The sequence below is a fragment of the Undibacterium sp. Xuan67W genome (assembly GCF_049340165.1).
Taxonomy (GTDB): Bacteria; Pseudomonadota; Gammaproteobacteria; order Burkholderiales; family Burkholderiaceae_D; genus Undibacterium.
The window spans coordinates 1-57,671 of record NZ_JBMPPN010000024.1; the positions used below are offsets into that span (position 1 = coordinate 1).

Annotated in this window: 50 protein-coding genes; 14 read left to right on the forward strand and 36 right to left on the reverse strand. The window is 48.7% G+C overall.

The window, feature by feature from the left end; translation table 11 throughout:
• Both ACO0LE_RS17360 and ACO0LE_RS17365 read left to right on the forward strand, forming a co-directional pair.
• Window positions 1-96: IS3 family transposase (locus ACO0LE_RS17360; protein ID WP_422958693.1), on the forward strand; the 96-nt coding region annotated here is incomplete at its 5' end.
• 62 nt (window positions 97-158) lie between these two features.
• Window positions 159-1,019: an alpha-amylase family glycosyl hydrolase gene (locus ACO0LE_RS17365; protein WP_422961602.1), complete on the forward strand. Its 861-nt coding sequence runs from the start codon at window positions 159-161 to the stop codon at window positions 1,017-1,019.
• Window positions 1,020-1,189: 170 nt separating this feature from the next.
• Here ACO0LE_RS17365 and ACO0LE_RS17370 read toward each other — a convergent pair whose 3' ends face one another.
• The 8 genes from ACO0LE_RS17370 to ACO0LE_RS17405 form a co-directional block, all read right to left on the reverse strand.
• Window positions 1,190-2,857: an alpha-amylase family glycosyl hydrolase gene (locus ACO0LE_RS17370; RefSeq protein ID WP_422961603.1), complete on the reverse strand. Its 1,668-nt coding sequence runs from the start codon at window positions 2,855-2,857 to the stop codon at window positions 1,190-1,192.
• A gap of 271 nt (window positions 2,858-3,128) precedes the next feature.
• A complete protein-coding gene (locus tag ACO0LE_RS17375; RefSeq protein WP_422961604.1) occupies window positions 3,129-4,136 on the reverse strand; it encodes a substrate-binding domain-containing protein in 1,008 nt (335 codons plus the stop codon).
• Window positions 4,137-4,275: 139 nt separating this feature from the next.
• Window positions 4,276-6,633: a TIM-barrel domain-containing protein gene (locus ACO0LE_RS17380; protein ID WP_422961605.1), complete on the reverse strand. Its 2,358-nt coding sequence runs from the start codon at window positions 6,631-6,633 to the stop codon at window positions 4,276-4,278.
• A 132-nt stretch (window positions 6,634-6,765) separates the two neighbouring features.
• A complete protein-coding gene (locus ACO0LE_RS17385) occupies window positions 6,766-8,463 on the reverse strand; it encodes an alpha-amylase family glycosyl hydrolase (protein ID WP_422961606.1) in 1,698 nt (565 codons plus the stop codon).
• A gap of 92 nt (window positions 8,464-8,555) precedes the next feature.
• On the reverse strand, window positions 8,556-9,878 hold the full coding sequence (locus ACO0LE_RS17390; RefSeq protein WP_422961607.1) for an MFS transporter: 1,323 nt from the start codon (window positions 9,876-9,878) through the stop codon (window positions 8,556-8,558).
• Window positions 9,879-10,148: 270 nt separating this feature from the next.
• Window positions 10,149-11,348 carry a cation:proton antiporter gene (locus ACO0LE_RS17395; protein ID WP_422961608.1) on the reverse strand — a complete coding sequence of 400 codons (1,200 nt, stop codon included), beginning with the start codon at window positions 11,346-11,348 and terminating at the stop codon, window positions 10,149-10,151.
• Window positions 11,349-11,467: 119 nt separating this feature from the next.
• Complete coding sequence (locus tag ACO0LE_RS17400; protein ID WP_422961609.1) at window positions 11,468-12,976, reverse strand: tryptophan halogenase family protein; 1,509 nt, start codon at window positions 12,974-12,976, stop codon at window positions 11,468-11,470.
• Between the two features lie 87 nt (window positions 12,977-13,063).
• Window positions 13,064-15,877 carry a TonB-dependent receptor gene (locus ACO0LE_RS17405; protein WP_422961610.1) on the reverse strand — a complete coding sequence of 938 codons (2,814 nt, stop codon included), beginning with the start codon at window positions 15,875-15,877 and terminating at the stop codon, window positions 13,064-13,066.
• 596 nt (window positions 15,878-16,473) lie between these two features.
• Between ACO0LE_RS17405 and ACO0LE_RS17410 the strand changes: the two genes are divergently transcribed.
• Window positions 16,474-16,917, forward strand: coding sequence for a thioesterase family protein (locus tag ACO0LE_RS17410; RefSeq protein WP_422961611.1), 444 nt, complete (start codon window positions 16,474-16,476; stop codon window positions 16,915-16,917).
• Between the two features lie 36 nt (window positions 16,918-16,953).
• Window positions 16,954-17,580 carry a flavin reductase family protein gene (locus ACO0LE_RS17415; RefSeq protein WP_422961612.1) on the forward strand — a complete coding sequence of 209 codons (627 nt, stop codon included), beginning with the start codon at window positions 16,954-16,956 and terminating at the stop codon, window positions 17,578-17,580.
• A 32-nt stretch (window positions 17,581-17,612) separates the two neighbouring features.
• Here the strand turns inward: ACO0LE_RS17415 and ACO0LE_RS17420 are convergent, their stop codons facing one another.
• Window positions 17,613-18,134 carry a hypothetical protein gene (locus ACO0LE_RS17420; protein ID WP_422961613.1) on the reverse strand — a complete coding sequence of 174 codons (522 nt, stop codon included), beginning with the start codon at window positions 18,132-18,134 and terminating at the stop codon, window positions 17,613-17,615.
• Window positions 18,135-18,189: 55 nt separating this feature from the next.
• On the opposite strand from ACO0LE_RS17420, the gene ACO0LE_RS17425 reads away from it, so the two are divergent.
• Window positions 18,190-18,909, forward strand: a complete 720-nt coding sequence (locus ACO0LE_RS17425; protein WP_422961614.1) for a ribonuclease HI family protein — start codon at window positions 18,190-18,192, stop codon at window positions 18,907-18,909.
• Between the two features lie 101 nt (window positions 18,910-19,010).
• On the opposite strand, the gene lnt is transcribed toward ACO0LE_RS17425, so the two are convergent.
• Window positions 19,011-20,558 (reverse strand): apolipoprotein N-acyltransferase, encoded by a 1,548-nt coding sequence (gene lnt, locus ACO0LE_RS17430; RefSeq protein WP_422961615.1) that lies wholly within the window; start codon window positions 20,556-20,558, stop codon window positions 19,011-19,013.
• 63 nt (window positions 20,559-20,621) lie between these two features.
• Window positions 20,622-21,500, reverse strand: a complete 879-nt coding sequence (locus ACO0LE_RS17435; RefSeq protein ID WP_422961616.1) for an HlyC/CorC family transporter — start codon at window positions 21,498-21,500, stop codon at window positions 20,622-20,624.
• A 195-nt stretch (window positions 21,501-21,695) separates the two neighbouring features.
• On the opposite strand from ACO0LE_RS17435, the gene ACO0LE_RS17440 reads away from it, so the two are divergent.
• Both ACO0LE_RS17440 and ACO0LE_RS17445 read left to right on the forward strand, forming a co-directional pair.
• A complete protein-coding gene (locus tag ACO0LE_RS17440) occupies window positions 21,696-22,196 on the forward strand; it encodes a GFA family protein (RefSeq protein WP_422961617.1) in 501 nt (166 codons plus the stop codon).
• A gap of 460 nt (window positions 22,197-22,656) precedes the next feature.
• Window positions 22,657-24,213 carry an oligopeptide:H+ symporter gene (locus ACO0LE_RS17445; RefSeq protein WP_422961618.1) on the forward strand — a complete coding sequence of 519 codons (1,557 nt, stop codon included), beginning with the start codon at window positions 22,657-22,659 and terminating at the stop codon, window positions 24,211-24,213.
• A 132-nt stretch (window positions 24,214-24,345) separates the two neighbouring features.
• Here ACO0LE_RS17445 and ybeY read toward each other — a convergent pair whose 3' ends face one another.
• The 4 genes from ybeY to ACO0LE_RS17465 all read right to left on the reverse strand — a co-directional run bounded on the left by ybeY (window position 24,346) and on the right by ACO0LE_RS17465 (window position 27,861).
• The gene (ybeY, locus tag ACO0LE_RS17450; RefSeq protein ID WP_422961619.1) at window positions 24,346-24,798 is read right to left on the reverse strand and encodes an rRNA maturation RNase YbeY; all 453 of its coding nucleotides are present in this window, start codon (window positions 24,796-24,798) and stop codon (window positions 24,346-24,348) included.
• A 72-nt stretch (window positions 24,799-24,870) separates the two neighbouring features.
• A complete protein-coding gene (locus ACO0LE_RS17455) occupies window positions 24,871-26,007 on the reverse strand; it encodes a PhoH family protein (RefSeq protein WP_422961620.1) in 1,137 nt (378 codons plus the stop codon).
• Window positions 26,007-27,347 carry a tRNA (N6-isopentenyl adenosine(37)-C2)-methylthiotransferase MiaB gene (miaB, locus tag ACO0LE_RS17460; RefSeq protein ID WP_422961621.1) on the reverse strand — a complete coding sequence of 447 codons (1,341 nt, stop codon included), beginning with the start codon at window positions 27,345-27,347 and terminating at the stop codon, window positions 26,007-26,009. Before miaB ends, ACO0LE_RS17455 begins: the two co-directional genes overlap by 1 nt.
• A gap of 160 nt (window positions 27,348-27,507) precedes the next feature.
• Window positions 27,508-27,861: a hypothetical protein gene (locus tag ACO0LE_RS17465; RefSeq protein ID WP_422961622.1), complete on the reverse strand. Its 354-nt coding sequence runs from the start codon at window positions 27,859-27,861 to the stop codon at window positions 27,508-27,510.
• Window positions 27,862-28,211: 350 nt separating this feature from the next.
• On the opposite strand from ACO0LE_RS17465, the gene ACO0LE_RS17470 reads away from it, so the two are divergent.
• Both ACO0LE_RS17470 and ACO0LE_RS17475 read left to right on the forward strand, forming a co-directional pair.
• Window positions 28,212-28,718, forward strand: a complete 507-nt coding sequence (locus tag ACO0LE_RS17470; protein WP_422961623.1) for a flavin reductase family protein — start codon at window positions 28,212-28,214, stop codon at window positions 28,716-28,718.
• Window positions 28,719-28,731: 13 nt separating this feature from the next.
• Entirely contained in the window at window positions 28,732-28,992 is a 261-nt protein-coding gene (locus tag ACO0LE_RS17475; RefSeq protein ID WP_422961624.1) for a SemiSWEET transporter, read from the forward strand.
• A gap of 52 nt (window positions 28,993-29,044) precedes the next feature.
• Here ACO0LE_RS17475 and ACO0LE_RS17480 read toward each other — a convergent pair whose 3' ends face one another.
• The 9 genes from ACO0LE_RS17480 to ACO0LE_RS17520 all read right to left on the reverse strand — a co-directional run bounded on the left by ACO0LE_RS17480 (window position 29,045) and on the right by ACO0LE_RS17520 (window position 38,414).
• A complete protein-coding gene (locus tag ACO0LE_RS17480; RefSeq protein WP_422961625.1) occupies window positions 29,045-30,100 on the reverse strand; it encodes an L-threonylcarbamoyladenylate synthase in 1,056 nt (351 codons plus the stop codon).
• A gap of 153 nt (window positions 30,101-30,253) precedes the next feature.
• Window positions 30,254-31,459, reverse strand: a complete 1,206-nt coding sequence (locus ACO0LE_RS17485) for a 5-(carboxyamino)imidazole ribonucleotide synthase (RefSeq protein ID WP_422961626.1) — start codon at window positions 31,457-31,459, stop codon at window positions 30,254-30,256.
• A gap of 279 nt (window positions 31,460-31,738) precedes the next feature.
• Entirely contained in the window at window positions 31,739-32,251 is a 513-nt protein-coding gene (purE, locus tag ACO0LE_RS17490) for a 5-(carboxyamino)imidazole ribonucleotide mutase (RefSeq protein WP_422961627.1), read from the reverse strand.
• 2 nt (window positions 32,252-32,253) lie between these two features.
• Window positions 32,254-33,150 (reverse strand): phosphoribosylaminoimidazolesuccinocarboxamide synthase, encoded by an 897-nt coding sequence (locus ACO0LE_RS17495; protein WP_422961628.1) that lies wholly within the window; start codon window positions 33,148-33,150, stop codon window positions 32,254-32,256.
• A 104-nt stretch (window positions 33,151-33,254) separates the two neighbouring features.
• The gene (gene fba / locus ACO0LE_RS17500) at window positions 33,255-34,319 is read right to left on the reverse strand and encodes a class II fructose-bisphosphate aldolase (RefSeq protein WP_422961629.1); all 1,065 of its coding nucleotides are present in this window, start codon (window positions 34,317-34,319) and stop codon (window positions 33,255-33,257) included.
• Between the two features lie 97 nt (window positions 34,320-34,416).
• A complete protein-coding gene (gene pyk, locus ACO0LE_RS17505) occupies window positions 34,417-35,850 on the reverse strand; it encodes a pyruvate kinase (protein ID WP_422961630.1) in 1,434 nt (477 codons plus the stop codon).
• Between the two features lie 151 nt (window positions 35,851-36,001).
• Entirely contained in the window at window positions 36,002-37,195 is a 1,194-nt protein-coding gene (locus ACO0LE_RS17510) for a phosphoglycerate kinase (protein ID WP_422961631.1), read from the reverse strand.
• Between the two features lie 111 nt (window positions 37,196-37,306).
• On the reverse strand, window positions 37,307-37,627 hold the full coding sequence (locus ACO0LE_RS17515) for an AzlD domain-containing protein (RefSeq protein ID WP_422961632.1): 321 nt from the start codon (window positions 37,625-37,627) through the stop codon (window positions 37,307-37,309).
• Window position 37,628: 1 nt separating this feature from the next.
• Window positions 37,629-38,414 (reverse strand): AzlC family ABC transporter permease, encoded by a 786-nt coding sequence (locus tag ACO0LE_RS17520; protein WP_422961633.1) that lies wholly within the window; start codon window positions 38,412-38,414, stop codon window positions 37,629-37,631.
• Window positions 38,415-38,554: 140 nt separating this feature from the next.
• Here ACO0LE_RS17520 and ACO0LE_RS17525 point away from each other — a divergent pair, with 140 nt between their 5' ends.
• From ACO0LE_RS17525 to ACO0LE_RS17540, 4 genes are all read left to right on the forward strand, one after another.
• Complete coding sequence (locus tag ACO0LE_RS17525) at window positions 38,555-38,758, forward strand: zinc-finger domain-containing protein (RefSeq protein WP_422961634.1); 204 nt, start codon at window positions 38,555-38,557, stop codon at window positions 38,756-38,758.
• 201 nt (window positions 38,759-38,959) lie between these two features.
• A complete protein-coding gene (locus tag ACO0LE_RS17530; RefSeq protein WP_422961635.1) occupies window positions 38,960-39,391 on the forward strand; it encodes a YybH family protein in 432 nt (143 codons plus the stop codon).
• 11 nt (window positions 39,392-39,402) lie between these two features.
• Entirely contained in the window at window positions 39,403-40,359 is a 957-nt protein-coding gene (locus ACO0LE_RS17535; protein ID WP_422961636.1) for a YheT family hydrolase, read from the forward strand.
• 59 nt (window positions 40,360-40,418) lie between these two features.
• Window positions 40,419-41,048, forward strand: coding sequence for a DUF2946 family protein (locus tag ACO0LE_RS17540; RefSeq protein ID WP_422961637.1), 630 nt, complete (start codon window positions 40,419-40,421; stop codon window positions 41,046-41,048).
• Window positions 41,049-41,418: 370 nt separating this feature from the next.
• Here ACO0LE_RS17540 and ACO0LE_RS17545 read toward each other — a convergent pair whose 3' ends face one another.
• Window positions 41,419-42,924: a M48 family metalloprotease gene (locus ACO0LE_RS17545; protein WP_422961638.1), complete on the reverse strand. Its 1,506-nt coding sequence runs from the start codon at window positions 42,922-42,924 to the stop codon at window positions 41,419-41,421.
• Window positions 42,925-43,082: 158 nt separating this feature from the next.
• On the opposite strand from ACO0LE_RS17545, the gene moaC reads away from it, so the two are divergent.
• Entirely contained in the window at window positions 43,083-43,583 is a 501-nt protein-coding gene (moaC, locus tag ACO0LE_RS17550; RefSeq protein WP_422961639.1) for a cyclic pyranopterin monophosphate synthase MoaC, read from the forward strand.
• Window positions 43,584-43,667: 84 nt separating this feature from the next.
• On the opposite strand, the gene ACO0LE_RS17555 is transcribed toward moaC, so the two are convergent.
• The 11 genes from ACO0LE_RS17555 to recA form a co-directional block, all read right to left on the reverse strand.
• A complete protein-coding gene (locus ACO0LE_RS17555) occupies window positions 43,668-45,005 on the reverse strand; it encodes a Wzy polymerase domain-containing protein (protein WP_422961640.1) in 1,338 nt (445 codons plus the stop codon).
• 684 nt (window positions 45,006-45,689) lie between these two features.
• Window positions 45,690-49,022: a fused MFS/spermidine synthase gene (locus ACO0LE_RS17560; RefSeq protein WP_422961641.1), complete on the reverse strand. Its 3,333-nt coding sequence runs from the start codon at window positions 49,020-49,022 to the stop codon at window positions 45,690-45,692.
• A gap of 669 nt (window positions 49,023-49,691) precedes the next feature.
• Window positions 49,692-50,426 carry a TfpX/TfpZ family type IV pilin accessory protein gene (tfpZ, locus tag ACO0LE_RS17565; RefSeq protein WP_422961642.1) on the reverse strand — a complete coding sequence of 245 codons (735 nt, stop codon included), beginning with the start codon at window positions 50,424-50,426 and terminating at the stop codon, window positions 49,692-49,694.
• Window positions 50,427-50,511: 85 nt separating this feature from the next.
• Window positions 50,512-50,997 (reverse strand): pilin, encoded by a 486-nt coding sequence (locus ACO0LE_RS17570; protein ID WP_422961643.1) that lies wholly within the window; start codon window positions 50,995-50,997, stop codon window positions 50,512-50,514.
• A 218-nt stretch (window positions 50,998-51,215) separates the two neighbouring features.
• Window positions 51,216-51,809 (reverse strand): FHA domain-containing protein, encoded by a 594-nt coding sequence (locus ACO0LE_RS17575; protein WP_422961644.1) that lies wholly within the window; start codon window positions 51,807-51,809, stop codon window positions 51,216-51,218.
• 39 nt (window positions 51,810-51,848) lie between these two features.
• The gene (locus ACO0LE_RS17580) at window positions 51,849-52,655 is read right to left on the reverse strand and encodes a Stp1/IreP family PP2C-type Ser/Thr phosphatase (RefSeq protein ID WP_422961645.1); all 807 of its coding nucleotides are present in this window, start codon (window positions 52,653-52,655) and stop codon (window positions 51,849-51,851) included.
• A 412-nt stretch (window positions 52,656-53,067) separates the two neighbouring features.
• Window positions 53,068-53,949, reverse strand: a complete 882-nt coding sequence (sucD, locus tag ACO0LE_RS17585; RefSeq protein ID WP_186947208.1) for a succinate--CoA ligase subunit alpha — start codon at window positions 53,947-53,949, stop codon at window positions 53,068-53,070.
• An 18-nt stretch (window positions 53,950-53,967) separates the two neighbouring features.
• Entirely contained in the window at window positions 53,968-55,152 is a 1,185-nt protein-coding gene (gene sucC / locus ACO0LE_RS17590) for an ADP-forming succinate--CoA ligase subunit beta (RefSeq protein WP_422961653.1), read from the reverse strand.
• A gap of 41 nt (window positions 55,153-55,193) precedes the next feature.
• A complete protein-coding gene (locus ACO0LE_RS17595; protein WP_422961646.1) occupies window positions 55,194-55,784 on the reverse strand; it encodes a DUF2889 domain-containing protein in 591 nt (196 codons plus the stop codon).
• 230 nt (window positions 55,785-56,014) lie between these two features.
• Window positions 56,015-56,488, reverse strand: coding sequence for a recombination regulator RecX (recX, locus tag ACO0LE_RS17600; protein WP_422961647.1), 474 nt, complete (start codon window positions 56,486-56,488; stop codon window positions 56,015-56,017).
• A gap of 141 nt (window positions 56,489-56,629) precedes the next feature.
• On the reverse strand, window positions 56,630-57,664 hold the full coding sequence (gene recA, locus ACO0LE_RS17605) for a recombinase RecA (protein WP_422961648.1): 1,035 nt from the start codon (window positions 57,662-57,664) through the stop codon (window positions 56,630-56,632).
• Window positions 57,665-57,671 lie beyond the last annotated feature (7 nt).

Below are 57,671 nucleotides of genomic sequence, written 5' to 3' on the forward strand. Positions count from 1 at the left end.
GATTACATCGAAGTGTTCTACAATCGCAAACGGCGACATAGTCATTTGAATCAGATGAGTCCCCTAGCTTTCGAGCAACAACAATTTGGAAGTTAAGAGTTGTCTACGAAATTAGGGGAAGTCCAGATGGTCATTTCACGCCACCGGTTCCTGACTGGATGGACGTAATTGCATTGAACTATGAGAACAAACAACTACGTAGTGAAATGATCGAGGCAATGCGTTTTTGGCTAACAGAATATCAGCTTGACGGCTTCCGCTGCGATGTCGCCGCGATGGTGCCTGTCGACTTTTGGAATGAAGCGAGAGTCGCACTCGACAAAACCAAACCCGTCTTCATGCTGGCGGAAGCAACCGAATTCCAATTACAGGAAAAAGCCTTCGATATGACCTATGGCTGGCAATTCAAGGACTTATTCAATGATATCGCTCAGGGTAAAAAATCTGCGAAAGATTTAGATGCCTATCTAAATGGCGAGGAAAAAAACTACCATCCAAATTCTTATCGCATGTTGCACATTACGAACCATGATCTGAATAGCTGGGAGGGAACAGAATTTGAACGACTTGGCGACGCGACAGAATCCTTCCTGGCGTTGTCAAATGTACTCAAGGGAATGCCACTACTGTATAGCGGACAAGAAGCCGGCAACACCAAGCGTCTAGACTTCTTTGAGCGCGACCCAATTCAATGGAAAGATCATCCGTTCAAGCAGCTATACACCAAATTATTTCAGTTGAAGAAAACGAACAAAGCATTGTGGAACGGACTTACCGGTGGTCAGCTAGTCAAAATCAACACGGGCAATGACGCCAATGTATTTGCATTTACCCGTCAAAAAGAGCATAACAAAATTGTGGCTATTTTTAATTTATCGAATAAAGAACAGGTAGCAATAGTCAGCCACGCACTCAAAGATAAGGGCATGGTTGATGTCATGTCAGGCGAAAAATTACTTACAACAGGGTCACAAAAATTCACTTTAAAACCTTGGGAATACAAAATATTTGCGAAATAAATAAGACAAATAGGTAGGCAAAATAAATAGATGAAATAAAGGGCAGATCATCTGCCCTTTATTTGCTTATGTATTGGTTACTGTATTAATTTTTGTCTTAATTCCTGTATTCGTTCCTGTTTTTATATTCCCGCTTTTACCCTCTTTTTACTGTTAGCCAGAATCAATTCTTACGCCTGAATTTGTATGCCAAACCACGCACCATAGGCTGGCAAACTCACTTGAGTGCCCTGCACATCACCGTGTAAGCGATGTCCGCTCATCGCCACATACCCAGAGACCTCAGGCCAGTCAAACGTGATGGCCTCGCTACCTAAATTAAATGCCGCAATCACACCGGGCATGCCATCAAGGCTGCGGCGTAATGCCAGCACAGGTTCTGGTGCTGCAAAGAAAGTGATATCGCCACGCGTCAGCTGAGGAATTTGCTTACGCCAGTGGAGAATATGGCGACTAAAATTCAGCGCCGAATCCGGATCAGATTCCTGAAGTGAGGCAGCGGCGGCACGATGCTCTGCTGGCACGGGTAGCCAGGGTTTACCTTCGGAAAATCCGGCATTGACAGAAGCAGCATCCCAAGGCATCGGTGTACGGCAGCCATCACGGCCTTTAGATTCAGGCCAGAAAGTAATCCCCACAGGATCCTGCAACACTTCATAAGGCAAATCAGCTTCAACCAGAGCGAGCTCGTCCCCTTGGTACAGGCATGGCGTCCCCTTTAACGACAACTGTATTGCGAGGACGAGCTTGGCGAATTCAGGTGTCGCTTGAGCACCGCCCCAGCGGCTCATCACACGCGTCACGTCGTGGTTGCCCACGGACCAGGAGGCACCACCACCAAGTACCCGCCGCTCGAACTCCTCAACCTGTGACCGGATGTGCTGCGCCGACTTGTCAGATGTCAGTAGGTTGAAGCTGTAGGCCATGTGCAGCTTGTTATTATCGGCGGTGTATTCTGCCATCACACCGAGCGCATCATCGGAACCAATTTCACCGATAGAAATTGCGTCGTACTCATTCAAAAGACAACGGACTTTTTCAAAGAACGCGAGATTTTCAGGACGAGTATTATCGTAGATATGTGCTTGCATGCCATACGGATTGACTGCGGAAACACTGGTCGTGTTTTGCTTTACTGCAGGAGGATTGTTACGTAGCTGCTGGTCATGAAAGTGAAAAATGCAGGCATCAAGACGGAATCCATCGACACCTCGTTCCAGCCAGAAGCGCATATTATCCAGATGCGCCTGTTGTACAGCGGGCTGATGGAAATTCATATCAGGCTGACTAGTCAGAAAATTGTGCAGATAATATTGCAGGCGGCGAGTATCCCATTGCCAGGCAGAGCCGCCAAAAATTGACATCCAGTTGTTCGGTGGCGTTCCGTCAGCCTGAGGATCGGTCCAAACATACCAGTCCTCTTTTGAATTAGTTCGGCTGCTACGGCTCTCGACGAACCACGGGTGAGCATCCGAAGTATGAGATAGCACCTGATCAATCATGATCTTTAAACCAAGTGTATGAGCACGTTGTATCAATCGATCAAAATCAGCCAGAGTACCGAACAAGGGATCCACATTGCAGTAGTCAGACACGTCATAACCAAAGTCCTTCATCGGCGATGTGAAGAACGGCGAGATCCATACAATGTCGACGCCGAGACTGGCGATGTAATCGAGTTTGGCAGTGATGCCGGGCAAATCACCTACACCGTCGCCATTCGTATCCAGATAGCTACGCGGATATACCTGGTAAATCACGGCTTCGCGCCACCAGTCAGTCCTGTCAGCAGAATTCTTGCCTGACTTTTGTTCCGATTTTTCGTGCAGATCGCTCATACCATGTCTCTTATTTTATCTATCTAGCAGGAATCAATTGCCTTCTATCAACAATTACTTAGCGCAAAGTTGTTTTACCAATCTCAGTTTAAATCAAATCCAAAGCGCTTTGAATTCTTCAAAGTATAATTCAAAGCGCTTTGGATTACTTGCATATTTACATGAATTCACAGAAATACTATGCACGGTTATGCATAGAACTGACGCAGGGAAACTCAGCCGGCAGATGGCTGAAAGCCGTGCAAGAAGTCCGCAAAAAATTACGCGGGGATTATTTACAAACGCCAACCGTCTCACCCGCCAGCAATACAGGTTGCCATAACACCTGAAGTTCGGATGGTGGCGTACCATCAAGTAAAGCGAGAAGCATCTCTATCATGCGGCTGCCTGCCTGATCAGGATGAGGCTGATCAATTGTCGTGACGTTGTAACCAGCTAGTGAATCTTCCATTTTGCCCCAGACAATGATGGAGATTGCTGAAGAAATTTCTATTCTGGCGTCAAGCAAGGCCCGCATTGCGCCTACGCCCGACATATGGTTATCGACAATCACGGCGCTCGGCATGGTTGCCCCGTTCAGGAGTTGCTGCATTGCCTGATAACCGCTGCGCCTGTCGATGGTGTTATCAAGCAGGTAGCGCGGATCGGCTTGCAACCCTGCATCGCTCATGGCGGTGACAAAACTGTTATAACGCTGCCTTGCAAAGTTCATCTCCAGAGGAGCGCTGATTAGCGCAATGCGTTGATGGCCGTGGGCAAGCAGATGCCTGACCGCGATACGCATTCCCTCCTCGTTGTCGTAATCAAACCAGGCATGCGGTTCGTTGACCTGCGTACGTCCGTGGGCGATAAAAGGCAAACCCTGTCCGGTCAGATAGGCGACACGTGCATCATTCAAACGGGTACGACCGACAATCAGACCGTCAACACGTCGTTCCTGCACCATGTGCTGATAGGCACGTAGCTCATTGGCAGGCGATACCGGCGCAATGATCAAATCCATCTGACGTTCTTCCAGAGTAGCCGACATACCGCCGACGATCTCCATGAACATAGGATCAGCAAGATCATTGGGTGACAGGGGGTGAATAATACCGACGACATTCGTCCGCCCTACTGCCAGACTACGCGCCATCGGATTGGGCCGGTAGCCTGCCGCATTGGCTGCCGCCATGACACGCTGTCGCGTCTTGTCACTAACCTCAGGATAGCCGTTTAATGCACGGCTTACCGTGGTCTCGGAAATACCCAGATGTCGTGCCAGGTTCTTAAGATTCATTGCAGTTTTCAATTTTTCACGCCGTTACTTCGCATTCTAATTGACTAGCGAGCTTTATCTGCTACTTGCCCGCCATGGAATTTAATGTAGTCAGCACTTTTCAGCTGATCGTCCGCGCTTTCCGTGATTGTGTACACATCTAATGTGCGAACTGCACAGCGACTGTCTGCGCGATATTTGCACGCCAGTCGACTATGATATTTAATTGCTTTTTTTGCGCATCCCATACAAACGGAATAGCACGCTGATTCAATTTTACTGCGCTCGGTTTGGACGACACATTGTGTACACAGACAGTCACTTTTCTGTCGAAAGAGTCGACATGACGTCCGAGTCGGTTAGCCAGATATAAGTTCAACTGCTGCGCAGAAAATGCACTGGAAAATTCCAGTAATTCATAACGTCCCTTTTCATATGCGGAAGACGTTTCACCATCGTCCTCATACAATTTTCCACTACCCTTCGTTACGGACGCATCATGGTAGTAATGTAAATTGAATGACTTAGTGGAATACGCTGTCGTATTTTGAATCACATTGATCATCGGAATAAAGGCACCCGCCCTGACAAATACTGGAATATGCGAATTAACTACCGGTAAGGATTGCGTAGTACCACCTTTGAATTGCTGATCCGTATAAAAATCAAACCAGTTGCTCTTTGCAGGGAAATAGATACTCGCTTCTTTTTCTCCCGCCTTCATGATGGGATGGACTAAAAAGTCATTTCCCCAAAAATAGGTATCGGCCACATTAAACAGCGCCTGATTTGCTGACTCCTCATAGAACAAGGGACGCATGAATGGCACGCCAAGCTGGTTGTTATCAAATGCCAGTGTGTAGTTATACGGCAGTAACTGATAGCGCAACTGAATCGCTGCTTTTGCTAACTCCTTCGTTTTTTGTTCACGCAAGACTGGCTCCGAGGCAACTTCCTCCTGAGCATGCGGACGGAACACTGGTTGAAATACGCCGTATTGCAGCCAGCGGGTATATAACTCGTCATCAAGGTTCGCTCCCACAAAACCACCAAGATCAGAGTGCATATATGCCATCCCCTGCATGCCCATTTGCAATGCAATTTCAGGCTGTGAGCGAAGTCCACCCCAAGTCCTGTTCACATCGCCTGACCATGGAATCATGCCGTAATGCTGTGAGCCAGAATAACCGGATCGCATCAAGATAAAAGGTCTTTGCCCGGGGAATTCTTTTTTATATCCATCGGCAATAAGTTTGGCCCATTGGTGGCCATAGATGTTGTGCATCTGATCGGCAGATCCGGTCTTATGTTGCAAGGCTGAAGGATGTACCTCAGGCTCCCCCAGATCACCCCACCAACCGGCAACGCCTTCGCTTTTCAAATTTTTATAAATATTCCATAGCCAGTTTTGTGCCGGAGGATTAAAAATATCGATCAGACCGGTATTACCGAAATAAAAATCATAGGTAAATGGCTTCCCACTTTTATCGGTAGCAAGAATATTTTTTTGTACCGCCTCGCTCCATTTACCAGATGTGGTCAGGATAAACGGTTCGGTAATCAATATCGTTTTAACACCTTTACCTGCGAAGTCCGAAATCATTTTTTTCGGATCAGGGAAATTGTCTTTATCAAATTCTAAATTTCCCAGAGTTCCCTTGACGTCCTTACCAAACCAGTACAAATCAAAAATAATCGCATCAACCGGAATCTGTTCCGCCTCAAATTTATCAAGAATAGAACGTGCCTCTGCTTCTGAATGATAGCCAAAGCGGCTTGCAAAATTCCCGAAGGTCCAGCGTGGAGGCAAAGGCTGCTTGCCTGTTAGATTTGTGTAATTACCGACGATTTCTTCCCAGCTATCCCCGGCGATGACCTGATACGTTTTACGACCACTGATCGTTTCGTACGCTAATACATTTTCTTTTTTACTATCCAGATCCAGGTAGCCAATCGGCGCATTATCGAAATGCAGACCATACATCTTTGAAGAGAATACTAAGGGCATGGCAAAGTTCATTTGCTCAGACCGCTCTTCATAACCGTAATGTGCCTTGTTGTACAAAGGCAGGCGATGACCGCGACGATTCATTCCCAAAGCGCGCGCACCAGCGCCGTACAGCGCTTCACTAGTATCCAGATTAAAATCCAGTATCTCAGTACCTTCTTTTTTTACATAACCATTTTTCTCGGAAAGTAGCTGCTTTCCTTTATAAAAATAACTAATCTGAAAAGGTGACTTGTTGATACTGACATGCATCTCAGCAACACGATATTCAAGCTTGCCGGGCATGATCGTCAGCTTGTGTTTTATCCCCGATGGGACCATGACGACGGCATGTGACGCCGGATCAAAGTTCTCACCATTTGGAATAAAACTTGTCTCCATAATTTTGTCAGAATATGGCTTGATGAGATAGCGACCATCATTGGTTTTAATCTCAAGATAGCTTGCTTTATCTGTAACGTTCTCTATCGTCCGGCTTATATTTTGTGCTAGTGCATTGTTCGCCAGCATAGGCGGAAATATGCTGATTACAGCGCACTGGACGCACTGGATTATTTGATTTTTTTTCATTGTGGAGAGCATAATCACTTGGCTTGATTTATTTTTTTACAAAATACATTCATTTGACTAAGCTGCATTCGCCTATTCGGCAGCGATTAAAATCACTGGCGCCTTCCCAGGAAACAAGGCCTTACCGTTAGCAACCATGGCACTCGTGCCAGAATAGTAGTCTTTGACTTTCTGTCCATCGGCGAAAACACCCGCCACACTAATCGCAACCGTCTTTCCTACCGGTACATCAAGCGCGATAACAACTCTGTCATTGATTCCGTTCGACTCATAGGTGCGTCTGAAGGTATATGGCTGCTCCGCTATTTTTTGATGGACACCTGCGCCCACCGCCGGATGTGCGTGACGGAACAGACCAAGCTTGCTCCAATGTGTGCGTATGTCTGAAAGACTAACTCCGTTACGTACGGCATGTGAACTCAACTCACTCCAGTTCATCGGTGAGCGCAAGTTTGCGTCACCTTCAGCACCGTCGACAACTAAGGCGCGGGCTGTTTCATCACCATAATAAATTTGCGCAGCACCCGGACTTAGTAATAATTTGGTGGCAGCTTCAAACGGTCGTTGACGCAAGCGATCAAAAGGTTCGCCATCATCATGCGAGCTGATGTAGTTCAGCACGGAATAGTTTTTTAAAGGGCCGTTTATTTTTGCGGAATAATCGCTGAATAAAGCTTCATATGACTGGTTCGCATCAGACTTGAAGCCGAAGTTAATCAGACTATCAAAGCCGTTGTTATAAAAATTAACGCGACTACCGCCATCCATTGTGTAATACAAACCTTCTGCGATACTGTAGCCGTAAACCTCCGCCGTCATGAAGAAAGGATCGTCGCTCAGTTTTTTGTCTGGATGTCGGTCCTTCCAATCCTCGTATGCAGTGCTGGCGACTTGCTTTAATTCTTTCCAGACAGCAGGTTCCACGTGTTTAGCAGTATCAGCTCTGAAACCATCAACACCAAATTTCTTGACCCAATCTGCATGCCATTTCATCAGGTAATAGCGCGGCGCACGCGGCCAGCCTGTTCGCTTGAAGAACTCATCAAGCTCTTTGACTTCGCGCTCATAGCGCCCCTCTGATTTCCATTTTTCTGTCAATGCTGGCGGTAACGCCACAACCTGATTACTACCAGTCAAAATGTCGGGAAGATTTTTGACTAAAGTGCAATTGACCGTACTGGCAACATCCTTATAGGCACATGGCGGTCCGGTACGAACCCAGGTATCCGGCCAGACCGGATCACTCGTGGTTACAGGTCCGGTATGATTCAACACCACATCGAGCAAAACACGAATACCATGCGCATGGGCAGTATCAACAAATTCACGCATATCGCTATCGCTCCCCAGGTTCGCGTCAACACGAGTCCAGTCCCGCGCCCAATATCCGTGAAAACCATAGGATTTTCCTGTCCCCTCATTCGTTGAGCCATGAATCTGTTCAACAGGCGGTGTCAGCCAGATCACATCAACACCGAGATCTTTAAAATAACCTGCCTTAATTTTCGCCGTGATGCCAGCGAGATCGCCCCCCATAAATCCCCGCAAAGGCGCAGCGTCGGCACGGCGGTCATATGCAAGATCGTTCGCAGTATCCGCGTTATAAAAACGGTCCGTCATCAGAAAATAGACTGTCGCGTTTTGCCATAAAAACGGAGCTCCAGTAGGATGAGTTGCAAGCGGCTTTGACACCTGATCGCCGGCGATAGCTGATGTCGAAAAACTCGCAAAAAAGCAAACAAGCGTAAATGGAATCGCAAAAAATTTCATGCGCAGAATTCCAATCAAATCGAGAGTAGATACGGTTAATGCGGCGCTCATATCCAGATAAGCGAATTGGCTATCTGGACAGAGCGGCCATTTTATTTTGTAGCGGCATCGTCTTTTACAAGCATCGTCAACAGGCCCGCCAGAATCATGCAGGCACCACCGAGCATCAATACCTTGACCGATTGATTGTTAAACCAATGTTTCAGCATAGCGCCAAGTACGACACCTGCCACGATCTGGGGAATAACAACGAAAAAATTGAATAGCCCCATAAAGTAACCCATACGATTTGCAGGCAAGGCTCCCGCCAGAATTGCATACGGCATGGTCAACACACTAGCCCATGCAATACCGACACCCACCATAGGCAGCAGCAACATTTGTTTGGAGGTGATTGCAAAGATGCTGATCAGACTGACGCCGCCAATAATCAGGCACAACATATGCACAAATTTACGGCTGGTCTTGGCTGCCAGCACTGGCAATATGAACGCGGCTAGCGCGGAGATACCGCCATAGACGGCAAACATAATACCGACCCAATTACCTCCCTCCTGGTACGCGGCAGATTGTGCGTCCGAGGTATGAAATACCGTATCGGTAATTGATGGCGTGGTGTAGACCCACATCGCAAACAAGGCAACCCAGGTAAAAAACTGCACAAGAGCCAATTGCACCATGGTCTTCGGCATTTTAGTAAAGCCGCCCAGAATCTCCGTCAATGCTTTACCGATACCCTGATTATCTTTACGCTCCTGACGGAATTTTTTGAGATCCGCCGGTGGGATTTCTTTGCTGGTAAATACAGTCCACATGACTGCCAGTGCAAATACGGCGCCACCGAAATAGAAGGCATATCTCACCGTATCGGGTATTGCGCCATTGACAGGCACATTACTGACACCGAGATAATCCGTGAAAATAGTCGGCAGCAAGGAGGCAATCACACCACCGCAACCAATAAAGAAAGTCTGCATCGCAAACCCTGCAGTCTGCTGAGAAGGATTCAGCTTATCGCCGACAAAAGCACGGAAAGGCTCCATTGAGATATTAATTGCAGAATCCATCATCCACAGTACGGCAACTGCCATCCACAACATACTGGAATTAGGCATCAGGAACATCGCAATCGATGCGAGCAAGGCGCCGATGAAGAAGAATGGGCGACGACGTCCCCAGAAGGCATGCCAGGTGTTGTCACTCAGATAGCCGATGATGGGTTGCACCAGCAAGCCCGTAATCGGTGGCGCCAGCCAGAACAATGCGAGGTCCTCGGTATTCGCACCTAAGGTGGAAAAAATCCGGCTGGTATTGGTATTTTGTAGCGCGAAACCAAATTGAATACCGAAAAAACCAAAACTCATGTTCCAGAGCTGCCAGAACGAAAGCTGCGGCTTGTTTGTCGATGTATGCATACTGCCAGTCCCCAATCTTTTTTTAATATTTTATATAAGCGATCAATTTACCCGGGCGAACTACCCTTAACCGGATGCTCGCCTGTCACACTATTTTTATAGTGCATATTACCATAGCACTATGTACCAAAACTACAAATTTAAATCTTCCGAGTAAAATTCATTCAAACGAATGATTTTATTCTTTAAATTCAATGAAACGTTCATTAAATAAAGCTATTTATGTAGCATTACTACCAAATAATTTTAGTGATAAAAAAATATATACGCCTAGTTCGATTTAAAAATAATCGTCTTGAGTCGCTGCAATTTCGGATACACCATGGGCACCGTTAGCATCGTACTGGCGATTGCCATCAGCAATAAGGCCGTGAAGGTTTCGTTGGTGATGATATTTTTATCGAGGAGGATATTGACAAAAATAATCATAATCAGCGCCTTGGTTTGCAACAACCATCCGATAATCGAGGCCTCTCCTTTTTCCCATTTAAGGATTTTCCCAGCGACCTGGATCCCGACTAATTTGCCAGTCACAGATGCCACCAGCAACGCAGCTGCGGCAATAAAAACAGTCGTCCCGCCGAGCGCCCAATTCGTTTTCAACCCTGTACTTAAAAAGAATACCGGCATGATTGCCAGTAGTACGTGATGACGCATTAAATCCATTTTTTCCTGATTAAACCAATGCGCGTCCATCACCGCGCCCGATAGGAAAGCGCCGACCATAAAATGCAGGCCAGCCCAATCCGCCGCAAAACTACAGGCAGCCAGCCAGATCAGGCCCACATACCAACGATCGCGTTCTTGTAGCCACACCATCAGCTTGCGAAAGCCATAGGTCGTGAAAGCAAAGATCAACAAGAAAGCCAACTGCCTTCCGACGCGCGCCCAGTCGAGCAAAATGATGGCAAGCACACCCCAGATCGCAATATCGTCGATACTGGCATAGCGCAGGATGCGCTGACCTATCGGTTGCCGCAGCACATCTAATTTTTCCATCAGCAAAATAAGGATAGGCAAAGCGGTCACAGCGCATGCCATGCCTATTCCCAGGATAAATTGCCATGTCAACGCCTTACTCCCCACCCATCCATCGACAGTCAGCATACCCACTGCGGCCACGCAGCCAAACAACAGAGGCATACCCATTGCCAGACTCGCCGTAATACCACTCTCGCGACGATGCTCCCAGGCCTTTTTTAGATCAAGTTCAATCCCGGCAATCATCACAAAAATCATGACTGCCCACCAGGCAATACCATTCAAAGACTGAATCACCTGAGGATTGAAGACAAACTGGTAATAGGTAGGAAATGCTGCCCCGAGAATACCGGGCCCAAGCAAAATGCCGGTAATAATCTGCACCACAACCAGAGGCGCAAAATAATCCGTCCGGCCCACACGCCAGATCAGATAAGGCACGGTAAAAATAACGAACATCGCGATCAGAAAAATTTCTGTCGTGCTCATGGCAATCGGCATATGTGTTCCAGCAATCAGAAAATTAACTTCGCAGGCAAGCCTTCATTAATTAACGCCAAACATTCAGCGCAAATCACCTAGCGCAAACCGGAGCAATGCACTACATATTAAGATTTTGCCGCGCAGTGATGGGCTATATACGCCGCATGGTCAGGCATGACATCGACGCATTTGGCGATGACTTCCCTGACACTCTCCATGTACTCAATAATGTCGGCCTCAGACTGCAGATCGACCAGTGAATGATAACTATCCGCTTTGAGATTCTGGCCTTCCAGCACCTGTAGCCAGCCCACTTCTGCAAATAATTCATTATCAATACGCAGCAGACGTCCACTGGTTTTAAACAAGTCCATCTTGTGCGCGAGCGTGTCGGGGATCGCCATTTCAGCACAAGACTTCCAGAAATTTGCATCATCACGTTGATTGAGTTTGTAATGAAGAATCACGAAATCACGGATGCGCTCGTATTCGAAACGGCTTTGGCGATTGTATTCACTGATCTCGGTCGGATTAAATCCCTGATTCGGAAAAAAATCGATGAGTCGTGAAATTGACGATTGGATCAAATGTATACTGGTTGACTCCAGTGGCTCCAGAAACCCGCTAGACAAACCGATGGCGACCACATTACGATTCCAGCCCTGCTTACGCATACCTGTATTGAATTTCAGCATACGAGGCTCTGCCAGCGGCTTACCATCCAGATTCGCCAACAGGGTAGCAGCTGCCTCATCATCACTCGTAAATTGACTGCAATAGACATGCCCATTGCCGATGCGATGCTGTAACGGAATCCGCCATTGCCAGCCGGCTTTGTGTGCAGTTGACCGCGTGTAGGGTGTCAGCATAGACGCAGATTCACAAGGCACAGCCAGAGCGCGATCGCATGGCAACCAATGCGTCCAGTCCTCATAACCAGTCTTGAGCGTCTGCTCGATGAGCAAGCCACGAAAACCAGAACAATCAATGAATAAATCACCTTCGATACGCTCACCGTTTTCTAAAACGACTGCATCAATATGGCCATCTATTTCACGCTGAGTTACTTGAGCAATCTTACCTTCACACCGATTAACACCTCGCGTCTCAGAAAATCTGCGTAAAAACTTTGAATACAGATTCGCGTCAAAATGATATGCATAGGCAATTTGATTCAGGGGGGAATTAGGAACATCGTGGCGCGCCGGCATGAATTTATTTGCCAACGCCGCCATACGAGTAATCGAGTATTCGCCCAGACTTTTTGCTTTGCCGAGGCTGCGCATTTTTTGCCAGTATTGATCAAAGCTGACCGTAAACAGATCCTGACCTATCGTACCAAATCCATGGATATAGCGATCCCCCAGCTTACCCCAGTTGACAAATTCGATACCTAATTTAAATGTGCCCTGCGTTTCTCTGAGAAATTCATTCTCATCAATACCGAGCACCTGATTGAATCGCTGAATCATCGGTATAGTCGCTTCGCCGACACCGACAATACCAATCTCATCCGACTCCACCACGCGGATAGAATACTTCCCGCGCAAGACAGTCGCCAGAGCCGCCGCCGTCATCCAACCGGCAGTACCGCCGCCGACAATCACCACATTTTTTATTAGAGAATTTTGCATGAACTTACCTTAGCGATTAATCAGCGTTCCATCATAGCAAAAAACCCCTGCCAGCCAGAGCCAACAGGGGTCATTCGTACCTAGGGTTTAGAACTTATAGTTCGCGCCGAGCAGGTAGGATCTGCCGTAGGTAATTTTGTTAGTAATTACACTTGGGTCATTAGCGTATTCCTGGAACGGTGTATTGGTCCAGTTGTTTGCCTGAAACAAGACCGACAAGCCTTTAAACCAGCCAGTCTGGAATTCGTAAGAAGCTTGCAGATCAATGATCGTCTCGCCTTTTACCATCGTCAACTGCTGATTATCCTGATAGTCGCTGACCTGACCCAGAAAGTCAGAACGCTTACGTGCAGCCCATGCAACCTGGAAGCCATTTTTCTCGTAGTACAAGCGCAGATTGCTAACGCGCTTGGACAAACCTGGCAGTGGAATATTCACCGCTGTGAATGCCACATTACCAAAACCAAATCCTGGCAAGGTAATCTCACTGGACGTGTCTGAATGATTGACCATGACGCCGAAACCATCCAGCCAAGGAGTAACCAAAGAGAACGGGACATTCAGCGCAACTTCAAAACCGCTGATATTGCCGCCTTCGCCATTACGCGGTGCCGTCATCAGACCAACCGTCGAACCTTTGTAAGCACCAGTCAGTGGCAATGGTGTATTCGCGCTTACATAAGGCTTGAAGTCAAATGTGGTCGGCGAACGATAGATGTAAGTATCCAGTTGCTTGTAGAAACCAGCAACGCTCAGGTAACCCTTTTTACCGAAATATTTTTCGTAGGAGATATCGAGTGATTTCGCACTAAATGGCTTTAGGTTTGGATTACCGCCTGTACCAACCAAGATAGGATTGGAACCTTGTGGATTCACGCCAAACTGATTACTGGCGCGCATGTCATCCATATTGGCACGTGATAATACTTTAGCCGCACCCAAGCGAATGAACTGCTCACTGCCGATATCAAAAGACACATTCATGCTTGGCAAAACATCAGAATAAGTTGTGCCGCCGCTGATCACTTTTGAAGGGCAAGTTGCCGCTGTAATTCCTGTGCAATTCGCTACATCGACCTGATTACCAGTCGATGACTGATCTGTACGAACGAATTGTGTACCGAAGTTACCTTTATAGTTCAAACCAAATAATTGCCCATCCAGATCACCCATCGCATAGGCAGTGGTAACCTTTTCATGCACGGACCAGTCTTTCGCCAACACAGAAGCGTCTATCCATTGTGCCAGGTCGTAGATAGAGCCAAGTGAATTGGACGGATCCCAAGAAGCAACTGGCAAACCAGTCGTACCGGCAGTACCGACTGCGGAACCTGGCATTGTTGCAGAAGCATAACCGCCACCACCTTTTACAACCAGGCGACCTTCCTGACCAGCACGGATTTTTTCACGGTCAGAAAAATTCAAACCAAAATGCGCAGCGACAACAGGGCCTAAGTTCAGGTCGCGACTTGCAGTGAAACGAATCGCGTCAGCTTTATCGTTCAAGGTAGGCAAAGCGACATAACCTGCCTGAGGTGTATTAGGACCACCACCCCAACCATTCACGTCTGTCAGTTTTGCAACAGCGCGGTCAGCATAGTTCAGCGATGTCGTATATTTCACATCATTGAAGTTACCGCCGTTAAAGCCTGTGTAGGAAATAGTTCCAAGTGACGTAGCATCACCAGGCTGTCCTGCAGTTGTTTCAAAACGTGAAGCGTTTTTATTTGCTTTGGAATGGGATAAATCTGCATCCAGAGTCCACTCATCTAACTTCAATGAGCTGTTCCAACCTATCGATGTCAGCTTATCGTCAGCGGACTCCTGATGATTTCGAACCACACCTTTGTAATTGCTGAACGTGCCGCTGGTAGCCACACCGTTGACAATCGTCGCGTTGGACAACACACCATTTGGATCATATCCACCCGCGGAACCGGCAATCGCACCTTCCAGGCCAGTTTTTTTCTGTGATGTATAGCCAGAAGAGTAGAAAATATCAACTGACGATTTGAAGTTTTTATTTGGCTTGAACTGCAAGGTCAAGGATGCGCCGTCACGGTTGCTCTTACCAGATTCTGTATCCGCCTTGAATCCGCCAGGCGCGGCAACTTTCGCTCCGTTGTAATCAACCGTCGGAGCGAAGCCACCCCATGAGTCAAATTTTTGCTGTGCGCCAGTATCTTCTTTGAATTTGGTCACACCCAAGGCAACACCGATAGTACGATCAGCAAATTGATCAACATAAGAGAATGTCGCTCGATCACCTGTACCCTCGGAAGGTGTCTGCACACCGGTGCGTTGCTTACGATAACTAGCCGCAATAACACGCTTGCCAAAATCCAGCGGCTGCAACGTATGTAAATCAATCGTCGCCGCCAGTCCTTGACCAACCAGGGATGCGTCCGGCGTTTTGTAGATCAAAACAGAACCCATGAGCTCAGCAGGGAACAAATCGAATTCAGGCGCGCGCGCATTGCCAGTGGATGCTTGCTCACGGCCGTTCAGCAAGGAGCCATTGAAGCTTGGCGCCAGACCACGAACACTGACGTCTGCAGCTTTACCAGAACTACGGCTACGTTGTGCAGTGACGCCTGGCAAACGTGCAATCGACTCAGCAACGCTGGCATCTGGCAACTTACCGATATCTTCAGCAGAGATCGCCTCAACGATAGAACTATTATTCCGCTTGATATCAATCGCGGCTTCAATACCTTTACGAATACCGGTCACAACAACCGTATTGGCATCCTCTGACTTAGCAGCATCAGCCTGTTGCGCATAAGCACTACCCGCCGACGCGGAAATCAATACTGCACATGCAGCAGCAATCGGTGTCACATTGAACGCAAAGCGATTGATGGCGACACTCCCATCCTGCTTCTTCTTAAAGCTAGTCATTACCCGTCTCCTTGATTTTTTATAAAAAACCCAACTCCAGCAGCAAATTCTTGGCAGCTCAAACTTTTTTTGTAACTATCGCTAACTTGATGCCCCAAACCGAGTTTGTACTAAAACTAAATTACATGTCAATTAATTTCTACGTAATTTTACGGAATAAAATTCCTTACTCTCAGAGATAAACATCTATGAACGTTGCGTTTGAACCACAGCCAACCTTAAATACTTATGTAGTCATACTACACAAATATTTTGTAGTGACTAGATTTTCCCAAAGCGCATTGGCTTTATTGTCATTTTTTTCCAAAGCGCATTGGATTTTTTGCAGTCTAAATGAAAACAATTCATCCCTTCAAACTGACTCCAAACATCTGCCGAAAATCATCCGTCACAAGGGTAATATTCGGGTGTGACTTACTAATGCTGTTCAGTTAAACCACATCCCTTGTTTCGTCATTCCGGCAAAGGCTGGAATTTAATGACGTTATTGCCAAAAGACACTGGATCCCTGCCCGCGCAGGGGCGACGACTTCAGGGTGAGGCCTCAATTGAACGACCTTGGTGTTACGCACCCTATTTTTTAAAAAAGAATTTTTATGGCACGTCTTAGTCTGCATTTCCCCGAAAACCAGTATTGCTACACCACCCTGCTCACCGTGCGCGTCACTGACATTAATGCCGCCAATCATCTTGGCAACGATTCGATGATTTCCATGATCTCGGAAGCACGCGCACGGTTTTTATTTGAATTTGGCATTGGTGAAACTGAGGCCAATGGCACAGGCATTATCGTGACCGACCTTGCAACAACATATAAAGCTGAAGCGCATGCACGAGATCAGTTGCAGTTTGAAGTCGGCGTGATGGACTTTAACAAATACGGTGGCGATATCACCTTCCGTATTACCCGTCCACGCGATAACAGCCTGATCGCTATGGCAAAATCCGGTTTCGTTTTTTATGACTACAAACAAGCAAGCGTAGTCGCCATGCCAGAAAACTTCAAAACCAAATTCCCGCTCGTTAACTGGCTAGCCTGATAGCACCCGCCTTTATCTCCAATGGAGCCGACCTATATGCTGATTGACTTTTCTACTCTTGAACCCCGCATGGCCTACTTCTGGATGGCATCGACGATTACGCCGCGACCAGTCGCCTGGGTTTCCACGCGATCCAGAGATGGACGCACGAATTTAGCGCCATTCAGTTTTTTTCAGATGATCACACCATCACCACCGACGCTGATGTTTTCACCGTTAGTGAACAGTAACGGCAGCATGAAAGACACCGTAAGGAATATCAAAGAAACCGGTGAATTCGTCGTCAACCTGGTATCACACGATCTGGTCAAGCTGATGAACGACACTTCATTTGGTTACGATGCAGAGATCAGCGAATTTGAGCAGTGCGGAGTAGGCGCCTTACCGTCAACCAAGATCAACGTGCCGCGTGTTGATGGCACGCCTGTCAGCTTCGAATGCAAGCTGAGTCAGCTCATGCCCTACCCGGCGCATGCGCCATCCTGTTATGTGATTTTTGGTGAAGTCGTGGCAGCCCATATTGACGACGCGATTCTAGGCGACGATCAGCAAATCGATCCGATGAAACTCGATCTGATTTCACGCATGGGAGCTGATTGGTATGGCCGCACTAAAGCGACAGAAAATTTTACTCTTGCGAGACCAACGGGCTGGGCACGCTGATCGGCATCATAAACGACAATCAGCCCTATTAATTACGGCAGGCGGGTCGATACGGAAGTCACTTGCGCACCAAAGAAATTCGTATCGATTTTGAAGGTATCCTTGATGCGCTGCTGGCCTGCCGCATCATCGGGCAATTGAAAAACTACGGTCAGATATTTAGAAGCGCCGGTCACATTGGCAGTGAGCGCAGATCCCGGCGTCACCTGTGATGCGTACGGTGAAGTGCCCGAGGCTACGGTCTGGAATTGAGCGACGGGATTAGTATCCTCATCCGCAAGCAGCAGGGTCAGCTCGGACGCGATTTCAGCTTCATTGACGATCATGCTGGTATGCGGCTCAGGCCATTTTTTTTGTCCGCCACTACCAATCGCGAATCCACCCGTGCACTCATACTCGGTATCGGATACTTTCGCGTAATGGAACGGCGCCCAGCCTGCTACCTGATGCTTTTTGATTGCTGCCAACTCGATTGCCTGAGCATAAGTACCGCCATTGGCAATCATGCCGACTGGCAGAAATGACAGGCTTTCATTTTTATCTTGATCCGACATAATTCGCCCACCTTAGTTATTATTCATTCATAACATCTAGTGTATACGAGCATCCATGCCAACTCACGATTTACTCCTGTCCATCGCTTTTAAAGCAGAGCTCAAGCAAAGTCACCGCTTGATCAAGACAGGGGAGTTTACCGAAGAAAGTGCGTTACAACGCGTACTACAAAAGCAAGCTGGTGAAGCTGGCCTCGATGCCCTGATTCAGCAGCGTCAAGTGATCGGTCAAAAACGCATAGCCTCATCGGCATTACGTCAACAGCAAAAATCCGAACGTAGCCTGCGCAGACAAGGGTCAGCTTCAGCCGACGCCATGACAGACGGTCGTAGCTGGCAAGCATGGTTCGACGGCTCCGCACATCCGAACCCAGGAAAAATCGGCATCGGTGGCGTGTTGATCGGCCCTGACGGGCAGCGCACAGAAATCAGCCAGCGCATGCCCGATGGCGACAACAATGAAGCGGAATTCCATGCCTTGCAAAGTGTCCTGCTAAGCGCACTGGAATTGGGCGTTGATCAATTACATGTCTGGGGTGATAGCCGCGTCGTGATTGATGCCATCAACAATGCAGCACATGGGATTGCAAGCGCGGGGATGCAAAAGCAAAAATCTACGGTGCCGTATTTTCCGTCAGGTATTTTGCAAACCCATTTTTTACAAAGTTTGGCGTTGGCTAGTCAATTTAAGGAGTTGCACCTGCACTGGGTACCGAGAGAGAAAAATGTCATCGCCGACGCTTTGTCGCAAGCAGCAAGGCTAAAAGATTTTTAAAAGAATATAAAAACCGTCACTGAGACTAAATAGCCTTGTTGCCTTCGACACTGTTTCTATTCGTCATTATTCTTTAGCTTTAGCCTTATCCTTGCAAGCTATCATTGTGCAAGTGCGCCAGCAGAACCTGATCGCCTGGCAGCCATATACGCTAGTAACAACGCCAGCACGGCAATCACCAGCACGCCGAGATTCCCCCAACGTACATACGGCGTCAGGCCGCTCGTTCCCTGCACGCTTGCTTGCAATACTTGCCGGGTCAAAGGCTGCGCCTGCGCGACTACCCTGGCATTTGCGGCGATCACTGCAGTAGCACCTGTATTGGTCGCTCTGAGCATAGGGCGACCGGTTTCCAGTACGCGCATTTGAGAAATTTGCAGATGCTGCGGAATCGCAATCGAGTCGCCATACCAGGCAATATTCGATGCATTCAGCAATATGGTCGGACTATGCTCGCTCGCTAAAAGCTGACTTGCGATTTCTTCACCAAATAAATCTTCGTAACAAATATTCGGCATCACCAGTTGATCTTTTACTTGCATCGGCGCCTGTAACACACCGGCACCGCTAAAGTCACCTAAAGGGATATGCATCAAATTGACAAACCATCGAAATCCAAAGGGAATAAATTCACCGAACGGTACCAGATGATGTTTGTCGTAACGGTAAGCGCGCAATGCATATTCCCTGGAAAAACCGAGGATGCTGTTCGTATATTGATCACCGCCGTCATGCACGCCCAGACCGATCGCGAGATGGCTATTCGTACTTTGCGCAAAAGCGTTCAGCAATGGGAGATAATCCGGCGGCAACTGGCTGGACAATACTGGCAAAGCAGTCTCAGGAACCGCCACCAGATCCGCCGGTGCGCTGAGGATCATGTCGTGATACAGGCTGAGCGAGTCGCTGATATGGTCAGGATTAAATTTCACATCCTGCGCAACATTCCCCTGCAATAAACTCACGCTGAGCGGCTGACCATACGGCTGCGTCCACTGCACTTGCCGCACAGCCAGACCAACGCAAGCGATGACAACCACTGCTAGCAATAAGCGTAAGCGCCAGATTTTTTTTCGCACACCAAGCGCCAAAGCACCTGCCAGCAAGGCATTGATCCAACCAATTCCATATACGCCGATCAGAGCGGCAAAACCAGCCAGTGGACTGTCTGTGTGCGCGTAACCAGATGCCAGCCAGGGGAAGCCGGTAAATACCCAGCCACGCAGGTACTCAGACAACATCCAAAAAGCTGGCATAACCAACAACAGACTACTGACATCGGTGAGCTGCCAACGCTGCTTTAATTTTGCGCTAAGAAGCAAAGCGAGACCTGCATAGCACGCAAGATACGTGACCAGCAAAGCAAGTGCCGCGATCGCCATCAGCCAGGGCATGCCGCCGTAGCGCGTCATCGCGATCAGTAGCCAGCTCACGCCGCAAAATAACCAGCCAAAGGCGTATGTCCATCCCAGTAAAAACTGACGACGAAGAGAAGAAAAACTAGCCGACTGGCTTAGCCAGAAAATCAGCGCAAGACTGATTGCTTGCAATGGCCAGAAATGAAAGGGAGCAAACGAGAAGACGTTCAAGCCACCCGCCAGCAATGCCAGCAGGATGGATGAACGAAAAGACAGATGAAGAGAGCGCAAGTGAGTTAACTCAGCGTGAGGACGCTGGCGACAAATACGATACGAATGAGGACAACATCCGCCTCATTCATCGGCTGCCAGCACCGGCCGTTTTTCGACCAGTAAAATTTGTACCTGGCGCGCATCGGCACGCAAGACTTCAAAATGCAGATTGCCGATATTGAATTCTTCACCCTTATGCGGCACATGCTCCAGATAATCGGTGACAAAGCCACCAATGGTATCAAGCTTTTGATCGGAGAAATGTGAGCCCAGCACAGTATTGAATTGTTCTATCTCGGTCAAACCTTTGACACGCCAGCGCACACCGTCACCGTTATTTTCCAGCGCGATGATATTGTCTTCTTCTTCATCGAAGTCATATTCATCTTCGATGTCGCCAACAATCTGCTCCAGCACATCTTCGATCGTGATCAGGCCAGCGATACCACCGTACTCATCGACCACCATCGCCATGTGATTGCGATTCGCACGGAAATCGCGCAGCAGGATATTCAAGCGTTTTGATTCCGGGATATACACCACCGGGCGCAACATCACGCGCACATCAAAAGACTCTTCAGCGTAGTAACGCAATAAATCTTTCGCAAGCAGAACGCCGACTACCTTATCGCGATCACCTTCAATCGCAGGGAAGCGGGAATGCGCCGTCGACAAGACCTCAGGCATCCATTCTTCGATCGGTTTGGAAATATCAATCACGTCCATCTGGGAACGCGGCACCATGATGTCGCGTGCAGCAAGGTCAGATACCTGGAACACCCCTTCGATCATCGCCAGCGCATCCGCGTCGATCAGGTTACGTTCTTGCGCGTCGTGCAGAACTTCCAGCAGTTCGGCGCGGTTCTCAGGTTCGGGAGAAATCAGTGCGGTCAATCGTTCAAACAATGACCTGTGTGGTTTAACGTCAGATGGTCTGACGCTACTAGAGTGCTCTTGCATATAAGGCTTAACGCCGTTGTTTCAATCCTATAGGATACAACAAATGCAGCCCCACCCCAAATTTTGAATGTTTTTTGCCTAATTTAAACTCAGATTTTTGCTTATTTTTACTTGTTTTTACTTAACACAGCCGGGTTAAGGTCTTATCTGTCAGACTATGTCAGTCGATATCCTTATTTTTTAGGAACGATAAAAATGCAGTTCAACTATCCCATTGAAGGCGGCTGCGCCTGCCGTGCCGTGCGCTACCGTGTTTTGCGTGCACCCTTGTTTGTACATTGCTGTCATTGCACCTGGTGCCAGCGCGAAACAGGGGCTGCGTTTGCTCTTAACGCCATGCTGGAGGCGGATCAGGTCGAATTAATCTGTGGCGAACCTGAGTTCATCAACACCCCCAGCAATAGCGGCAAAGGACAAAAAATCGCCCGCTGCCCGCAATGCAAGATTGCCGTCTGGAGCCATTATGCGGGTGCTGGTGAAGCACTGCGTTTCTTGCGGGTCGGCTCACTCGATCAGCCTGATGCGATGCCGCCCGACATCCATATTTTCACATCGACCAAGCAAGCATGGATGAACTTGCCGGCATCCACGCCCGCTGTGAGCGAATACTATGACCGCAAATCGTTCTGGTCACAGCAAAGTCTGGAACGGCTGAACACCGTCCTGGTGAAGACTGGCAAACAAAAGCCGGATTGACCATATGAGCATTGGTGAAATACATATACTCCCCATATTTTGACTAAAAATAGCTTAATTCCCGCACTATTTTAAATAGAATGTAAAAAATACTCCCTGTTAGTATGTATTTTCACGAAACAAAGAAATTCTGAAAAATAGATAAAGCGATGGCTTGTGCCAGCAAGCTTGCCTGACTGCAAAGAAGAAAAAATAATCGCATTCATCTCGATTTTTGTCGTTTTTCTTTTCATCTTCAACTAATTCTTGACAGATATTTAGGCAACTAGGGATACTGCGACACTTGCTTTGCTTTCATGTCAGTCAAACACCTGATATCGTCAGCGTTCAGTCAATCAGCCGCGTACCCTCGTACATGTCACAAGCGACAAGCGTGCGATTGCAGACATCCACAACGGCCTTTTCGGAGGCCGTTTGGCTATCTCTAACAAACCACAATAATAGTTAGATGGAGAATTGAATGAGTCAAACACCAGACAATCACGATCAGGCGAAAATGCCGTCGCAGATTCCCTACATCATCGCGAATGAGGGTTGCGAGCGCTTCAGCTTCTATGGCATGCGTAATATCCTTACACCGTTTCTGATTACCAGCCTGTTATTGTCAATGCCAGAATCGATGCGCAAGGGCATGGCGAAAGAGGTGTTTCATACGTTCGTCATCGGCGTGTATTTTTTCCCGCTGCTTGGCGGTTGGCTCGCTGACCGTTTTTTCGGTAAATACAATACCGTGTTCTGGCTGAGTCTGGTGTATTGCGCTGGCCACGCCTGTCTGGCGATATTTGACGATAACCGGAATGGTTTTTATACCGGCCTCTTCCTGATCGCGCTGGGGTCTGGGGGCATCAAGCCGCTGGTTGCCTCATTTGTCGGCGATCAGTTTGACAATACCAATAAGCATCTCGCCCAAAAAGTGTTTGATGGCTTTTACTGGATTATTAATTTCGGTTCGTTCTTTGCATCGCTGCTGATGCCTATCTTCCTGAAGCAATACGGTGCAAGCGTTGCGTTTGGTATTCCAGGTTTATTAATGTTGATTGCGACACTGGTATTCTGGTCCGGCAACAAAAAATATGTGCACGTCGCGCCCGCAGCAAAGAATCCTGATTCTTTCCTGAACGTCATCCGCACGGCCTTGATGACAGCTGCACCCGGTCAGTCACGCACTGGTTTTATCATCGCCGTATTGGGCGTGGTTCTGGCGATCGGCGCGCTCTTCATGACACCTGGAATCGGTATCGTTGCCGCCTTGTGTCTGGCATTGGTATTGATCCTCGGCTTTGGCGGCGCTGGTGCATGGATACAGCTTGACCGTGCTCGCGGCATGCATCCGGATGAAGCCGTGGATGGCGTACGCTCAGTATTACGTTTGCTGGTGGTATTCGCTCTAGTGACGCCGTTCTGGTCTTTGTTTGATCAAAAAGCCTCGACCTGGATTTTGCAGGCAGACCAGATGACCAAACCATCGTGGTTCCAGTCGGCGCAAATGCAGGCACTGAATCCTCTGCTCGTCATGCTGCTTATACCGTTCAACAATCTGATCCTGTATCCGCTTTTAAAACGTATCGGTGTGGAACTCACTGCGCTGCGCCGTATGGGACTGGGTATTGCTTTCTCCGGTATTGCCTGGATCGTCGTCGGCATGATGCAAATCGCGATTGACGGTGGCAATGCCTTATCCATCACGTGGCAAATTCTCCCGTATGCCTTGCTGACATTTGGTGAAGTTCTCGTCTCGGCAACCGGACTTGAGTTCGCCTATAGCCAGGCGCCACTGGCGATGAAAGGCGTGATCATGAGCTTCTGGAATTTGTCTGTCACGATCGGCAACTTATGGGTATTGCTGGCGAATTCGAGTGTGAAAAGTGAGTCGGTAACGACGCAGATACAAAGCACCGGTATGAGTGTCACCGCCTTCCAGATGTTCTTTTTCGCAGGCTTTGCCTTGCTAGCGGCACTGGCATTTGCTATCTACGCCCGAAACTATCGCGTAGTAAATAATTACCGTAAGGTCTGACGGGAGTCTGCTCAAATATGCTACCGGACTCACCGGCAGCAACCTCAGTAGACACTTTCCCCTTTGCTGAGGCATAAAAAAAGCTACGCCTCGCTGGCGTAGCTTTTTTACTTTGCTGAGGCCGGTTCTGGTTTACTGGTAAGGATTCGCCACACCCAGCTCCGTCAGAATCTCGACTTCCAGAGCTTCCATCTCTTCGGCTTCTTCATCGTTTTCATGATCGTAGCCTTGCGCATGCAACACGCCGTGCACGACCAGATGCAAGGCATGTGCCTCGACTGATTTTTTTTGTTCCTGCGCCTCACTCATTAATACATCGGTACAAAAAATAATATCCGCCTGAGTGACTTCGGCGTCGTCATCTTCGGTGTAGGCGAAGGTCAATACATTGGTCGCATAATCCTTGCCGCGATAATCGCGGTTCAGTGTACGCCCCTCTTCTGCATCGACAAACCGCAGTGTGAGTTCTGCCGGTGCAAACAGTGCCGCCTGTATGGTCTTGCGCAATAGCGGACGTGGTAATGAGTCTTTCAAACGAGGGTCGGCATATTGCACGGATAGAGTCAGTTTGTGTTTTGCAGCCATGGTGAGGTTAACAGCGAGAGAGTCGGGTTGATACAATTAATCTGCTTAATCTGCTTAAGCAGATTAGTGAATTTATTTTTTTCGGCCATGGTAGGCCGATGCCAGAGGCGTCTGATGCTTCAGATTACCGAGGTCAGCGGTATGTGCGCTTGCAGTTTCATAAGCATCGACGATCCGGCCGACCAGAGGATGTCGCACGACGTCGGCACTGGTAAAACGATTAAACGCAATACCGCGCACATCGCTCAATACCTGACAGGCGTCGACCAAACCGCTACGCTGACCGCGCTGTAAATCGATCTGCGTCACATCGCCTGTTACCACGGCTTTGCTGCCAAAACCGATCCGGGTCAGGAACATCTTCATTTGTTCGGGGGTGGTGTTTTGCGCTTCATCGAGGATGATGAAAGCGTGATTCAACGTACGGCCACGCATGTAGGCGAGCGGTGCAATTTCGATCACCTGCTTCTCAAACATTTTTTGGGTGCGGTCAAAGCCGAGCAAATCGTATAAGGCATCGTATAAAGGCCGCAGATACGGATCAACTTTTTGTGCCAGATCACCAGGCAAAAATCCCAGGCGCTCGCCTGCCTCTACCGCAGGACGGGTGAGAATAATACGTTTAACAGCATCACGTTCCAGGGCATCGACAGCACAGGCAACCGCGAGATAGGTCTTTCCAGTACCCGCAGGGCCAATACCAAAGGTGATGTCATGCTCGACAATCGCTTTCAGATACAGGTTCTGATGTGGCGTACGTCCGCGCAAATCGCTGCGACGGGTTTTGAGTACCGGGCTCTCGACATCGTCCGACTCTTCGACGTCATCTGATGATTCCAGCACCTCAACAACCTTGGCCAGTTTGCGTGGTTTTTTTACTTTATCTGCGGCACTGAGCATATCGCCACCGGCCTCGGCATGCGCTTTGGCGCTGGCATTTGCACGCTGTTCAACCAATGCGAGTTGGACTTCATCAATCGAAATAATTTTTTTCGCCCGAGCATAAAAATGCTCCAACATCTCCAGCGCGTGCTGAGCATTGGTACCACTGACAACAAACTTGTCACCGCGGCGGAAAATACTGACATCGAGAGCCGCCGAAATCTGGCGCAAATTTTCATCCAAAGGCCCGCACAAATGCGCAAGCCTAGTGTTGTCCATCGGTTGAGGAACAAAATGCAGAACAGGAACAGGCGTTTTTGGTTTCATTAATTTTCGATCAGTTCATCAACAAGCTCGCCACGCAGCGAATAATTGTACGACTCTGTAATTCGGGTATTCACCAGCTGGCCGATCAGGCTGGCTGGGCCAGCAAAATTGACCACGCGATTATTTTCAGAGCGTCCCTGCAACTCATTTGGATCTTTGACTGACGGACCTTCTACCAAGATGCGCTGCACCGTACCGATCATGGCGTTGCTGTATTTCTTCGTATTACTGTCGATCACTGCCTGCAAATGCTGCAAACGTTTCAGCTTGAGTTCATGCGGCGTATCATCGGCCAGATTCGCCGCAGGCGTGCCGGGACGCTTACTGAAAATAAAGCTAAAGCTATTATCAAAACCGATGTCATCGATCAGCTTCATCAAGGCATCAAAGTCTTCTTGTGTCTCACCCGGGAAGCCCACAATAAAATCTGATGAAATCGAGATATCAGGTCGTACCGCGCGCAGACGACGCAGTACCGATTTATATTCTATCGCGGTATAGCCACGCTTCATTGCAGACAAAATACGATCCGAGCCATGCTGCGCTGGCAGGAATACATGGTTCGCAATTTTTGGAATCTTCGCAAACGCGTCGATCAGGCGCTGATTAAATTCTTTCGGATGACTGGTGACAAAACGGATGCGTTCAATCTGAGGGAATTCTGCGATGTATTCCAGCAGCAAGGCAAAATCCGCAATCTCGCCATCTTCCATGGTGCCGCGATACGCATTGACGTTCTGGCCTAACAGAGAAATTTCTTTCACTCCCTGTGCAGCCAGTCCGGCGACTTCAGCCAGCACATCATTGAACGGGCGCGAGACTTCTTCGCCACGAGTGTACGGCACGACGCAGTAACTGCAATATTTGCTGCAACCTTCCATGATGGAGACAAAGGCGGTAGCGCCTTCGACCTTTGCCGGAGGCAAGTGGTCGAATTTTTCTATCTCCGGAAAACTGATATCCACTTGCGAACGCCCGCTGGTACGGCGGTCATTTAATAATTGCGGCAAACGATGCAAAGTCTGCGGTCCGAACACAACGTCAACGTAAGGCGCGCGCTTGATAATTGCCGCGCCTTCTTGCGATGCCACGCAACCGCCGACACCGATGATCAGATCCGGCTTGTCGCGCTTGAGCTCACGCAGGCGACCGAGATCGGAGAATACTTTCTCCGATGCCTTCTCACGCACGCTACATGTGTTGAGCAAGATGACATCGGCGTCTTCTGCCTTGTCGGTTTTAATCATGCCTTCGGCGGCGTGCAGCACGTCATTCATTTTGTCAGAGTCATACTCGTTCATCTGACAACCGAAGGTTTTAATAAATACTTTTTTTTGCATAAAACTGACTTCTTTTCTATGTACGCTGAGATCAGACTCTTCCGCAGATCGTTGTCATCACCGGATCGCCTTGCTAAATATACTGGGCTAATTATTGAGCGAATTAAGTTCAGCAACTTTCAGCAGCTAAGCGCCTTAAGTAACTACATTCAATTAATAATTAATTTTGTTTAATTTGCTTACTGATGTCTTGTTTGACTTCCTCTGTGGTCAAAATCCAGATGCGCTCAATGTCACCGAAATCATTCGCCAGATAATTGACGGTCAATGTCGCAGACGGCAAGGTAGCGGGCAACACCAGCAAACCGACCTCATCATAAATCCGTGTCGATGGCTGGGTTCTGCGGACTTTGCCATCAATCACGATGTCAGGATAAGCAGACGCAGTCAGTACGCCGCGCTTGGTCCCTGACGGGAAAGCACGCGGATCTGCGTGAGCGAGGCCCACTGTCAGGCTTAAACCAAGAAGCAGAAACATCGCGCAAAAGCGTCGCAGCACGAGCAGACAAGCCATATGAATACCTCCTACAAAATAGACAAACAAATCAACAACTTATGCAGTATCTGCAAGGTCTTTTGAGGGCGCAAGTTTAACACATGCGGACTGAACCGCTTACAGGACTCACGTGACAACGACTTATTTGGCATAATCGGGGGCTGTCTATCAAGATTTAAGATGATGACGGATGCACTTGTCGAAGGTGTTTCGCCGTGAATGAGGCGCTCATGGCGAATCATGAGCAACGAAAAACGTCAAAAATAAACGACAATATGAGCGGCAATGCATCGTCAGCGCTCAGATAGCACTGTTAAGCGTACCAGATGGACAATCGCGGAAACGCCCCAAATAATTGTGGAATCCTGATGCACACTCGCTCTCCCCGCGCTGCTACGCGCGAATTTGATACCCGCCATTTCCGTCAGGCTTTGTCGCAGTTTGCGACGGGGGTGACGGTCATTACAACACGTCTGGCCGATGGTACCTTCCTTGGCCTGACGGCCAGCTCCTTCAATTCCGTTTCGCTCGATCCGGCTCTGGTGTTGTGGAGTCTGGCGAATACAGCGACCAGCATGCCGGTATTTAGCGGCAACTCGCATTATGTCGTGAACATCCTGTCTGCGGAGCAAGCCTGGCTAGCAGAGCAATTCGCGAGCAAGAAAAAGGACCGTTTTGACGGTGTCGAATACAGCTTGTCGCGCACCGGCCATCCGATTTTAGTTGGTGCATCGGCGTGGTTTGAGTGTCATAATCGCAGCCGCTACCCCGAAGGCGATCACGTCATCTTTGTCGGTGAAGTCGAACATTGCGAATTCACACCACAGGCGCCACTGGTCTTTCATTCGGGACAGTTTTTAGCGCCTTCCAAATAATTTTCTGAATCTTATGACCGCATCACTCACCGATCTCATCGGTTATCTCGCTGCCTGCATGACCACCAGCGCCTTTATTCCGCAAGCGTGGCTGACCTGGCGTCGCAAACGCGCAGAGGGTGTATCGCTTGGCATGTACGTCATTCTCGTTGGCGGGATTGCGATGTGGCTGGCATATGGCTTGATGCTGCACGCGCTACCCATCATCATTGCGAATTTTATTACGCTGGTGCTGGCAATCTTTATTCTGGTGATGAAGCTGCTGTATAAATAAACGGCTACGCGCGCTGGTTACGCCGCTTGGTTATATCAATTTACAGAGCAGCTTATTTGAGCAGCTTCTGCAATACATCTCTGGAATCAAACGCGGCACGGCGCAAGCGGTCATTCACACCTTGCCAGACTTTATCATCCGGTAGCATCTCAACCAGAATTACGTCGGCCTGTACCTCATCCAGCTCGCGCAAACCTGCATATAAGTCATGCGCATACGCAGCAGGATCTGCGGCCAGAATTTTGAGCCCCGCGAGCGCTTGCGAACGATGCTCGTGATAACGCATGACCGCCACTTTGTTACCGGCGTACAGCAAGGACTGCACGGTATTTTCCAGTACCGCATCGGCAATTAAAACGACTGGCGTGTTCGGTGCGTAATGCGCATCCAGCGTACCCGATGCGCGCGGCGCGGCGGCGTCAGGTGCAGCGATCTCCCGGCCCAATACCGCGGCTAATTGCGCCGATGAAATATGCCCCGGGCGCAGCAATACCGGCCCATGTGTCGCCAGCCGTGTCAGATCGACGATCGTCGATTCAATGCCAACCTCACTCTGCCCGCCGTCCAGCACAGAAGCGATCATGCCGCTGGCAATTTCAGCAGGAAATTCATCCCGCACGTGCTGTGCCGTAGTCGGGCTGACGTGACCGAATTTATTCGCAGATGGTGCGGCGATACCACCTTTGCCTTGCTTAAACGCACGCAACAGAGCCTGCGCTACCGGATGCGAAGGACAACGCACACCAACCGAATCCTGACCACCAGATACGGCATCAGGAATATGAGCAGCACGCTGCAAAATCAAGGTCAGCGGCCCTGGCCAGAATGCGGCGATCAGCTGATGCGCCTCGGCCGGAATATTTTGCGCCCAATAGGCGATATCAGCCTCGGGAGCGAGATGCACGATCACCGGATGATTGGATGGTCGTCCTTTGGCCGCATAGATCGCCGCCACCGCTGCCGGATTCTCGGCATCTGCGCCTAGTCCGTACACGGTCTCGGTAGGGAAAGCGACTAATTGCCCGGCTGTGAGCTGTTGTGCGGCTAGCGTAAGCGATGATGCGAGCGCTGTTACGGGAGCAGAAGATACTGAACCGCTGTTACTCATAGTGGCTGGTCATTGCTGGTGGTTGCGGGTACTTGCTCATGCTGACTCGTGCTTGCTTATGGTGATTTAATGTTGATGTATTTTTTTATGATTGCTCTGCTTGTATTACGCCTCACATACGACATATACGGTATCGCGGCAATCTCAGCGCATTTATGCCGCGATACCAAGGATCGCACAAGCTTTCGCCAGCGTTGCCTGCGCTGCATCCAGCGTCGGGGCGACGAAAGTAATATGACCCATTTTACGGGCACGTCGCGCCTCGACTTTGCCGTATAAATGCAGATGAGCACCAGGCAAAGCCAGCACCTGATCCCAGGCCGGTTCGTGTGCTGAGCTGGTGTCACCGTCGAACCAGACATCGCCAAGAATATTCAGCATGACCGCGGGTGAGTGCTGGAGCACATCACCCAGAGGCAGTTGCGCAAGCGCGCGCACTTGCTGCTCGAACTGGCTGGTAACGCAGGCATCTATCGTGTAATGGCCGCTGTTATGCGGACGCGGTGCCATTTCATTGATCACCAGCGAGCCGTCTTGCAGTACAAAAAATTCTATACACAAGACACCGACATAACCTAGCTCGGCGATCAGTTCGAGGGCGGCTTTTTGCGCCTTATGCGCTACCCCGTCGGTGACATTAGGACTTGGTACTGTTGTCGTGAATAAGATGCCATCGCGGTGTACGTTCTCGGCAATCGGATATACCACCGCTTCACCATCGACACCGCGTGCTACCAGCACCGATACTTCATACGCAAGCGGCAGCATTTTTTCTAGCACGCATACCTGACCATTCATCCCTGCAAACGCGGCTGCCAGCTCGTCGCGCGTACGCACCCGCACCTGACCTTTGCCGTCATAGCCCATGCGTACGGTTTTTAAAATGCCTGGCAATAAATGGTCACCGACACTGGCAAGATCGCTCTCATTGGCGATGCCGAGATGCGGCGCGGGGAACACGCCTGTATGCGCACCGCAGCGCGTGAAAAATTCTTTTTCCTGCAAACGATCCTGAGCCACTGACACACATTCTCCGGCAGGAGAGACGAAGCCATGTTGTGCCAGCATGATCAAACTACCGGCAGGCACGTTTTCAAACTCGGTCGTCACTGCGTGACTCAGCTTGCCAAGAGCGAGTAGTGCAACGCGGTCATCATAGGCTGCCTGCAGATGATGCTCAGCGACCTGCCCCGCCGGACAACCCGCCTCAGGCTCCAGCACCGCAACGCGATACCCCATGGATTGAGCAGCATGCGCAAACATGCGACCAAGCTGGCCGCCGCCTAAAATGCCGAGGCAACTTTGATCGGTATTCGGCAACAGCGCCTGACGTGGGTGTGGTTGGGTATCAATAGTCATGATGTCAAACTGAAAGCGGTGCGATCCTTAGCACTAGGCCAACGAAGAATCGCACCAGATAGTGCATGGCACAAGGGAGAAAAATAGATACTCCCCATTAAATTTATAAAAACAGGTCTATTCCGCACTGTTTTATTGGCGCATTAAAATATACTAGATAGGAGTATCTATATATTTAATGCATACTAATGTACGCAAATGAAGCAAATTGAAGAAAGTTAAAGCTAATGTAAACAGCTCAGCACGTTCATACACCACTTTCTTCAACTAGCATCCAGCTTACACCGGCAAAATCATGTCGCGCGCAACCTGAGTCTGTTTGATACGGAAGTCCATCAGCTTTTGCGCCAGCGCCTCATCGGTCGTCGCCAGCATGGCAACCGCTGCCAAAGCCGCATTCGCCGCGCCTGCCTCACCGATCGCAAACGTCGAGACCGGAATCCCCTTCGGCATCTGCACAATCGACAACAAGGAATCTTCACCGCGCAAATATTTCGACGGCACGGGTACGCCAAGTACCGGAACGATAGTCTTTGCTGCGATCATCCCCGGTAAATGTGCCGCACCGCCGGCACCGGCGATGATCGCACGCACACCGCGTTCACGGGCAGTCTCGGCATAACGAAACATCTCATCCGGCATACGATGCGCAGAAACGACCTGCGCTTCAAAAGCGATACCGAATTCTTTGAGCACGGCAACCGCATGCTGCATCACGTCCCAATCGGATGAAGAACCCATCACAACGCCGACGAGTACCGGACTGGCTACCGCTTGATTTGCTTGCGTCATGATCAGGCCTTCAATGTCTCACCGGTCAGGCGCTCAAGCGCCTCACGGTATTTGGCAGCTGTTTTTTGTACGACTTCATCAGGCAGATCAGGTGCGGGCGCTGTCTTTTTCCAGCTCGTAATAGTTTCCAGATAATCACGTACAAACTGCTTGTCGAACGACGGCGGCGAAATCCCCGTCGCATACGAATCCGCTGGCCAGAAACGGGAAGAATCCGCCGTCAACACTTCATCCATCAAATGCAATACGCCGTCGTCATCCAGACCAAATTCAAACTTGGTATCGGCAATGATGATGCCACGCGTAGCAGCATATTCTGCCGCCTCAGAATACAACTGAATACTGATGTCGCGGATCTTGGCAGCGAGTTCTTTGCCGATCAGCTCTTCTGTTTTGGCATAGCTGATGTTCTCATCGTGCTCGCCCATTTCTGCTTTGGCCGCCGGGGTGAAAATCGGCGCAGGCAACTTTGCTGCCTGTGGCAAACCCGCTGGCAAAGTGATACCGCAAATGGCGCCGGTATCCTGATAATCTTTCCAGCCGGAGCCGATGATATAACCACGCACGACGGCCTCGACCATGATTGGCTTCAAGCGCTTTGCTACTACCGCACGACCGCGCACTTGTTCGACTTCTTCAGCAGCAACAACCGTTTCCGGCGCGATACCAGTCAGATGATTGGGCACGATATGTCCGAGTTTTTCAAACCAAAAATTAGCCATCTGATTAAGTACGCGACCTTTATCAGGAATCGGTTCATTCATGATCACGTCAAACGCGGACAAACGATCGCTGGCAACGATCAGGAGTTTGTCGTCACCGACAGCATAGTTGTCACGGACCTTACCGCGACCTAATAGCGGTAAGGAGTGCAGAGTGGAATTGATTTGCGTCGTCATAATATTTACTTTTTAAAAGTACGCAGGGCGCGTTGTGCGCCCCGTCTTTTTTAAATTGATTTACTGATGTTACTGCAATGAGTTTGTTGCACGAAGCTGCTGACTTATTTGACCAACTGAGCCAAGCTGCCTTTTTTGTATTGTTCAGCAATTTTTTCCAGAGGCATAGGCTTGATCTTTGCCGCCTGACCTTCGCAGCCAAATGACAGATAACGCGCTTTGCAGACCAGTTTTGCCGCTTCACGCGCTGGCTTGAGATAGTCGCGCGGATCAAATTTGCCTGGATTCTCAAACAAATAACGGCGGATTGCGCCGGTCATTGCTAAACGGATGTCGGTATCAATATTGATCTTGCGCACACCATGCTGAATACCGATCACGATTTCCTCTACCGGTACGCCGTAAGTCTCTTTCATGTCGCCGCCAAACTGACGAATTTCTTCCAGCAGTTCTTGTGGCACGGAAGATGAGCCATGCATCACCAGATGAGTATTCGGGATACGTGCGTGGATTTCTTTGATGCGGTCAATTGCCAGAATGTCGCCGGTAGGCTTACGTGAAAATTTGTATGCGCCATGTGAAGTACCGATCGCAATCGCCAATGCGTCGCATTGTGTTTGCTTGACGAAATCAGCTGCTTGATCGACGTCGGTCAGCAATTGTTCGCGAGTCATTTTGCCGTCAGCACCGTGTCCATCTTCTTTGTCGCCCATCATGGTTTCCAGCGAACCGAGTACGCCCAGTTCGGCTTCTACCGTCACGCCGATGGAGTGCGCGAATTTGACAACTTCACGTGAGACTTCGACGTTGTAGTCGTAGCTGGCAACGCTCTTGCCATCTTCCATCAGCGAACCGTCCATCATCACGGAAGTAAAACCGGATTTGATCGCAGCCATACAAACGGCAGGTGACTGACCATGATCCTGATGCATCACTACAGGAATATGCGGATAGGCTTCGACCGCGGCTTCAATCAGGTGGCGCAGAAACGCTTCACCCGCATACTTGCGGGCACCGGCTGACGCCTGCATGATGACCGGCGCACCGACTTCATCGGCGGCTTGCATGATGGCAGTGACCTGCTCCAGGTTATTGACGTTAAACGCTGGCAAACCGTAGCCGTTTTCAGCGGCGTGGTCCAGCAATTGGCGCATGGATACGAGAGGCATAATAGAACTCCAGAAGTACGATTAAAAATCTGTGCGAGGAAAGCAATGACTTGCGGCGAGACTGTTCTGCGACACCGCCTGATTGCGTTCCGTCTGTTTAGTTATCTCCGACCTTGACGATTTTCAGCGCGTTGGTACCACCGATCTGACCCATCGGTTCGCCCCAGGTCAATACGATCATGTCACCTTTTGCGACCACGCCGTTTTTCAACAAAATATCTTCTGCTGCTTTCAACACCAGTTCGCGATCATTCGAGTGCGGCAACGTATACGTCTGTACGTTGCGGTACAAGGCAACTTTGCGCTGGGTTGCAATGCTGGGTGTCAGCGCAAATAAAGGAATATCAATATTGTGACGGCTCATCCAGAGCGCCGTTGATCCCGACTCGGTCAAGGCCACAATGGCTTTCACACGTAAATGATACGCCGTGAATAAGGCACCGTAAGCAATCGACTGATCAATGCGGGTGAAGGTTTGATTCAAAAAATCTGCATCAAGTTTGCATTCCTGGAACTTCTCTGCCTCGACACAAATTGCCGCCATTGCCTCGACGGTTTCGACCGGATATTTGCCGGATGCAGTTTCCGCGGAAGTCATTACTGCGTCGGTGCCATCCAGCACGGCATTCGCGACGTCGGATACTTCGGCGCGAGTCGGCACGGCATTGACAATCATAGACTCCATCATCTGCGTCGCCGTGATCGCGAGCTTGTTCGACGCACGCGCCATCTTGATCATGCGCTTTTGTAACGCAGGAACTGCGGCATTGCCAACCTCAACAGCCAGATCGCCACGAGCCACCATGATGCCATCCGACGCATCCAAGATTTCCTGTAACAGAGGAATCGCTTCAGCACGCTCGATCTTGGCAATCATCATCGGCTTGTGACTGTAGGCTTCGCCGGCAATATTCGCCAACTGACGCGCCATTTCCATATCCGTTGCATTTTTCGGAAAAGACACGGCCACATAATCGGCTTGAAACGACATCGCTGTCTTGATGTCCTCCATATCTTTGGCGGTCAATGCCGGCGCGGTTAAGCCGCCACCCTGACGATTGATCCCTTTGTTATTCGACAGCTCACCACCTATTTTGGTGATAGTATGAATTTCATTGCCAATGATTTTTTCTACGATCAGCACAATCAAACCATCATTGAGCAGCAAGACATCGCCGGGTTTCACATCGCGCGGCAGGGCTTTGTAATCCAGTCCGACACGCTCCTGATTACCCAAAGTGCAATCGGCGTCCAGAATAAATTTATCACCGTTTGCAATCTCAATTTTGCTGTTTTCAAATTTGCCGATACGGATTTTCGGACCTTGCAGGTCAGCCATGATGGCGATCTCACGGCCACACTCCGCTGCTGCCTGGCGAACCAGAGTGGCGCGATCGATATGATCCTGCGCCTTGCCATGCGAAAAATTCAAACGAACAACGTTAACGCCTGCTTGCAGCATGCGTTTTAGAATCGCTAACTCTGTAGAAGCTGGGCCTATCGTTGCAACAATTTTGGTTCCGCGTGACATCTGGTCTCCTGATAATTGAATACTGCTCTGTCGATTTTTATCGCTTTATTACTCTTATTACATTGCGGTATTGCGATATTTTTTCTGTATTTTTGCTGCACTTATTGCTGCGGTACTTCGTTGCAGCAGTTCGCTCAAATAATCCTGTGCCTTACTTCACTGCACGTTGCAACAAAATCTCTACTGCCGGTAAGGTTTTACCTTCCAAAAATTCGAGGAAAGCGCCGCCGCCTGTCGAGATATAACCGACTTTATCCGTAATGTTGTACTTGGCAATCGCCGCCAGAGTATCGCCACCGCCAGCAATAGAGAATCCTTTCGATTCAGCAATCGCCTGCGCCAATACCTTGGTACCATTGCCGAACTGATCGAATTCAAACACGCCGACCGGACCGTTCCAAACAATCGTGCCCGCCAGTTTGATTTGTGCTGCCAGCGTTGCTGCGGTAACGGGGCCGATATCGAGAATCATGTCATCGGCTTCGACATCGCTGACCGCTTTGACCGTGGCCACAGCGGTCGGGGAAAATTCTTTGGCGCACACGACATCGGTTGGAATGGGTACGGATGCACCGCGTTTGGCCATCATCTCGATGATGGCTTTTGCTTCATCGACCAGATCTGCTTCCGCAAGGGATTTACCGATCTTCAGGCCAGCTGCGTGCATGAAGGTATTCGCAATGCCGCCGCCGACGATCAGGTTATCAACCTTGTCTGCCAGTGACTTCAAAATAGTGAGTTTGCTGGATACTTTGGAGCCTGCAACGATTGCCACTAGTGGGCGTGCCGGATGACCAAGCGCTTTACCCAAGGCATCTAGCTCTGCAGATAACAATGGACCGGCGCAAGCGACTTTGGCATATTTGGCAATGCCGTGGGTCGTGGCTTCGGCACGATGGGCGGTGCCAAAGGCATCATTCACGTACACGTCACACAGGGCTGCCATTTTTTGCGCCAGCGCGTCGTCGTTCTTTTTCTCACCTTTGTTGACGCGGCAGTTTTCCAGCAAAACAACCTGGCCTGCAGCAACATCAACGCCATCCAGCCAGTTTTGTTTCAGCTCGACGGACATACCCAGCAACTCTGATAAACGTGCTGCAACGGGTGCCAGACTGTCTTCTGCTTTAAACTCGCCCTCGGTCGGACGTCCGAGATGGGACGTCACCATGACGGCAGCGCCTGCTTTCAATGCTTGCTGAATCGCTGGAACTGAGGCGCGGATACGGGTATCTTCGGTGATATTGCCGTGATCATCCTGCGGCACATTCAAATCTGCACGGATGAATACACGCTTGCCCTGGAGTTGATTGGCGGCGATCAGGTCGCTGAGTCGATTAAATTGCATGGAGGTGGCGAATGAAAGAGGTGGGAGAAAAATCTAAGTCCCGTATTCTACCAAACAGCCGACCCAGACTACACCGTTTTTAGCAGGTTTTGCGCAAAACAGATGTAAATCTTACAACCCCAGGCGAATGAAGGTGTATACCGCCATCCCGAAAAAAATCGTCAGCAGCATATTCCTCTTAACCAGGAAAAATGCCGTCGCTGCAATGCCAGCGATAAGCTTGGGATTCGTCATGCTAACTACGATATGCCCGTTATTCATGAGCAAATCAGGCATGATAATCGCCGCCAGAGCGCAGGCTGGCGCATAGCGCAAGGCCTCTTGTACTCGTTTTGGCAAATTAATACGATGGCCCACCAGCCAGAATGAGCTGCGTGCGATGAAGGTCGCTACGGCGAGCAACACAATGACGGTCCAGACTTCCCAATCCATCTTAATGATCCTCCGATGTGGGAACGTCTTCTGCAGCTTGATTCTGCAGCCGGAATTTGCGCTGCTCCAGCCACTCTTCAGCAGCCATCGCAGTTGCCATACCTAAGACTACGGCAATCAGCAAGCCCAGTTTGTAGGGGAAATTGACCGCAGCTATCGCAACGGCGCCTGCAACAGCAACGCCGGCCAAAGCGGCCTTATTCATTACCAGCGGCAACATGATGCAAAGAATGGCCAAGGTACCAGCAAAACCCAAACCCCAGCTCATAGGTACTTGACTGCCCAATAAAATCCCGGTCACTGAGCCGATCTGCCATGATGCCCAATTCGGCATGATCAAGCCTTGAAGATAAGGAAGCTTGCCCTTCTCAGCTCCGGTTCCGGGAAAGCGCTGGATAAAAAAAACCACAGACATATCACCGGAAAAATAACCGAGATAAGCCCGAGTGCGCCAAGATAAGTGTGCAAAATGTGGCGCCAGAATGGCAGAGAAAATTACAAAACGCAGATTCACCACCAGCGCCGTCGCGAAAATCACCCAAGCTGGCGCGTGAGCAGCGATCAGGGGCAGCGATGCCAACTGTGCCGATCCGGCGAACACCAAAAAGGTCATACCTAGTGCTTGAGGTACTGTCAGCCCCGCCTTGATCATGGCAACACCCACGACCAGTCCCCATGCGCCAATGCCAAACAAACTAGGAATGCCTACTTTCAATCCTTCTCGGAAAGCGGTCTGATCGGACTCAAAACTCATGAATGGCTTAGGAAATTCTGGAAAGTCGATCATTTTACCGAGGAAAGTGAATCACTGCTGACGCACATTCCGTGCAATCCGTTAAAATCATGCTATGTGGTGCCATATCAATCGCCACAGAAGAACCGTAAGCATCAGATGGCCCTCGTCCCACAAGATAACCGGAGAAATTCATGTCAGCTAGCAGCACAACCAATAATAACGTCGTCGAATTGCAAGCCAAAGATTTACCAGCGCACTGCCCCAATCCGGCAATGCCACTGTGGTCATCCCATCCGCGCGTGTATCTTGATCTGTCTCACGGCGGTTCAGCGACCTGCTCCTACTGCGGTACGCACTACAAGCTGGCGCCAGGCGCAGTGATCAAAGGGCATTAAATTTTCATCGGGCACCGGCATTCATCCGTATTAGGCAATACCGAGTTTATATGGGAGTATAGACACTCAACGTCGAACACACCGCGTAAAACAAGCGGAGTCAGATCGGTGAAAAAGGTACTCCCACCCAGTATAATCAACATATTACCCGCAACATAACCGCATTAACATCTCAGACCAGTCGCCCGGAAGGCATCCATCATGGCAGCAAAAAAGCAGCTCAACGGCAGTGCCGACGAAGTAGAAAGCGCCTTTTATGACGCGATCAGTCGTGCTGATCTTGATGCTTTGATGGCGCTGTGGGCCGAGGATGAAGAAATTGTCTGCATTCACCCTGGCTCTACCCGGCAAATCGGCCACGCCGCAATCCGCAGCTCATGGGAAGCCATTTTTGAACGGGGTAGCGTGCACATCCACCCCGTGCAATTGCATGCGACACATAATCTGATGACGGCGGTACACAGTATCATTGAGGAAGTTCAGCGCACCAACGATGGCGCGCAGGAAGTTCATATTCTGGCCACCAATATTTACGTCAAAACGCCGCATGGCTGGCGTATCGCCATGCATCACGCCTCGGTCGCCGCTGGCAAACCACCCATCGATTTATTTAAAGCAAGCGTATTGCACTGATCGTTTTATTTATGCACTACTCAGCCCCCCGCTGGCTGCCCTCCGGCCATCTGCAAACTATTTATCCGGCGCTATATATCCGCAAGCCCGAAGTCGCGTTTCGTCGCGAACGCTGGGACACACCGGACGGTGATTTCATTGATGTCGATTTTGTCGATGGCGATACCAGTCAGCCCTTCGTGGTGCTATTCCACGGGCTGGAGGGATCCAGTGACAGTCACTATGCACGGGCATTAATGGCATTGCTCAAAGAAAAAGGCTGGTCCGGCGCAGTACCGCATTTTCGTGGCTGCTCGGGTGAGCTGAATCAGGCTCCCCGCTTTTACCATTCTGGCGATGCGCAAGAAATTGCCTGGGTGACGCAAAAACTTCATCAGCAATTTCGGGCGCGTGAGGGCAAAGGCAAATTCTATGCGGCGGGCGTTTCGCTGGGTGGCAATGCCCTGCTGCGCTGGCTAGGCGAATCGCCGCAGCAAGCCAGCATTGTTGATGCGGCATGCGCGATCTCGGCACCACTTGATCTGGCACAAGGCGGCGCCTCGCTGTCGAGCGGTTTCAATATGGTCTATACCAAAATGTTTTTAAAAACACTGAAACCCAAGTGCCTGCAAAAACTCCATCAGTTTCCCGGTTTATTTAACCGCGATGCCATGTTAAATGCCAAGAATCTCTATGAGTTTGACAACGTCGTCACGGCACCTTTACACGGTTATCTCGATACCGAGGATTACTGGAATCGTGCCAGCGCCAAGCATGTGCTGGAGGATATTCGCGTACCAACTCTGGTGATGAATGCGAAAAACGATCCGTTTTTACCGGGTCAACATTTACCGAGTAAAGCCTCGCGACATGTCACACTGGATTATCCTCAACATGGCGGCCACGTTGGTTTTGCCGTTGGAAGCTTGCCAGGCAGCCTTCACTGGCTACCGCAAAAAATCCTGCATTTTTTTGAGCAGGACAGATAATCTGGCTCTTGCAATGGCAACGGCAACGGCAACGGCAACGGCAACGATGAAAGTACAGCATGGATGAGATCGTCAAAGCGGCAATCGCCAAATGGCCCAACGTACCGCACTGCTACGGCTGGCTGGCACTCGACGCACGTGGCAACTGGCGCATGCGTGATGAACGTGCACAAGCGCTCAAACTGCCCGGAGACAAGATTAGCAATCCGGCCTTGTTAGGTTTTATCAACCGCAATTATCAATGTGACGATGCCGGTCGCTGGTATTTTCAAAATGGTCCGCAACGGGTATATATCGAGCTGGAAGCGACGCCGTATATCGCCCGTGTGACGCCACAAGGCCTCAGCCTGCAGTCAGGCGAACCACTGACCGATATACGCCATGTTTATCTCAGTAACAACGGCACTTTATTATTTGAAAACGCCAATGGCATCGCGCAACTCGATGACCGCGATATGGCGATTTGTCTTGAATGGATACGTAAGGATAATCAGCCGATCGGCGACGACGCCTTGTTGCACTGGCTGGAACACGCTGAACAAGCGTCGTCTACGCCTTTATATCTACAGCTACCGGCTCAGGCAGCCATCCTAATAGAACAGTCGGATGTACTTGGTTTGATGAAAAAACGCGGGTTTGTGGCGTCGCCCGCGCTAAGTGCACAGCATCTGGATTTACAAGAAAAATAAGGAAGCTTCTAATGACCTCATAGGGAAACTTCTAAAAACCTCCACATCAAAAAGGCCTATCGACAGGACTTACGCAAAGATCAAGACCTTTCAACACAGAGACATGGTGAAAAGGCAGGAGTAAAGAGTTCGATGGAATATCGATAAAATATCGACTAAAAGTTTTAGAAGCGCCCACAAACCAATCCGCAGTATTCATGCGGATTTCAGAGACTTTTAACGCCAGAAGGCCCGTCAACATTGCGGATTCGTTTTTCAAACAAACAAGACTGCAGAGAGTTTTTACTTGTCTTTCAATTCCTCTGCGTCTGTGTACCTCTGTGGTGAAAGATTTGGATCTTTGATAAAGCCTGCAATCAAATCCGGCCTCTTACTTGCGGTTTTTCTCGTCTTTCATTTCTTCTTTGTGTTTCTCTTTCCACTCCCGCTCTTTCGCATCAATCACCGCCTGATCGTAATACTGCGCATCCGGTGCGCGGCGGGCGATATCGAGTTGCTGTAAAGCCGCTGGCAATGCACTGTTTAAAGCGTAGGCCTCTGCCAGTGCAATGTGTTGCAGCGCTTGCTTGCCTTGCAACTCATACACTTTGCCCAGCTGATTTTGCAGCTTGGGATCCTGGCGATATAACTGCACCTGATCACGCAAAAACCGGGCGGCATCTTCGTGACGATTCGCAGCGACAAGTGCATCCACATATTGATACACAATGCCGCGAGACAATGGCAACTGCTGCATCGCTTGTTCTGCCAGTTTGACGGCAGCGTCGTATTGTTTGGTCGCCAGCTTAAGATCGATGTCGAGACTAGCAAACATGCTGGTCGTTTTCAGCGTTATTTTTTGTCTCGGAGACGATTCCACCTGCTTGACAACTTTATCGAGCAGCTCTTGCGCCTTAGCATAGTCTTTTTGCTTGTAGGCTAAAAAAGCAAAGCCATACCGTGCCGCCAGCTTGCTATCGTCCTGATCGGTCTTGAGCTGAGTATCAAAGAAAGTGGAGGCGTCCATATACCCTTGCGGCGTATCCGTTTGCAGCACGCGCACACGAGCTCTGGCGAGTGAGAATTCAAGGCTATCGACATACTGCTTATAGCGCTGGTCGATCATACGCGCCTGAATATCGGCCATCCTCTCGCTGGTCAAAGGATGGCTGCGCAAATATGCCGGTGCCGTGTCATTATAATTACGCGTCGCAACTTGCAAACGACCAAAGAATGACACCATACCCGCCGTGTCAAAACCCGCATCCCGCAAGATCTGAAAACCGACGCGATCCGCCTCACGCTCAGCCTCACGACTAAAATTTAATTGCCGCTGAATCGCAACTCCCTGCCCGCCCACAGCCAGCGCCATCGCGGCATCGGGACTGGATCGCGCCGCCAACGCCGCCAGAATCATGGCAGCGATCGGAATCAGCGAATCGACTTTTTGGCTACCGATCATGCGCGCAATATGGCGCTGTGCAACGTGACCAATCTCATGCCCCATCACCGATGCCAATTCGGATTCGGATTGTGCCGCCAAAATCAAGCCCGAATGAAAGCCAATAAATCCACCGGGAAACGCAAACGCATTCAAGACAGGATCGCGCACAGCAAAAAATTCAAAGTCATACATCGCCTCGCCCCGCGCATCAGGACGCGTTTCTAACATCCGGTTACCCAAGCGATTCAAGTACTCCGACAAAGGAGCATCATCCATATAATCTGGATCACGCCGGACACTTTGCATGATCTGCTCACCAAGCTTACGCTCCATTAAGGGCGACAAATCCTGACGTTCGGTATCACCTAAAGTGGGTAAATTTTGCGCCAAAGTAGAAGAAGGCGCGATGGAAGCAGAAAAAAAACAAGTCGCCGTCAGAACCGCAAGGCGCATGATTTTCATGGGTGAGGATGGGAGTTTCAGTTTCACAGTGCTATGATACTTCGCTATTCAATTTGTTCCTGGATTGTTTTCAAAAATATCATACGTCACGCTGATTCGCGTTGATATTTTTTATTTACTACCATTACTACCGCTTTTAATTTCCCGCCATGACAAACGATCACGCAACAACCTTGACCCATTTTGATGCCACTGGCCAGGCACATATGGTCGATGTCGCAGAAAAAAAGGACAGTCATCGCATCGCCATCGCCAGCGGCACTATCCGCATGAAAGCAGATACGCTGGCAATCATCACGCAGGGAACAGCAAAAAAAGGTGACGTACTGGGGATCGCACGTATTGCCGCAATCATGGCAGCCAAACGCACCAGTGATCTGATACCGCTATGCCATCCGCTCGCCTTGACGCGAGTTGCCGTCGATTTTAGCATCGACGCCGACAAGCACAGCATCAGCTGCACAGCCCAAGTAGAGACAGTAGGAAAAACAGGCGTAGAAATGGAAGCCCTGACAGCCGTACAAGTCGGCCTGCTCACCATCTATGACATGTGCAAAGCGGTCGACCGGGGAATGGTCATGACCGACATCCGCGTGATGGAAAAGCATGGGGGCAAATCGGGTGACTGGGTCAGCATGATCGATGCATAAATCACATAGAAATCACACCAACGTCACATCGATCATCAGCAACTCAAATAGACGCTGAGCACGTGGTCTGGACAAACTAGATAACTAAGGCGCATCACGAGGTGGCATGGTCTTAAAAACTGCTGCATAGCGATCATCCAAGGATGCCTGTACTTTCCAGTAGTCAAAATACTCAGGATAGACAATCGGATGTAAACGCTGCAGAGTCAGCATCATCCGTTTTGCTTTTTCAGGTTGACCATTAAGCACATAAATTTCAGCCATTTTGCTCAGCACATGAACATAACCAAAACGATGACTCATCCGTTCGGCAAACGCAATTTCCACACCTGACATGCCTTCGCGAACGACTAATTTGGTGAATTTAAAATAATCGAAAAATTGCGGAAATAAGGTGAATGCTGGCTTTTCCAATACCTGTTTCTGTATCGCATAACCCGATTGCTCCCAGCGCAAAGCTCTGAAACCCGCAGTCACTCGTTGATAATCAAAGGTGATAAGTAGCAGCGCAATACTAGCCGCCATAAATACGGATACGATCACCCACTTATTGACCCTGACACCTTCAGACGGCCAGCGTAACTGATGCATCATACCCATCAAAATTCCGACCGGAATCAGTACAAACGCATACCAGAGTGGAAACTCCACCATGCTATGAATGAACACTGCGACAAAAAATAAATTAGCGAAGCGAGAATTAACCGTCGCACGCGGCAGGATGCACGCCTTTAAAAACCACCAGCCCAAACCAGAAAGAATGACAATAGTAGCGGGAAAGCCCAGCTCAGCCAAAAAATTCAAAATCAAATTATGCGAATGCTCTGCATACGTTGAGGAGCCAAAATCAGCAGCAATACTCACCTGCTCCGCACCAAAACCAAACCAGCCAACACCTAGCCACGGATGCTGCAAAGCCATATGCCAGGCCTGCTGCATCAAAACCAATCGCTCCGAACGACCTCCAACGTGATCTACGACTGAGCCGCTGGCGAAGCCGATCAATTCTCCTAAATATGGCAAGGCAAGCACCAAGGCGACATACGCCGAGACCATAGCGAGAAAAAACCACTTACTAACAGCTTGACCATCTTGTGTCTTAAACATACACAACATAGCAAAGGTAGGAATAATCACCCACCCTATGCGGGACTGAGTAAGTGACAAGCCGCACAATAATACTAAAATCAATATCGCCGACACCCACTTACCCAAGAAACGCTTTTGATGCAGAAACCATACCGAAATCAAGGAAAAACAAAACAACAATGCCAGCTGATTCGGCTGCGCCACGTTGGCATATGGTCTCATAAAAGGCTGTGACTGCCGTGCAATAAACATCACGAACGGAGCCAAATCAACACCGGCAATCTGAATCATTTGCATGACTAAGGACAGCAGACCTGCTAACAAATGTGTCACTGATAATGCAATGCAAATTGGTTCAGGTGTTTTTTGACTACACGTCAAACTTGCCCCGACAAGAATAGCGACCCCAAGCAACGCAAGATACACAAACGGAAAGATTAGATCAGACGAAAACTGCGCGACGCCGAATATTAATTGAATCAACACCAATGAAAATAGTGATGCAAACAGCAATGTTACTTTGGGAAAAACCAAACTAGAATTTCCCCCCAGAGCTAAAAAACTGAACGCAACCAATAATCCGAATACGACCAAAATATCATGGTAAAAAGTGCGGTATGGATGAATGTGGTAAGGATGTAGGTAAGAAGCAAAAAGAAATACGGCAAATAAAAGAAGTGCAAATTTATTTTTTTTAAAAATAAGCATGGACAAATCCGAATGATCGAAAATACGACCCGTTAACGATTAATGAGGGGATCCGCTCAAGTGCAGAGAGTATAAGAAGGAATAAGGCACGACTAGCTCCTCGCTCATACCTGCAAGAGTCAATCTGTCTTCTGCCTACCGCTTTAGGAACAGGCTATTTTTTTACCCTCGTTATCGCAAAAATTTTTTCAGAATTCACTTCGCATATTTAAGGTTACCGCGCCGAGAGCATAAGCAAGTTATTAGAAATATCAAATACATTGCCAATAACTTGCCATGAAAGTAGTGATCATCAACCGAAAACAGCGACTAGCGGAAGCGCTTTAATAGCTGCATATTGCGCTGAAATGAGCTAGGCCCATCATTAACGTTTGCTTTTGGCGTGCTGTATTCAAGACGGAGATTATCGTCAGTAGACACCCAAAAACTTGGATCAACGCCGCTCGACATAATAAAACGATCTATTCCTGTATTATCAAGCATTCGATCACCTGCAATATCAGCTACTGGACGATCAAGAATATCGCGCACAGCTTCAAGAGTCGTTGAGTTGTTCAGTTGATTGATCGCTTCGCTAGTCGGCGACTTCTTGTCCAAACTGTTGGTCGCAATCAAAATTCCCTGGTTACCCAATACATATAAAGACACATAGCGGAATTCTGCGCGTAAAGACGTAATCACGCTAAGCAAATCGCTCGGCGCCAACCGGTGTAATTGCAGCCATTGTTGCAATACGCCGTCTGGCTTCATACGCGACCGAGCTAGGCTATAAAACTCTTTATTATACAAAGATGCCGCCCCGGCAAACCAGATGGAAGTAATTTCAATACTGACGACGTCATATCCAGCTTGCTTAGAGGAAAGCAACAGCAGATTGCGCCCATCAGTTACATGAAGCTGAACACCAGGTGCAGAAGAGACTCGATTATTGACCTTATCAAAATGAGTATCTGCTAATCGCACTACATCACGGCTAAGCTCTGCAATGTCGAGGTGCTTAAAACCCGCCTGATGAAAAACTCGGCTGGTAACGCCCGTACCATAGCCAATGACAAGAGCTCGCTCACGACTACTTTGGTGCAATAATGAAGTCAAAGCAAATCCCATTTGTGCTTGCATTTCGCCAGCTGTCGAATCATTACCTTGGAACTTTCCATTGGTCAGCAAAGTTTTGACCTCTCCGTCATCTGTGGTTTGAGTCGTCACAGTGGTCAGGCCGCCATCAATGCTTTCGGCATGCTCAATAACATGCCCCCAGTGCTGCGGAGCAAAGTAAACATTAGATCCAGAACTAATGAAATCGTAGTTCAATTGGGCGCTAAGCGACGTTACAACGACGAATGTAGCTGCTGTAAATAAAACGACATCGTTTCTTTTTAATTTGGTTGCAGTAATAAGCAACACCAATATAGCAAGCGCCAAGGCGCCAAAGGCAATTACATTCGTTGCAATAAGACCACCAAATAGCGGCAACAAGAAAAAACCAAAAACTAAAACACCTGTGATGTTACCCAAGGTATTTAATGCAGCGCCATAGCCCAACATGGCGATCGGTTTTGCACGGCCGGCAGCTGTAGCGATATCCATACCAAACGCATATGCCGCACCGACAAATAGCGTAGGTGGAATCATCAATAACGCGCATACGGCTCCACGAATCGCTTCACGATCAACGAATGACTTTGCTATCGGATATTGCGCAAAACTTGCGAAATACTGAGGGATATCATTCCACCACCAAGCCCCTCCAGCAGCACTTATAGCCAAACCAACCAATGTCCAGGCAAGCAATCTTATGCGGTCAGTGTCAGGCTTTAACAATAACCGTCTCGCGACTTCCCCGCCACCTGCCAGTCCTAATAAAAAAGTCGCTAGCATTAATCCAAACGCATACACACTATTACCCGCAACAATCGATAACAAATGGACGTAAACGACTTCAAGACCAAGGGATAGAACGCCGCCAATGCACAAGGTCAACAAAGCGGCTATCGCAGCCCTTGGAGGTAACTTCTGCAACATCACCAACACGTTACTTTCTGTCGGCAAAGGAGTTATCGATGTCGCCAAAATCCATCGCTTAGACAGCTCCATACCAGCAAGCGCTACCAACAAATTTAACAACGCCGCCACCAGCGTAGTCTGCGATGCACCAAGAGAGGGAATAATTACATAACTTGTCAGTAGTGCACCCGCTGCCGCACCACCAGTGTTGGCAAAATACAACCATGCCACGTTGACTCCAACCCGCTGTATTTGCGTTCCCAAGGCTTGCGCCAACACAGGCAAAGTAGCCCCCATTAAAACGGTGGGAACCAGCAGTACAACTGCGCCAAGAACCACTCGTAATACCAGCAGCATTGTAGAGTCAGGGACTTGCCCGGATGCCAGCACCACATAAACCTGTTGAATTAACTCAAATAAAAATGGCGTCAAAACACAGTAGGCCGCAATCAACATTTCAATAACTGCATACGTCACAAGCGGTCGATTCGTTTTCAACGCTAACCGACTCCCGAGCAAGGAGCCAATGGCCATTCCTCCCAAAAACGTTGCAAGCACAGTCAGAGTTGCCGTAGATGTACTACCAAAGACCAATGCAAGCTGCTTTGCAAACAAAACTTGATATGCAAGAGCTGCCAATCCAGAGACAAAAAACATCGCAAAAAGACGACGTTCCAACGAAGTATGGCGCTCATCCCTGCTGGCTTTTATATTCTCTGTCTGATTCACACTCACATGTAAAGCGAACGTACGCATCCAATATACTTGCAAGGCAACAATGCACATAGTGACCAAAACCATCATCCAACAGATCCATTGATGTGCCACAATCCAGTGAATAGACGTGCGCAAGGAAACGACCCACGCTGCCCATGTTCCAAATCCAATCAATGTCGTCCAACGACGTTGCGTCACAGCCCAAGGAACAGATGTAGTACATAGAGCAATCGCTGCCAGCACAAAGGGCACAGCGACGATGAGATCAACGACATAGTGCTCCCCCATACAAAGCGTTGACATCGCCGTCAACGTAGTAAGCATAATCATAATGCTCCGGGACCACCAAGCTGTGCCGTTGCGCCACCACAAAATAGCGACAGCCAGCATCCAGCCAAAATGCATTGATGGCATCCCATTACGCGGCGCATATCCCACGCCTATCATTTTTAGTGGATGCGTAGCAATTTGATTCAAACCGGAAATAAAGCGATCACCAAATACATATTTCGGACCGGCAATCGGAAACACATGATATGCAAGCCAGGCACATCCAGTAAGCACAACCCAAATCAAAACTGCGGATGCGACATGCGGCGGGCGGCGACGTAGTTGAAGTAGCGCAAGCGCCATAAAACTCAGCGGGGGCGCTGAACCATACGCCCAACTGACTAAGTATGGCAGCGTGGGTATCGACGTTACAAAATCAAGAAGAGGGTATGTAATGTCCAAGCCCGCTGCGTGATCCCAATGCATGGCATACATATCATAGGTAAATGGGTGTAAGGCCGCAGTCAAACCTAGGGCAGCATCGGGGACTAATAAAAATAATATGGTGAGTACGGTTAAATAACGCAGTTGACTCTCGAACTTCACGTCATCCAGTTGTCGAACTGGCCGCAACACGCGAAACGCCAGCATGCATGCTGCTGGAATCCCCATAGAGCACAGCAGCCACATCGTCCCAGAATATCTGGCGGGATCGTTTTCCCAGGTAATATGAAGCACAGGATCAAACACCAACCAAGACAGGGCTGCCACTACCGGCCAAGACAAAAAAACTATCCATTGCGCCAGACGGGTGGGGCGCCCGCCCCAAAACAGTATTACCAAGACTCCAGCCCATCCAGCAAAAACGACAAATAACTTCTTTGCGGACATTGTATATATTGCGCTAATAATGTCTTGTCCAAGCCACGGATTCAAGCCAAGTGCTGCAGTCAGTAAGAGGGAACTGGCGCAAATACCAAACAGCCATACGGCACGCTTTGAATCGTCTGTGACTTTATGCATTATTGAATCATTCTTTAAATGTGTCGACTTTTTTAGGACATGCCAGCTGTTTTGGCAGCTCCAGCGAACTGAGCGGGAAGGATATATTAGTATTGACTCAAAAACAAAACCATTTTCATCCAGAACTTACGCCCACCAGTTATGTTGTCGCTCCCGGGCGCACTCAAACAGTAAATTTTTACGCTACACCTTGCCGGAAAAATTTTGCTAAATCTCATCGTGAAGCAAAACAAAGCCAACCTTAGACGAAGAGAAGATATTAGCAATGCCCATGGAGCGGCATTTAACGATTCGCCTTCAGGGATTAAAATTTGCAATTCCGATCACTGCTGCCGACTTGGCGTCAACAATGATTGCCAGCATAGAAGTGCTGATTCTGACAGGCTGGTACATAGCTGTTGTATCGCTGTAACCGCGCTCTTTAAGCCATGCGTCTATTTCAGCACCTTTGGTAGGATTCTGTTGTTTGAGTTTTTCAATGGACGATGCATTCTTCAAAATCTCAGCCGTCATTGACTCATAGGGTATGTGCAGATGAGGCATGTGACCACGCCCCCCACCAACCGAAGCCATAGAATCAACCATTGAAATATCGTGTTTGTCCGTTGGCGCCTTGGTACCAACTAACCGGGGGCCCCACCATGGCAATGGCATCTTGGCTTTAGCCAGGTTGCCATCCGTCAGTTCACTTGCCTGAATAACTTGAAATTTATTACCAAGCGCTGCCAGATAGACCGGGCGCCCTTCTAGAAGCGTACCAACGCCATATGTCATCGCACCGATCTGTAACATGGCGATGATGACAAGATCAAACATCATACCTTTTTTACCAGTTTTAAAAACAACCAACGTAAGCAATGGCCCAACAATCACATCAATACCTACAACCAACAAAAAAATTTCATGGCCACCAATAGTCATCAACATTGGCGCTGGGTACCACACAAACCAACATAAGGCTAGCAGCAAAAAGCCAACGATAAAACTGATCAAAAAATGTAGGCCGCTAGCGCGAAATCTAGACACGTTCATGATTAATCAATAAATCAATTTTCAAAAAAAGATGCCTCAATAAAAACAACCCGCCGCAGCGGGTTGTTTTTATACTTAAAAAGTATTAGCAACCACCTTGGCCAGTTTTCAATCCACGAATCGGATCGCAAAGAGTGCCTGTGTTGTAGAAAATGATATTTGCATCAGTAGAATTAATCACGCCTGCAGTCGAGCCGCCTGGGGTCAAGATTGCGCCCAAAGCAGTACCACCTGTTGAAGTAGCGCCAGTAGAAGCAACAGTGATTACGCCAGTACCAGAAATTGTTGGAGCTGCATTAACAATGAACTTGGATGTTGCAACAACTGGAATACCATTAGTACCTGCAGTAGTGCAGTTAGTCCAAGCACCATTTGATTGGTAGCATTCAGACATCGATGTTTTCAAAGAATCCAACTCCGCCATTGCGCCAGCAGCTTTAGTACGCGATGTATAGTTAGAGTACTGTGGCAAAGCGACCGCTGCCAAGATACCGATAATCGCAACAACGATCATCAATTCGATCAATGTAAAACCTTGCTTTGCTTTTTTAAGAATTTGTACGGATTTCATTATTTTTCCCCTTGGAATGTTCAAAAAAATTTATACCACGCAACAACCTATGCAATGACCGTGCCAACACCCTTTACTTACGTCCTTAAGGAGAAATTCCTTTAAATACGTACAAAAAAATATCTCCGCATAAGAGATTTGACATTTTTTGTCACTGTGACCTACAAAAATTTGTCAAATGCGACGTCGTCTGCATAAATAATTGGTACGGTTTTTCACTAACCGATAGTAAATTGCATTTTTGTTCCAGCCAAATCAATCACATCACCCGCATTCAAGCTATGCATGCGACCATCAATAAATTGATCATTTAATTTAGATTGTGTGGCACCATCCACTTGAGAAATAAAAAATAATTCATTTTGCCTGGTAATTGCCACTACTTGCACGGCAGGGCTACCTATCGTTGTTACAGATTTAGTTAACCTCAATTCTTTCCCTGAATTTGCGCCATTTAAGACTTTGATGCTAGCAATAGTATGATTGACAATTCCCTGAGCACCTCTGGTGCCAGTCTGCTGCTCTGGGTCAAGTTCGTATCTTAATTTATACTTACCAATATCAATTACATCGTCATTTTGTAACAAGTGTTTTTTGATAGGCTGCCCGTTAACCATGGTGCCGTTGGTGCTGCCCAGATCGAGTACGAATGATCCTGTTGATGTGGTGTCGATTACCGCGTGCTGACCGCTGACAGTTAAATGATCAATAGGAATGTCGTTCGTAGGGCGTCGTCCGATTGTTAGTCGGGGTTTGAGGATACTGATTTCTTTTTGAACCAGACCATTGAAAGTGACGACGATTTTCGCCATAGTGCTCTCTTTTAAAAAAACTTGACCACGGTGATTGATCTATTTTGACAAGATATAATTTTTTAGCGATTGCGATCCCAGCTTAGAAATCCTCATCAAAATCACTGAAATATTGTCGCGACCGCCCTGGTCGTTTGCGCTATCAATTAGGACTTGGCAGCATAGTTTCAAATTATCGGTATGCTGCCTTATCAGATGGAGAATTTGATCATGATTGAGCATATCGGTCAATCCATCAGAGCATAGAAGGTAAATGTCGCCCACCTCCATTGGATGCTCGTGAATTTCTACTTCCACATCGTTTTGTGCGCCGACAGCTCTAGTAATGAGATTTTTGATTGGTGAATACTGCGCATTCTCTTCACTGATTAATCCGGCATCAATTTGCGCTTGCAATACGGAATGATCATGAGTGATCTGTCGTAACTTGTCAGATCTATATTGATAGACCCGGGAATCACCGACATGTGCAACCAATAATTTGTCGTAATGGCAAAATGCAACAACAACCGTGGTTCCCATGCCGATGAGCTCGGCGCTCTCCTGTGCTGCACCCCAGACCTGATTATTTGCTAGATCAATAGCATCTTTAATCCATCGCATAGCGATCGATGTTTTATGTCCAAACAGAGAGGAAAATGTCGAAGATTTTTTACGAAGTAGCTGTTGCCGAATACTGTCAACAGTCATTTTACTGGCGACTTCACCGGCATTGTAGCCCCCCATGCCATCAGCCAGTATTGCGAAATCCGCTTCTGCACATATTTCTATAGCATCTTCATTGTGCGCACGTACCAGTCCGGTATCTGAGAGACCTGCAAACTCTAATACGCGTTGAAATGACATGGATATAAAAGTAGTTAAGTTCAGGCTATGCGTTAAAGGTCATTGGCATTTATGAAAACTGAAAATGCAGTCAGTAAGCCCGTGTGACTAAGCTTAACACCAACCAGAGGAATTGTTGCGTAAAGATAAGTAATTTCCAACATTACCGATATCATCAATTGCTATCGGAGCTTAATCGCAGTCTATTTTTTGATGTTTTTATAAAAACTATCGTGACAAAGCTGCATCAGCCTTCCATGACCACATCGTTAAAAATTCAAGGATCAGATGCAACTTTACCAATCCGTTTATAGAGTATTGCTATCAACTACTAGTTCCATCAATCAGGACTTACCTACTTATAAATATTTATCGATCATGTTGTCATAAAAAAAGGGGAGCAACGCTCCCCTTTTTTCAGACTGTAAAAAAATTACAGCATGGCTTTCAGCAAACGCGCCATTTCTGACGGATTTTTAGTGGCCTTGATGCCGCACTCTTCCATGATGTCGAGCTTGGCTTGTGCCGTATCGGCACCACCAGAGATCAGCGCGCCAGCATGGCCCATGCGCTTGCCCGGAGGCGCAGTCACACCGGCGATGAAGCCAACAACAGGTTTCTTCATGTTGTCACGTACCCAGTAAGAAGCATTCGCTTCATCAGGGCCACCGATTTCACCGATCATGATGACAGCATCAGTATCTGGATCATCATTGAACATCTTCATGATGTCGATGTGTTTCAGACCATTGATAGGATCACCACCAATACCAACCGCAGAAGATTGACCGAGACCCAGTGCTGTCAATTGACCTACTGCTTCATAAGTCAGTGTACCGGAACGGGAAACCACGCCGATACGACCTTTACGATGGATATGACCTGGCATGATGCCGATCTTGATTTCGTCTGGTGTAATCAGACCTGGGCAGTTAGGGCCGAGCAATTTTGTTTTGCTGCCTGACTTTGCCATGCGGTCTTTCAACATCATCATGTCACGGACAGGGATGCCTTCGGTAATACAAATTGCCAGATCCAGGTCCGCTTCAACCGCTTCCCAGATGGCAGCTGCTGCGCCTGCTGGTGGAACATAGATCACGGAAACTGTCGCGCCAGTAGCCGCTTTAGCTTCAGATACGTTAGCAAAAATTGGAATGCCTTCGAAATCTTCGCCAGCTTTTTTCGGGTTCACGCCAGCGACGAAACAGTTTTTACCGTTTGCATAATCGCGGCACATGCGGGTATGGAACTGGCCAGTTTTGCCAGTGATGCCTTGGGTGATGACTTTAGTGTCTTTATTAATCAGGATGGACATAGTGATTCCTTGCGGTAATTAAGCGTGAGCTGCAGCAGCGGCAACAACCTTCTGTGCTGCTTCTTCCATCGTGTCAGCCGCGATGATAGGCAGGCCAGAGTCAGCCAGCATCTTCTTGCCGATGTCTTCGTTGGTACCTTTCATACGCACAACCAGTGGTACTTGCAGGGAAACTGCCTTGGACGCAGTGATCACGCCTTCAGCGATCACGTCACAACGCATGATGCCGCCGAAAATGTTGACCAAGATAGCTTTCAGACCTGGGTTTTTCAACATAATCTTGAAGGCTTCAGTCACTTTTTCTGCTGTCGCGCCACCACCTACGTCGAGGAAGTTGGCTGGTTCGCCGCCGAACAGTTTGATGGTATCCATCGTTGCCATCGCCAGACCAGCACCATTTACCAGACAGCCGATATTGCCGTCGAGGGAGATGTAAGCCAGGTCAAATTTGGACGCTTCGATTTCAGCTGGATCTTCTTCATCCAGATCGCGGTAAGCGACGATTTCTGGCTGACGGAACAATGCATTCGCGTCGAAGTTAAATTTCGCATCAAGTGCGATCACTTTGCCGGAGCCAGTCAGGATCAAAGGATTGATCTCGGCCAAGGAGCAGTCGGTTTCCATGAAAGCTTTGTACAAACCTTGCAACTGCACGCGTGCGTCAGCGATAGAGCCTTCAGGCACACCGATTTTACGGGAAATGTCGTCAGCTTCAGCATCTTGCAGACCGTTGGTCGGGTCGATTGCCAGGTTGTGGATCAGTTCTGGATGTTTTTCTGCCACTTCTTCAATATCCATACCGCCTTCGCTGGAGGCCATCAAAACGACGCGCTGGCTGATACGGTCAGTGACCATACTGACATACAGTTCTTTTTTGATGTCCGCACCTTCTTCGATCAACAGGCGACGAACCTTTTGACCTTCAGGGCTAGTCTGGTGCGTGACCAGTTGCATGCCAAGAATCGCATCTGCGTATTCGCGTACTTGCTCCAGAGATTTAGCAACTTTAACGCCGCCACCTTTACCGCGACCACCTGCGTGGATTTGCGCTTTTACGACCCAAACCGGGCCACCCAAAGTTTCAGCCGCTTTTACTGCTTCATCAACGGTTAAACATGGGATACCGCGCGGTACAGTTACTCCAAATTTGCGGAGAATTTCTTTACCCTGATACTCATGGATTTTCATACGACTTCCCTTCAGACACTGAGGTATTAGTTAATAAGTAAAACAACAAAAACGAACTAGCTGGATGATTTTGCGTCGGACGGCAAACTAAAAGCTGTCGACCAACGCGGGTAATACTGCGCAACCGCTGGCCCATCCAGGCGCAGCGCATGGCAACGATTAAGTTGAAACGGTTGTTGTGTTTGCTCTGACGCGCTGGCGCCATCTCTGGTATCAATCACATCGCCAGCAAATGCCTGCACCGCTGCAGTCGGCAGAATTTGTGCCAGCTCTGTAATATGAGTACATCCGTGAATGCCGGACAATCGCTCTTTGACGCCCTGGCGAAATTGTCGAAACAAATTGAGTCCGATCAATTTCTTGTAATCAGGACCAATTGTGTTGCAAAAGCCGGGATAAGGAACAGCATCTGAAACAGCCACGGCATCAACAATCGTTAAATTCGTATCGATAGTGATGCGCAGACTAAGATCGTGCAGAGCAGTTCCAACAGGCCGAATGCCTGAAGCAAGTTTGATGTCACGAGTTTTGGTATCGGTGATGTGGGCGTCGATATCCCACAATCCGTCGTCACGAGCGAACGCGTCGATCTGGATTGAGCGCGTATGCTTCAGCGCACGTCCGATAGTTGTTGATGGTAAGGGCATAATGCCTGCTGGCGGCTATTTCAGAATAAAGAGCCACAATTGCGTGTCGTTACCGCAGCTTCTACGATAACAGCCGCTCCTGCGGCCCTGCAAAAAACCACAGAAGTGTAGCACAAGTGCTCAAGCAATCTTCATTTAGCGAGGTATTTACTCTCCAAATTCAAGAATTATTTGTATCATCAAGCTACATATATGTGGCTAATTTGATCATGTTTTCGACATGTTTTTACTTAGCTTAGTTCTTCGCCATCCCAGTCATCCTCTCTGGGCGCTCTCATCGCAAATTGAATTGCCTTTTGTGAAAATCCGCGTTGTTGCAAAAACCGGGCTTGCTTCGCCCTCTCTATATGATCCGCAGCTTTACACGGAAATTTTCTGTGCAATACTTCTATCGCCCGACCGGACTCCGTAAGGCTTATCTCAGCTTTGATACGAGATATTTCCTGACTGTCCATCTGATGACTTTGTAATTCAGCCAAAATACGCTGATTACCAAAGCGAGTAATCCGCCGGTTCACCAGAGAATCAGAGAAGCGTTCAGCAGACAAATACTTAGCCGCCTCCAACACATCCAATAAAGCTGACACATCATCCCCATCTTGGGCATAACGCTGCAGCTTACGGGCCAGCTCGATACGGCTATGTTCACGCATAGATAAGTACCGGAGAGCGCGTGCTTTTAAGCTGATTTGTGGTCTAGGCATAAAGTCATAAGCTCAATAAAAAACGCCGGCACATTCTTTAAGAGTGGATCCGGCGTTCAATGGAGATATCACAAAGTGTGGATGAAATTAGCCGCGCATGACGAACAACACCGGCGAACCCAACTAAATACTGCGTCTCACTTACTCGGCGACAGGTGGCAATAAAGGCACATTCAAATGCGCGCGAACTTTATTTTCAATTTCGCGTGACAATTCTGGGCGCTCTTTCAAATAAGTCCGGGCATTGTCTTTACCCTGACCAATGCGCTCGCCGTTATAGCTGTACCAGGCACCCGCCTTCTCAATGATCTTGGCTTCTGCGGCCAAATCCAGGATCTCGCCTTCACGTGAGGTTCCTTCGCCATACATGATGTCGAAATGCGCCTCCCTGAATGGTGGCGCCACCTTGTTTTTCACTACTTTCACTTTTGTTTCGTTACCGATGACTTCATCGCCCGACTTGATTGAGCCGGTACGACGAATATCAAGGCGAACCGACGCATAAAATTTCAGTGCGTTACCACCAGTAGTTGTCTCCGGACTACCAAACATCACACCGATCTTCATACGGATCTGGTTAATAAAAATAACCAAGGTATTGGTGCGCTTAATGCTACCAGTCAATTTACGCAGAGCCTGCGACATCAGACGTGCCTGCAAACCAGGAAGCGAGTCACCCATATCGCCTTCAATCTCAGCGCGTGGCGTCAATGCCGCGACGGAGTCGATAACGACAAGATCGACGCTGCCGGAACGAACCAGGGCATCCGTAATTTCCAGAGCCTGCTCGCCTGTATCAGGCTGAGAAATCAACAGTTCTGACAAATTCACACCCAGCTTTTGTGCATAACCCACGTCAAGCGCATGTTCTGCATCGATGAACGCACAAGTACCGCCTAACTTTTGCATCTCTGCAATCGCTTGCAGCGTCAGGGTTGTTTTGCCTGAGGATTCAGGTCCGTAGATTTCAACAACGCGACCACGTGGCAGACCACCGACACCGAGAGCAACGTCCAGACCCAAAGACCCTGTCGATACAACCTGAACCTCTTCTACGACCTCACCATCGGCCATCCGCATAACGGAGCCTTTACCAAATTGCTTTTCAATCTGCGCCAGAGCGGCAGCCAATGCTTTGCTTTTGTCAGAGCTGGAATCGGATTTTTTGTCGTCCATGATTTCT

What these genes read in the sequence shown, in the direction of transcription:
- ACO0LE_RS17365 (WP_422961602.1), top strand. Translation starts at nt 159, where the DNA reads ATGGACGTAATTGCATTGAACTATGAGAACAAACAACTACGTAGTGAA.
- ACO0LE_RS17370 (WP_422961603.1), bottom strand. Translation starts at nt 2,857, where the DNA reads ATGAGCGATCTGCACGAAAAATCGGAACAAAAGTCAGGCAAGAATTCT.
- ACO0LE_RS17375 (WP_422961604.1), bottom strand. Translation starts at nt 4,136, where the DNA reads ATGAATCTTAAGAACCTGGCACGACATCTGGGTATTTCCGAGACCACG.
- ACO0LE_RS17380 (WP_422961605.1), bottom strand. Translation starts at nt 6,633, where the DNA reads ATGCTGGCGAACAATGCACTAGCACAAAATATAAGCCGGACGATAGAG.
- ACO0LE_RS17385 (WP_422961606.1), bottom strand. Translation starts at nt 8,463, where the DNA reads ATGAAATTTTTTGCGATTCCATTTACGCTTGTTTGCTTTTTTGCGAGT.
- ACO0LE_RS17390 (WP_422961607.1), bottom strand. Translation starts at nt 9,878, where the DNA reads ATGCATACATCGACAAACAAGCCGCAGCTTTCGTTCTGGCAGCTCTGG.
- ACO0LE_RS17395 (WP_422961608.1), bottom strand. Translation starts at nt 11,348, where the DNA reads ATGAGCACGACAGAAATTTTTCTGATCGCGATGTTCGTTATTTTTACC.
- ACO0LE_RS17400 (WP_422961609.1), bottom strand. Translation starts at nt 12,976, where the DNA reads ATGCAAAATTCTCTAATAAAAAATGTGGTGATTGTCGGCGGCGGTACT.
- ACO0LE_RS17405 (WP_422961610.1), bottom strand. Translation starts at nt 15,877, where the DNA reads ATGACTAGCTTTAAGAAGAAGCAGGATGGGAGTGTCGCCATCAATCGC.
- ACO0LE_RS17410 (WP_422961611.1), top strand. Translation starts at nt 16,474, where the DNA reads ATGGCACGTCTTAGTCTGCATTTCCCCGAAAACCAGTATTGCTACACC.
- ACO0LE_RS17415 (WP_422961612.1), top strand. Translation starts at nt 16,954, where the DNA reads ATGCTGATTGACTTTTCTACTCTTGAACCCCGCATGGCCTACTTCTGG.
- ACO0LE_RS17420 (WP_422961613.1), bottom strand. Translation starts at nt 18,134, where the DNA reads ATGTCGGATCAAGATAAAAATGAAAGCCTGTCATTTCTGCCAGTCGGC.
- ACO0LE_RS17425 (WP_422961614.1), top strand. Translation starts at nt 18,190, where the DNA reads ATGCCAACTCACGATTTACTCCTGTCCATCGCTTTTAAAGCAGAGCTC.
- ACO0LE_RS17435 (WP_422961616.1), bottom strand. Translation starts at nt 21,500, where the DNA reads ATGCAAGAGCACTCTAGTAGCGTCAGACCATCTGACGTTAAACCACAC.
- ACO0LE_RS17440 (WP_422961617.1), top strand. Translation starts at nt 21,696, where the DNA reads ATGCAGTTCAACTATCCCATTGAAGGCGGCTGCGCCTGCCGTGCCGTG.
- ACO0LE_RS17445 (WP_422961618.1), top strand. Translation starts at nt 22,657, where the DNA reads ATGAGTCAAACACCAGACAATCACGATCAGGCGAAAATGCCGTCGCAG.
- ybeY (WP_422961619.1), bottom strand. Translation starts at nt 24,798, where the DNA reads ATGGCTGCAAAACACAAACTGACTCTATCCGTGCAATATGCCGACCCT.
- ACO0LE_RS17455 (WP_422961620.1), bottom strand. Translation starts at nt 26,007, where the DNA reads ATGAAACCAAAAACGCCTGTTCCTGTTCTGCATTTTGTTCCTCAACCG.
- miaB (WP_422961621.1), bottom strand. Translation starts at nt 27,347, where the DNA reads ATGCAAAAAAAAGTATTTATTAAAACCTTCGGTTGTCAGATGAACGAG.
- ACO0LE_RS17465 (WP_422961622.1), bottom strand. Translation starts at nt 27,861, where the DNA reads ATGGCTTGTCTGCTCGTGCTGCGACGCTTTTGCGCGATGTTTCTGCTT.
- ACO0LE_RS17470 (WP_422961623.1), top strand. Translation starts at nt 28,212, where the DNA reads ATGCACACTCGCTCTCCCCGCGCTGCTACGCGCGAATTTGATACCCGC.
- ACO0LE_RS17475 (WP_422961624.1), top strand. Translation starts at nt 28,732, where the DNA reads ATGACCGCATCACTCACCGATCTCATCGGTTATCTCGCTGCCTGCATG.
- ACO0LE_RS17480 (WP_422961625.1), bottom strand. Translation starts at nt 30,100, where the DNA reads ATGAGTAACAGCGGTTCAGTATCTTCTGCTCCCGTAACAGCGCTCGCA.
- ACO0LE_RS17485 (WP_422961626.1), bottom strand. Translation starts at nt 31,459, where the DNA reads ATGACTATTGATACCCAACCACACCCACGTCAGGCGCTGTTGCCGAAT.
- purE (WP_422961627.1), bottom strand. Translation starts at nt 32,251, where the DNA reads ATGACGCAAGCAAATCAAGCGGTAGCCAGTCCGGTACTCGTCGGCGTT.
- ACO0LE_RS17495 (WP_422961628.1), bottom strand. Translation starts at nt 33,150, where the DNA reads ATGACGACGCAAATCAATTCCACTCTGCACTCCTTACCGCTATTAGGT.
- fba (WP_422961629.1), bottom strand. Translation starts at nt 34,319, where the DNA reads ATGCCTCTCGTATCCATGCGCCAATTGCTGGACCACGCCGCTGAAAAC.
- pyk (WP_422961630.1), bottom strand. Translation starts at nt 35,850, where the DNA reads ATGTCACGCGGAACCAAAATTGTTGCAACGATAGGCCCAGCTTCTACA.
- ACO0LE_RS17510 (WP_422961631.1), bottom strand. Translation starts at nt 37,195, where the DNA reads ATGCAATTTAATCGACTCAGCGACCTGATCGCCGCCAATCAACTCCAG.
- ACO0LE_RS17515 (WP_422961632.1), bottom strand. Translation starts at nt 37,627, where the DNA reads ATGGATTGGGAAGTCTGGACCGTCATTGTGTTGCTCGCCGTAGCGACC.
- ACO0LE_RS17520 (WP_422961633.1), bottom strand. Translation starts at nt 38,414, where the DNA reads ATGATCGACTTTCCAGAATTTCCTAAGCCATTCATGAGTTTTGAGTCC.
- ACO0LE_RS17525 (WP_422961634.1), top strand. Translation starts at nt 38,555, where the DNA reads ATGTCAGCTAGCAGCACAACCAATAATAACGTCGTCGAATTGCAAGCC.
- ACO0LE_RS17530 (WP_422961635.1), top strand. Translation starts at nt 38,960, where the DNA reads ATGGCAGCAAAAAAGCAGCTCAACGGCAGTGCCGACGAAGTAGAAAGC.
- ACO0LE_RS17535 (WP_422961636.1), top strand. Translation starts at nt 39,403, where the DNA reads ATGCACTACTCAGCCCCCCGCTGGCTGCCCTCCGGCCATCTGCAAACT.
- ACO0LE_RS17540 (WP_422961637.1), top strand. Translation starts at nt 40,419, where the DNA reads ATGGATGAGATCGTCAAAGCGGCAATCGCCAAATGGCCCAACGTACCG.
- ACO0LE_RS17545 (WP_422961638.1), bottom strand. Translation starts at nt 42,924, where the DNA reads ATGCGCCTTGCGGTTCTGACGGCGACTTGTTTTTTTTCTGCTTCCATC.
- moaC (WP_422961639.1), top strand. Translation starts at nt 43,083, where the DNA reads ATGACAAACGATCACGCAACAACCTTGACCCATTTTGATGCCACTGGC.
- ACO0LE_RS17560 (WP_422961641.1), bottom strand. Translation starts at nt 49,022, where the DNA reads ATGCTGGCGTTTCGCGTGTTGCGGCCAGTTCGACAACTGGATGACGTG.
- tfpZ (WP_422961642.1), bottom strand. Translation starts at nt 50,426, where the DNA reads ATGAACGTGTCTAGATTTCGCGCTAGCGGCCTACATTTTTTGATCAGT.
- ACO0LE_RS17570 (WP_422961643.1), bottom strand. Translation starts at nt 50,997, where the DNA reads ATGAAATCCGTACAAATTCTTAAAAAAGCAAAGCAAGGTTTTACATTG.
- ACO0LE_RS17575 (WP_422961644.1), bottom strand. Translation starts at nt 51,809, where the DNA reads ATGGCGAAAATCGTCGTCACTTTCAATGGTCTGGTTCAAAAAGAAATC.
- ACO0LE_RS17580 (WP_422961645.1), bottom strand. Translation starts at nt 52,655, where the DNA reads ATGTCATTTCAACGCGTATTAGAGTTTGCAGGTCTCTCAGATACCGGA.
- sucD (WP_186947208.1), bottom strand. Translation starts at nt 53,949, where the DNA reads ATGTCCATCCTGATTAATAAAGACACTAAAGTCATCACCCAAGGCATC.
- ACO0LE_RS17595 (WP_422961646.1), bottom strand. Translation starts at nt 55,784, where the DNA reads ATGCCCTTACCATCAACAACTATCGGACGTGCGCTGAAGCATACGCGC.
- recX (WP_422961647.1), bottom strand. Translation starts at nt 56,488, where the DNA reads ATGCCTAGACCACAAATCAGCTTAAAAGCACGCGCTCTCCGGTACTTA.
- recA (WP_422961648.1), bottom strand. Translation starts at nt 57,664, where the DNA reads ATGGACGACAAAAAATCCGATTCCAGCTCTGACAAAAGCAAAGCATTG.